The sequence below is a fragment of the Phyllobacterium sp. OV277 genome (assembly GCF_900104355.1).
Taxonomy (GTDB): Bacteria; Pseudomonadota; Alphaproteobacteria; order Rhizobiales; family Rhizobiaceae; genus Phyllobacterium.
Genome location: NZ_FNIY01000009.1, coordinates 115,343 through 160,388, shown reverse-complemented (window position 1 = coordinate 160,388; position 45,046 = coordinate 115,343). Strand labels below are relative to the sequence as shown.

General features: G+C 54.9%; 48 protein-coding genes and 1 pseudogene (1 of these 49 only partly in view). 24 read left to right on the top strand and 25 right to left on the bottom strand.

The features are described 5' to 3' along the window. The 13 genes from BLU05_RS21995 to BLU05_RS21925 all read right to left on the bottom strand — a co-directional run. On the bottom strand, positions 1-2,504 hold a 2,504-nt coding region (locus tag BLU05_RS21995; protein ID WP_175540709.1), incomplete at its 3' end, for a S8 family peptidase. Between the two features lie 258 nt (positions 2,505-2,762). Continuing rightward, positions 2,763-3,932, bottom strand: coding sequence for an MFS transporter (locus tag BLU05_RS21985; protein ID WP_244518490.1), 1,170 nt, complete (start codon positions 3,930-3,932; stop codon positions 2,763-2,765). An 8-nt stretch (positions 3,933-3,940) separates the two neighbouring features. Further along, complete coding sequence (locus BLU05_RS21980) at positions 3,941-4,711, bottom strand: NUDIX hydrolase (RefSeq protein ID WP_244518480.1); 771 nt, start codon at positions 4,709-4,711, stop codon at positions 3,941-3,943. Beyond that, complete coding sequence (locus BLU05_RS21975; protein ID WP_091884841.1) at positions 4,686-5,117, bottom strand: DUF983 domain-containing protein; 432 nt, start codon at positions 5,115-5,117, stop codon at positions 4,686-4,688. The genes BLU05_RS21980 and BLU05_RS21975 overlap by 26 nt, the downstream gene beginning before the upstream one ends. Before the next feature lie 3 nt (positions 5,118-5,120). Continuing rightward, positions 5,121-7,427, bottom strand: a complete 2,307-nt coding sequence (rnr, locus tag BLU05_RS21970; protein WP_244518489.1) for a ribonuclease R — start codon at positions 7,425-7,427, stop codon at positions 5,121-5,123. 23 nt (positions 7,428-7,450) lie between these two features. After that, positions 7,451-10,066 (bottom strand): type I DNA topoisomerase, encoded by a 2,616-nt coding sequence (gene topA / locus BLU05_RS21965; protein WP_091884835.1) that lies wholly within the window; start codon positions 10,064-10,066, stop codon positions 7,451-7,453. A 518-nt stretch (positions 10,067-10,584) separates the two neighbouring features. Continuing rightward, positions 10,585-11,718, bottom strand: a complete 1,134-nt coding sequence (dprA, locus tag BLU05_RS21955) for a DNA-processing protein DprA (protein WP_091884830.1) — start codon at positions 11,716-11,718, stop codon at positions 10,585-10,587. Next, positions 11,715-12,323 carry a glycerol-3-phosphate 1-O-acyltransferase PlsY gene (gene plsY / locus BLU05_RS21950; RefSeq protein WP_091884828.1) on the bottom strand — a complete coding sequence of 203 codons (609 nt, stop codon included), beginning with the start codon at positions 12,321-12,323 and terminating at the stop codon, positions 11,715-11,717. Before plsY ends, dprA begins: the two co-directional genes overlap by 4 nt. Before the next feature lie 20 nt (positions 12,324-12,343). Next, positions 12,344-13,630 (bottom strand): dihydroorotase, encoded by a 1,287-nt coding sequence (locus BLU05_RS21945; protein ID WP_091884825.1) that lies wholly within the window; start codon positions 13,628-13,630, stop codon positions 12,344-12,346. After that, on the bottom strand, positions 13,627-14,592 hold the full coding sequence (locus BLU05_RS21940; protein WP_091884822.1) for an aspartate carbamoyltransferase catalytic subunit: 966 nt from the start codon (positions 14,590-14,592) through the stop codon (positions 13,627-13,629). The genes BLU05_RS21945 and BLU05_RS21940 overlap by 4 nt, the downstream gene beginning before the upstream one ends. A 473-nt stretch (positions 14,593-15,065) precedes the next feature. Next, positions 15,066-15,851 (bottom strand): ABC transporter ATP-binding protein, encoded by a 786-nt coding sequence (locus tag BLU05_RS21935; RefSeq protein ID WP_091884819.1) that lies wholly within the window; start codon positions 15,849-15,851, stop codon positions 15,066-15,068. Continuing rightward, positions 15,848-16,624 (bottom strand): ABC transporter permease, encoded by a 777-nt coding sequence (locus BLU05_RS21930; RefSeq protein ID WP_091884817.1) that lies wholly within the window; start codon positions 16,622-16,624, stop codon positions 15,848-15,850. The genes BLU05_RS21935 and BLU05_RS21930 overlap by 4 nt, the downstream gene beginning before the upstream one ends. A 227-nt stretch (positions 16,625-16,851) precedes the next feature. Next, positions 16,852-17,799 (bottom strand): ABC transporter substrate-binding protein, encoded by a 948-nt coding sequence (locus BLU05_RS21925; protein ID WP_091884815.1) that lies wholly within the window; start codon positions 17,797-17,799, stop codon positions 16,852-16,854. Positions 17,800-18,079: 280 nt separating this feature from the next. On the opposite strand from BLU05_RS21925, the gene BLU05_RS21920 reads away from it, so the two are divergent. Together BLU05_RS21920 and BLU05_RS21915 are read left to right on the top strand one after the other, a co-directional pair. Beyond that, on the top strand, positions 18,080-19,711 hold the full coding sequence (locus BLU05_RS21920; RefSeq protein ID WP_175540708.1) for an acyl-CoA dehydrogenase family protein: 1,632 nt from the start codon (positions 18,080-18,082) through the stop codon (positions 19,709-19,711). Between the two features lie 451 nt (positions 19,712-20,162). Continuing rightward, entirely contained in the window at positions 20,163-20,525 is a 363-nt protein-coding gene (locus BLU05_RS21915; RefSeq protein WP_091884809.1) for a DUF6105 family protein, read from the top strand. Here BLU05_RS21915 and ruvX read toward each other — a convergent pair. Further along, on the bottom strand, positions 20,495-20,989 hold the full coding sequence (gene ruvX, locus BLU05_RS21910; RefSeq protein ID WP_091884806.1) for a Holliday junction resolvase RuvX: 495 nt from the start codon (positions 20,987-20,989) through the stop codon (positions 20,495-20,497). The two genes, BLU05_RS21915 and ruvX, sit on opposite strands and share 31 nt — an antisense overlap. A 117-nt stretch (positions 20,990-21,106) precedes the next feature. On the opposite strand from ruvX, the gene BLU05_RS21905 reads away from it, so the two are divergent. From BLU05_RS21905 to BLU05_RS26315, 13 genes are all read left to right on the top strand, one after another. Beyond that, positions 21,107-21,811 (top strand): metal-dependent hydrolase, encoded by a 705-nt coding sequence (locus BLU05_RS21905; protein WP_091884804.1) that lies wholly within the window; start codon positions 21,107-21,109, stop codon positions 21,809-21,811. Between the two features lie 75 nt (positions 21,812-21,886). Continuing rightward, positions 21,887-23,473 (top strand): hypothetical protein, encoded by a 1,587-nt coding sequence (locus tag BLU05_RS21900; protein ID WP_139210504.1) that lies wholly within the window; start codon positions 21,887-21,889, stop codon positions 23,471-23,473. Between the two features lie 89 nt (positions 23,474-23,562). Further along, complete coding sequence (gene gatC / locus BLU05_RS21895) at positions 23,563-23,850, top strand: Asp-tRNA(Asn)/Glu-tRNA(Gln) amidotransferase subunit GatC (RefSeq protein ID WP_091884799.1); 288 nt, start codon at positions 23,563-23,565, stop codon at positions 23,848-23,850. A gap of 8 nt (positions 23,851-23,858) precedes the next feature. Further along, positions 23,859-24,341, top strand: coding sequence for a GNAT family N-acetyltransferase (locus BLU05_RS21890; protein WP_091884796.1), 483 nt, complete (start codon positions 23,859-23,861; stop codon positions 24,339-24,341). A 12-nt stretch (positions 24,342-24,353) separates the two neighbouring features. Further along, complete coding sequence (gene gatA / locus BLU05_RS21885; RefSeq protein WP_091884793.1) at positions 24,354-25,835, top strand: Asp-tRNA(Asn)/Glu-tRNA(Gln) amidotransferase subunit GatA; 1,482 nt, start codon at positions 24,354-24,356, stop codon at positions 25,833-25,835. Then, positions 25,826-26,305 carry a GNAT family N-acetyltransferase gene (locus BLU05_RS21880; RefSeq protein WP_091884791.1) on the top strand — a complete coding sequence of 160 codons (480 nt, stop codon included), beginning with the start codon at positions 25,826-25,828 and terminating at the stop codon, positions 26,303-26,305. Before gatA ends, BLU05_RS21880 begins: the two co-directional genes overlap by 10 nt. 9 nt (positions 26,306-26,314) lie before the next feature. Further along, entirely contained in the window at positions 26,315-27,109 is a 795-nt protein-coding gene (locus BLU05_RS21875) for a YdcF family protein (RefSeq protein ID WP_091884788.1), read from the top strand. After that, positions 27,109-28,287, top strand: a complete 1,179-nt coding sequence (locus BLU05_RS21870; RefSeq protein ID WP_091884897.1) for a BaiN/RdsA family NAD(P)/FAD-dependent oxidoreductase — start codon at positions 27,109-27,111, stop codon at positions 28,285-28,287. Before BLU05_RS21875 ends, BLU05_RS21870 begins: the two co-directional genes overlap by 1 nt. Positions 28,288-28,296: 9 nt before the next feature. After that, on the top strand, positions 28,297-29,040 hold the full coding sequence (locus BLU05_RS21865; RefSeq protein WP_244518478.1) for a GNAT family N-acetyltransferase: 744 nt from the start codon (positions 28,297-28,299) through the stop codon (positions 29,038-29,040). A gap of 82 nt (positions 29,041-29,122) precedes the next feature. Continuing rightward, positions 29,123-29,488, top strand: a complete 366-nt coding sequence (locus tag BLU05_RS21860; RefSeq protein ID WP_091884786.1) for a GFA family protein — start codon at positions 29,123-29,125, stop codon at positions 29,486-29,488. Between the two features lie 99 nt (positions 29,489-29,587). Continuing rightward, positions 29,588-29,767 (top strand): hypothetical protein, encoded by a 180-nt coding sequence (locus BLU05_RS21855; RefSeq protein ID WP_091884783.1) that lies wholly within the window; start codon positions 29,588-29,590, stop codon positions 29,765-29,767. Between the two features lie 197 nt (positions 29,768-29,964). After that, positions 29,965-30,402, top strand: coding sequence for a hypothetical protein (locus BLU05_RS21850; RefSeq protein WP_091884781.1), 438 nt, complete (start codon positions 29,965-29,967; stop codon positions 30,400-30,402). Between the two features lie 320 nt (positions 30,403-30,722). Next, positions 30,723-30,860, top strand: a complete 138-nt coding sequence (locus tag BLU05_RS26315) for a hypothetical protein (protein WP_175540707.1) — start codon at positions 30,723-30,725, stop codon at positions 30,858-30,860. Between the two features lie 39 nt (positions 30,861-30,899). Here BLU05_RS26315 and BLU05_RS21845 read toward each other — a convergent pair whose 3' ends face one another. Then, entirely contained in the window at positions 30,900-32,432 is a 1,533-nt protein-coding gene (locus BLU05_RS21845; protein ID WP_091884778.1) for an acyl-CoA carboxylase subunit beta, read from the bottom strand. A 178-nt stretch (positions 32,433-32,610) separates the two neighbouring features. Between BLU05_RS21845 and BLU05_RS21840 the strand changes: the two genes are divergently transcribed. Both BLU05_RS21840 and BLU05_RS21835 read left to right on the top strand, forming a co-directional pair. After that, positions 32,611-33,699 (top strand): YjgN family protein, encoded by a 1,089-nt coding sequence (locus tag BLU05_RS21840; protein WP_091884776.1) that lies wholly within the window; start codon positions 32,611-32,613, stop codon positions 33,697-33,699. Beyond that, positions 33,689-34,750, top strand: a complete 1,062-nt coding sequence (locus tag BLU05_RS21835) for a M48 family metallopeptidase (protein WP_091884773.1) — start codon at positions 33,689-33,691, stop codon at positions 34,748-34,750. The genes BLU05_RS21840 and BLU05_RS21835 overlap by 11 nt, the downstream gene beginning before the upstream one ends. A 44-nt stretch (positions 34,751-34,794) precedes the next feature. On the opposite strand, the gene BLU05_RS21830 is transcribed toward BLU05_RS21835, so the two are convergent. From BLU05_RS21830 to BLU05_RS21795, 7 genes are all read right to left on the bottom strand, one after another. Continuing rightward, the gene (locus BLU05_RS21830; protein WP_091884771.1) at positions 34,795-35,430 is read right to left on the bottom strand and encodes a hypothetical protein; all 636 of its coding nucleotides are present in this window, start codon (positions 35,428-35,430) and stop codon (positions 34,795-34,797) included. Then, positions 35,431-35,661, bottom strand: coding sequence for a helix-turn-helix domain-containing protein (locus BLU05_RS21825; protein ID WP_175540706.1), 231 nt, complete (start codon positions 35,659-35,661; stop codon positions 35,431-35,433). 16 nt (positions 35,662-35,677) lie between these two features. Beyond that, the gene (locus BLU05_RS21820) at positions 35,678-35,914 is read right to left on the bottom strand and encodes a helix-turn-helix domain-containing protein (RefSeq protein WP_091884768.1); all 237 of its coding nucleotides are present in this window, start codon (positions 35,912-35,914) and stop codon (positions 35,678-35,680) included. Between the two features lie 79 nt (positions 35,915-35,993). After that, a complete protein-coding gene (locus BLU05_RS21815; RefSeq protein WP_348271767.1) occupies positions 35,994-36,323 on the bottom strand; it encodes a helix-turn-helix domain-containing protein in 330 nt (109 codons plus the stop codon). Between the two features lie 403 nt (positions 36,324-36,726). Next, positions 36,727-37,152 carry a BrnA antitoxin family protein gene (locus tag BLU05_RS21805; protein ID WP_091884763.1) on the bottom strand — a complete coding sequence of 142 codons (426 nt, stop codon included), beginning with the start codon at positions 37,150-37,152 and terminating at the stop codon, positions 36,727-36,729. Continuing rightward, on the bottom strand, positions 37,149-37,397 hold the full coding sequence (locus BLU05_RS21800; RefSeq protein ID WP_091884760.1) for a BrnT family toxin: 249 nt from the start codon (positions 37,395-37,397) through the stop codon (positions 37,149-37,151). Before BLU05_RS21800 ends, BLU05_RS21805 begins: the two co-directional genes overlap by 4 nt. A gap of 112 nt (positions 37,398-37,509) precedes the next feature. Then, on the bottom strand, positions 37,510-37,950 hold the full coding sequence (locus tag BLU05_RS21795) for a VOC family protein (protein WP_091884886.1): 441 nt from the start codon (positions 37,948-37,950) through the stop codon (positions 37,510-37,512). 267 nt (positions 37,951-38,217) lie between these two features. On the opposite strand from BLU05_RS21795, the gene BLU05_RS21790 reads away from it, so the two are divergent. From BLU05_RS21790 to BLU05_RS21780, 3 genes are all read left to right on the top strand, one after another. Beyond that, entirely contained in the window at positions 38,218-38,799 is a 582-nt protein-coding gene (locus tag BLU05_RS21790; protein WP_091884757.1) for a cold-shock protein, read from the top strand. A gap of 106 nt (positions 38,800-38,905) precedes the next feature. Further along, entirely contained in the window at positions 38,906-39,322 is a 417-nt protein-coding gene (locus tag BLU05_RS21785; RefSeq protein ID WP_348271769.1) for a DUF192 domain-containing protein, read from the top strand. A 216-nt stretch (positions 39,323-39,538) separates the two neighbouring features. Continuing rightward, entirely contained in the window at positions 39,539-40,309 is a 771-nt protein-coding gene (locus tag BLU05_RS21780; protein WP_175540705.1) for an alpha/beta fold hydrolase, read from the top strand. 3 nt (positions 40,310-40,312) lie between these two features. On the opposite strand, the pseudogene BLU05_RS21775 reads toward BLU05_RS21780, so the two are convergent. Next, positions 40,313-41,001 (bottom strand): annotated as a pseudogene (locus tag BLU05_RS21775) (enoyl-CoA hydratase-related protein). A gap of 232 nt (positions 41,002-41,233) precedes the next feature. On the opposite strand from BLU05_RS21775, the gene cysE reads away from it, so the two are divergent. Then, positions 41,234-42,058 (top strand): serine O-acetyltransferase, encoded by an 825-nt coding sequence (cysE, locus tag BLU05_RS21770; RefSeq protein WP_091884748.1) that lies wholly within the window; start codon positions 41,234-41,236, stop codon positions 42,056-42,058. 106 nt (positions 42,059-42,164) lie between these two features. After that, entirely contained in the window at positions 42,165-42,371 is a 207-nt protein-coding gene (locus BLU05_RS21765; protein ID WP_091884745.1) for a DUF3126 family protein, read from the top strand. 43 nt (positions 42,372-42,414) lie between these two features. On the opposite strand, the gene BLU05_RS21760 is transcribed toward BLU05_RS21765, so the two are convergent. Then, a complete protein-coding gene (locus BLU05_RS21760) occupies positions 42,415-43,140 on the bottom strand; it encodes a hypothetical protein (protein WP_091884742.1) in 726 nt (241 codons plus the stop codon). Positions 43,141-43,282: 142 nt separating this feature from the next. Here BLU05_RS21760 and BLU05_RS21755 point away from each other — a divergent pair, with 142 nt between their 5' ends. After that, the gene (locus tag BLU05_RS21755) at positions 43,283-43,810 is read left to right on the top strand and encodes a gamma carbonic anhydrase family protein (protein ID WP_091884740.1); all 528 of its coding nucleotides are present in this window, start codon (positions 43,283-43,285) and stop codon (positions 43,808-43,810) included. Between the two features lie 70 nt (positions 43,811-43,880). Here the strand turns inward: BLU05_RS21755 and BLU05_RS21750 are convergent, their stop codons facing one another. Continuing rightward, on the bottom strand, positions 43,881-44,450 hold the full coding sequence (locus tag BLU05_RS21750) for a transglutaminase-like cysteine peptidase (protein ID WP_244518488.1): 570 nt from the start codon (positions 44,448-44,450) through the stop codon (positions 43,881-43,883). A 391-nt stretch (positions 44,451-44,841) separates the two neighbouring features. Between BLU05_RS21750 and BLU05_RS21745 the strand changes: the two genes are divergently transcribed. Then, positions 44,842-45,046: the 5' end (the start) of a cupin domain-containing protein gene (locus tag BLU05_RS21745; protein WP_091884735.1), read on the top strand. It continues 257 nt past the right edge of the window; 205 of the gene's 462 nt are visible here — the first part of the coding sequence; the start codon lies at positions 44,842-44,844; the stop codon falls past the right edge of the window.

Below are 45,046 nucleotides of genomic sequence, written 5' to 3'. Positions count from 1 at the left end.
AGCGGTGTCTTGCTGTTCTCCGGTGCAACGATAAGCACACCGCCGAGCAGGGTTGCCTTGCCTTTCACTTCCAGACGGTCGCTGCGCCCATCGGCGGCAACCTGAATGGTCAGGCCAGTCGCTTTGTCGAAGGTTGCAGGCCCGGCCACATGCAATGTGCCGATGGAATTGCCCGGAGACACCATACCGCCCGCATGCACCGCCAGACTGTCCACCGTGCCAATGCCGCCAAGCTCACCGCTTGCATTGACTTCAGTTGCACCGCTTGTTCCATCCACCGAGGCAAAGCCGCCATTGAGGGTAACAGCGCCTGTGACACCCGGAGTATTGACCTTCAATCGTCCGCCCGGATTTGCGGTGACAGCCGCCGTCTTGCCATCGACAGTCAAAAGCCCTGTGTTGTTGATGATGGAGGCCGAAATGATCGAACCTTCAGCACCAATGCCAAGCTCACCGCCATTGACGATGGTATCGCCGCGATAAGTATTCTTCCCCGTCAGCCACAATGACTTGGCACCAGATTTCGTCAACCCGCCGAGATAAGCAGACGGATCGGAAAGTTTCTTGGTCAGATAGGGAACACGCGTATTCTCCATGAAGGCGTATTCAAATTGCAGAGCTTTTTTTCCTTCGGCAATATCGCTGTCCAGAATTGCAAACGTTGCGGGATCTAAGAATTTCGCTATTCCGTTCGTAAAGGCGGTTCTTACCTTTGTCGTATATTCGTCTTCATCTGGGAGCCATCGCAACAACTGGCCATAAGTAGAATCCCTCAACCCTTCCGCTTTCACCGTCTGTTGCAGAAACCTCGACAGGGCAGCTTGTGCGATGTCGTTTTTCGTAATGGCATCAAATTCTTTGGTAACGTTTCCGCTCGGAGCCGCATTTTCCAATGACTGCAATAATGCGGGAGCACTGTTCACTTGCGGGACAACAGCAGTTCGCAATTGACTATCAGTTGGAGGGCCAGACCAACCCCCAGCGCTTTTCCGCTTGGCCCAATCTGCAGTTTCATCGCTCTCTTCCCTCTTGCGCTGATCGAGCGCAGCCTGCGAGATGTCGTTGCTCCATCTATCGCTCACCCCGGCACCGAGATTGACGTTGAACCGACCAAGAAATTGGCCGGGGCCTTTGAGGGCCTTGTCAATATTGATTAATCCCCAGCCATAAACGGCATCCACACCCTTTTCACCAAGATCGGTCGCAGTGGTTTTCAGTATCTCGTTGATTTCTCCATTGCTCAGATCGGTATATCGCTGCTTGAGCACTGCGAACGCGCCAGTTTCAAATGGCCCAGCCATCGACGTGCCGTTGAAACTGGCATAGGCCTCGATCAATTCTTCCGGTTTGAGAATATCACCTTTCTGCTTGTTTGTGATATCACCGTCCGGCACGCTGCTAAGAATGTCCGTTCCGGGTGCTGCCACGCAATAATATTTAGCGTAGCCGCAGATGCTGGAAAAATTACTTTTTATGAAGTTGTCCGGATTTTTACCATCCTTGACAACGCTCATTGTGGTTATCCAGTTCTTCTCAATGTCGGGAACAAATGTCGCGAGTCCAGCCATTGCATCGGGATCAGCGCCAGAGTCATTACCAGCCGAGAATTCAACAGCAATGCCACTTCGGGCAGCCTTAATGGCACCGTCATAGGCACCCCCCTCAGGCTTGCCGAGAATCTTCTGTATCTCGGTGAATTGTGAAGCTGCCTGCAGGAAACGCCAGCCTTTTCCCTTCTCAATGCCTATGCCCCAACTGTTGGTGATGACATCAGCATGGTTATCGATCATCGCTTGCCATGCAGCAGCGTAGACACCTCCATCATTGCCAAGCACGATGCCATCTTCGGGTCCGGGATCACCATTGTCACTGGCAATGATCTTCGCCCCATAGGCAACGCCCTGCATACCAAATACCGCCGGACGAAAATTTTCATGATCGCTATCACTTACGACGCGGTTGACCGATGTCGCTACCAAACCATTGCGGTTACCAGCTGCAATACCTGCGACATGGGTTCCGTGATGCGCGATACCCTTATCTCCGTCAATGTATATTCGACCGTCATAGATGAAGGGTTCGCCAGCCTTAACCGGTAAATATGGATCTGTATAAGTTCTGATCCCTTGCGTGGTGATAAATTTCAGTTTGTCAGCGCCCGCAAATTCTCGGTGCGCAGCCCACACTGGTTGATCGATAACGCCAACCTTAGATCCTGTTCCGTTAATGCCTTGAGCATAAGCTGCATCGGCGTTGAGCGCTTTGAGTCCCCAGTTTCCGTTAAACTCCTTGTCATCAAGCCAGCTTTTCTTGGCTGCTTCATAATCATTGGTCTTGCTGCCATCGGCATTAAAATATCTGCCCGGCACCTGCTGTGCCAACGCGCCAGAACCGGCGGCAACGATAATCAACCCGGCACAAACGCTGCTCATCAAATGCTTGCGAAAAGTGGAAAGGCGAATAGTCCGTGCGGAAAAACCCGCATCTGTGGCGTGAAAAGACATGAAATATGATTCCCAGTATTATTATTATTTGAAATATCAGGCAGTGAAAAAGGTCGGTACAATATTCAATATGCTGCAAGGGAGTGACGAATGTGCCGCGCCGTCAAGCGAGCGTAGGTGTTTTGCACCGCATTTTCAGCCTTTGTGGCGCAAGGGCAACAAATTTGCCTATGCACAGTTGTAATGTACGCTCCGTCACAATTAACGGTAGTTTGTTTCGATCGCGCCTAGCCGCGCCAGCGGTGCAGCCAGGCCAGCCTAACTCCGCCGGCTGATCAGTCTTGACCCCACCAGCAGGGCATAGGCGGCGAAAAAGACTGCGAGTGAAATGGCAAATCCGCTGGGGCCCATGGCATCCATGCCAAGGCCGAGCGCCTGCGGGCCGACAAGCATGCCGACGGCATAGCAAAACACGAAAGCCGCATTGGCCGAGGCGAGTTCCCGCCCTGTCAGTTGCGAGCCGAGATGGGCAAGGCCCACCGTGTAAAGCCCGGCAACCACGCCGCCCCAGATGAAGAACAGCCCCGCCACCAGATACCAGTTGCCGGTGATGAAGGGCAGGACGCACATGCCGGCAAGGCCGACGAGGGCGCAGACGAGCAGGATTTTGCGGCGGTCCTGCACATGATCGCTCAAAAGCCCGATGGGGATTTGCATCAGCACATTGCCAAGGCCGATGGTGGTCAATAGCAGGGCGGCATGTGCTTCGGAATAACCAATGCGCGTGCCATAAACGGGGAAGAGGGCAAAGCCGCCGGTTTCCACCGCGCCGAAGACGAAGACGGCAGCCGTCGCCGTCGGCACGGCCCAGATGAAGGGCGCGAAGGGAACATGCTCTTCCTCGTGGAAATCAGGGCTTTCCTTCCAGGCGAGAAGCACCGGGAGCATGGCAAAAATGATGATGCCGAAGCCGACCGCAAAGGGCATCATGCCGGTGCTGCCAATGCGCGAAAACAGCCATGGCCCAAGCGCAAAGCCGAGCGACAGGACGGTTGCATAGACGCCAAGCACCAGCCCGCGCTTTTCCGGCGGGGCGGCCGTGTTGATCCAGTATTCCGACAGGATGAACAGGACTGTCAGGGCAAAATGCAGGAAAACGCGCAAAATGACCCAGACCCAGAAATCGCTGAAGACATAGAAGCCGAAGAACGAGCAGGCGCCGATCAGAAGCATGATCAGCAAGGTGGGCACAACCCCAAGCCGCGCAGCGATGGAGGCGGCAAAGGGGGCGGCAACAATCGAGGCAATACCGGCAACGGCGGCGTTGAGGCCGATCATCGTGGCGGAATGGCCGCGGCTTTCCAGAATGACACTGAGCAGCGGAATGCCAAGGCCGATGGCGACACCGACGGCGCTGATGGTTGCGATGGCCGCAACCAGCGCGCGCCATGAGGACCGGACCGCAATATGGTCCGGTGTCTGCTGCAGGGAATCCACTAGAAAACCTCTCGGACGAAGCGCCCGTATTTCATGGCGTATTGAACGACGGAATGGCCGGGTTGCAGCGCCGGGTTGGTTTCCAGCAGTGCCTGCGCCTCCTGAATGATGGCGCGGGTGATTGTCGGAATATCGAGTTTCAGCGCCTCGTCAAATGGCAGCCAGCAGAGTTCTTCCAATTCCTGCGAGGGGCCGGTGCCTTCGGGCAGGATGTCGGCCACCGCTTCGCGGAACGTCATGAAAAACCGTGTATCGAAACGGCGTGTACGGCCGGGCGGGGTGGTGGCGCGGGCAAAATAGCGGATGGCGGAAAGATCAGGCAAAATCCTGCGCTCGGCAAAGGCCGCCCAATCGGGATGGCCGATGGATGCGGCGGGAACATGTTTGCCAAGCAGAAGACCGGCTTCCTCATAGGTTTCGCGGATGGCGGACAGGGCAAGCGCCCGGCAACGCTGGGCGCTGGGGCGCGTGCCCATGCCCTGAAGCAGCTTGGCTTCGTCAGAGGGGGTCAGTTCGCTGGTGACGGCAATGCGTCCATCAGCCCGTTCGGTACGCCCGCCCGGAAAGACGAATTTACCCGGCATGAAAACATGGCGCATATGGCGACGGCCCATCAGAATGCGCAGATCCTTGGCTGAGCGGTCGATGATCAGAAGCGAGGCGGCATCGCGCGGCCTTAACCGGGCCGTTGCCGATCCCGCCTTATCATTTGCAGATTTGTCGAGGTCACTCAATGCCATCATGTCACCGTTCCGGCGGTTCCAGTTCATCGGTTTCGCCGCCGAAACCATGCATGTAATTGGCCCATTGCAATCCAATAATCGCGCCCTTGATGGGTTGGAGCAGGGCGAGCGACAGGAGCACCGTCAGCGGCGCCCAGATTGCCAGATGCACCCAGCTTGAAAGCAGGATGAGCGTTTCCACGGCAAGGAATCCGCCCAGCACAATATGACCTACAATTGTGATGGTAATATATGCGGGAAAATCATCGGCTTGCTGGTGGGTATAGTCTTCACCGCAGACGGCGCAGCGATCAACGGATTTGACGAAGGCGCGGAACAGCTTGCCTTCACCGCAATGGGGGCAGCGGCTGCGAAAACCGCGCCACATGGCCTGACCCACAAGGCGTTTGAGCCTTGCCGGGGCGGTATCCGCGCCAAAAATCTGCTCCGTCATCCCTTATCCTCTTCGCCCGCCGCGGGAGAACCCGCCGGGACGCTTCTGGTTTCCGCGCGCAAAACGCTTGGCCTTGTGGTGTGAGCGCACACCGCTGGGAACAGCATGCGGTTCGGTCAACATTTCGAACCGCAATGCACCGGCAACCGGCAGAGCCTCGATCAGGCGGACCTCGACGACATCGCCCATCCTGAAGCCTTTGCCGCTTCGCTCGCCCGAAAGGGCGTGATTGGTTTCGTCATAAAGATAGTAATCATCACCCAGGGTTGAAATGGGAATAAAGCCATCGGCACCATATGTCGCAAGGGCAACGAAGAGGCCGGCCTTGGTGACGCCCGATATGCGACCCTGAAAACTGCTGCCGACCTGTCCGGCAAGGTGATGGGCGATCAGCCGGTCAACCGTGTCGCGTTCAGCCGCCATGGCGCGCCGCTCGGAGGTGGAAATCAGCGCGGCGATTTCAGGCAGATCTTCCTCTTCCTTGTGGGTAATACCGTCAGGGCCTAGACCCAGCGCCGTGATCAGCGCGCGGTGTACGATCAGATCGGCATAACGGCGGATGGGCGAGGTGAAATGCGCATATTTCTGGAGGTTGAGCCCGAAGTGGCCAATATTCTCAGGGTTGTATTCCGCCTGCGATTGCGAGCGCAGCACCACCTGATTGACCAGTTCCTGCTGCTCGCTGCCTTCAACGCGCTTGAGGATATGGTTGAACTGGTTCGGGCGCAGTTCCGCGCCGCGCGCCAGCGAAATGTCGAGCGTGCGCAGGAATTCGCGCAATATCTCCTGCTTGGCCAGCGACGGCGCATCATGAATGCGGAAAATCAGCGGCTGGCGCTTACGCTCGAGTGTTTCGGCCGCGGCGACATTGGCCTGAATCATGAATTCTTCGATGAGCTTATGCGCATCGAGGCGGGCAGGAACCACCACCTTGTCGACCTTACCATCCGGCGTCAGCAGGATTTTCTTTTCCGGCAGATCGAGTTCCAGCGGTTCGCGGGCATCGCGTCCGCGTTTCAGTACCGTATAGGCGGCCCATACGGGCTTCAGGATGCTGTCGAGGATCGGGGCGGTCTTCTCATCGGTTGCGCCGTCAATCGCTGCCTGCGCCTGCGGATAGGACAGCCGCGCATGGGAGCGCATCATGATGCGGTGGAACGTGTGCGAAATCTTGCGCCCATTGGCGCCGAAGGTCATGCGCACGGCAAGGGCGGGACGGTCGACCAGTTCTTTCAGTGAGCACAGATCGTTGGAAATGCGCTCGGGCAGCATGGGGACGACACGATCAGGGAAATAGACCGAATTGCCGCGCTTGAGCGCTTCACGGTCGAGCGCTGATCCCGGTGTCACATAGGCAGCAACATCAGCAATGGCGACGGTGGCAATAAAGCCGCCGGGGTTATTTTCGTCGGTGTCAGGCTCCGCATAGACGGCGTCGTCATGGTCCTTGGCATCAGCCGGATCAATGGTGACGAGCGGCACATGCCGCCAGTCCTCGCGGTGCGCCATGGTTGCCGGTTTGGCTTTGTCAGCCTCTTCGGTCACGCTGTCGGGGAAGACATGCGGGATTTCATGCTCGTGGATCGCGATCATCGACAAGGCACGTTCGCTGGCAACCGAGCCGATGATCTGGCTGATCTTGGCGAGCGCCAGCCCGTAACGGCCAATCTTGGTCACTTCCACTTCGACCAGATCATTGGCCTTGGCATTGTTCAGCTGGGTCGGGTCAACGGATAGTTCCGCCTGCCGCCGCTCGACTGGTTCGATCCGCCATTCGCCATTGTCGAGATGGCGCAGCACACCAAGCACCGCATCCTTGCGATGTTCGATGCGCTTGATAACGCGTGCCGTATAGGCTGGACCGCTCGGATCAGCCCCGACGAAGATGCGGGCAAGAACGCGGTCGCCAACGCCGGGTGTCGGGCCCTTCTGGTTGCGCGAGGCGCGGATGAAAACGGTGGGCGGGCGGTCTTCATGATCGGCTGGCCATTCCGCCGGTTTGGCAATCAGGCCACCATCACCATCGCGGCCGGTAATGTCGAGAACCGCAATGCTGGGCAGGCTGCCGGGTACGGCAAGGCGCTTTGCCCGCTTCTCGACAAGGCCGTCATCGGCCAGATCACGCAGAATATCTTTGAGGCCGATGCGTGCATCGCCCTTGAGATTAAAGGCTTTGGCAATATCGCGCTTGCCCGCACGCTCTGGATTCTCCTTGATGAACTGGAGAATATCATCGCGGCTTGGCAGATAGGGTTCGCGGTCAGGGCTCGCGGAACTGGCAGGCCGCTTTTTTCCTTTGGGTGGAGAGATACGGCGTGCCAATCGATATGTCCTTAACTTGCTTTCGTTGCTTTTTTCGGTGCAGCTTTCTTGGCTGCCGGTTTCTTCGCTGCGGGCTTTTTGGGCGCTGCCTTGCGGGCAGGGGCTTTCTTCCCGCCCTTGGCTCCGGCTTTCTCGGCGATCAGAAGCAGGGCTTCTTCCACCGTTACAGTTGCCGGGTCCTTACCCTTCGGCAGGGTCGCGTTGACCTTGGCCCAATTGACATAGGGACCATACTTGCCATCGCGCACCGTGATCGGGCCGCCATCAGGATGTTCGCCCAGATCTTTCAGTGCCGCCGGTGTGCCGCGTCCGCGTCCCGGACCCTTCGCCAGTTTTTCAGCCAGCACCGTAACGGCGCGGTTGAGACCGATGGAGAACACATCCTCAATGCTTTCCAGATTGGCATAGGTGCCATCATGGGAAAGGTATGGACCATAACGGCCGATACCGGCGGAAATCATCTTGGTGCTCTCCGGATGCTGACCCACATCGCGCGGCAATGACAGAAGCGCCAGCGCCTTCTCATGATCCGTGCTTTCGATGGTCCAGCCTTTCGGCAGGCTGGCGCGCTTGGCTTCCTTGCCGTCGCCGCGCTGGACATAAGGTCCAAAACGGCCACTGCGCACGGTCACATCTTCGTCCGTGTAAGGGTCCTTGCCGAGAACCTTTGGCTCATCGCCATTGCCATTTTCACTGGCTGCTTCACCGCCGCCAAGCTGGCGGGTGAACTTGCATTCGGGATAGTTGGAGCAGCCGACAAAGGCGCCGTATTTGCCGAGTTTCAGCGACAATGTGCCTGTTCCGCATAGCTGACAGATACGCGGATCGCCGCCATCTTCCCGTGGCGGGAAGACAAGCGGGCCGAGCTGATCATTCAATGCATCGAGAACATTGGTAACCCGGAGTTCCTTGATGCCATCGACCGAGCCGAAGAAATCGGTCCAGAAGTCACGCAGAACGTCCTTCCATTTCAGCTTGCCATCGGAAATCTCATCGAGCTTTTCTTCAAGACCAGCTGTGAAGTCAAATTCGACATAGCGCTTGAAGAAGCTTTCAAGGAATGCCGTGAGCAGGCGACCCTTCGTCTCCGGGATCAGCTTGCGCTTGTCCACGACGACATATTCGCGGTCAACAAGCGTCTTCAAAATAGCCGTATAGGTGGAAGGGCGGCCAATGCCGATCTCTTCCATCTTCTTGATCAGAGTGGCTTCCGAATAGCGCGGCGGCGGTTCTGTCGAATGCTGGGTAGCATTGATTTTTTCACGGGCGAGGGCTTCCCCTGCACGGATTTCGGGAAGACGGGCACCGTCCTCATCGACTTCCTCTTCCTCGCGGTGATCCACATAGGCACCGAGGAAACCGTCAAATTTCACAACGGAACCGGTGGCGCGCAATTGAGCCGCGCGCGAACCGTTCTGCGCATCGATTTCAACAGTGGTCCGTTCGACATCAGCCGACTGCATCTGACTGGCGATGGCGCGCTTCCAGATCAACTCATAGAGCCGTGCCTGATCGGCATCAAGGAACTGGCGCACATCTTTTGGATGGCGGTTAAAATCCGTGGGACGGACAGCTTCGTGGGCTTCCTGGGCGTTTTTGGCTTTTGTGGAGTAATAACGCGGTTTGTCAGGCACGTATTTCTCGCCGAAAACCTTGCCGATTGTCGCGCGTGCAGCCTCGACAGCTTCCGGTGCCATCTGCACACCATCCGTACGCATATAGGTGATCAGACCGGCTGTTTCGCCGCCAAGATCCATACCTTCATAAAGGCGCTGGGCAATCTGCATGGTGCGGGTTGCCGAAAAGCCGAGCTGGCCCGATGCAGCCTGCTGCAATGTCGATGTGGTAAAGGGCGGGCCGGGATTGCGCTTTGTCGGCTTGGCTTCAACTGTTGCCGCCTTGAAGTTTGCACCTTCCAGCATGGTGCGGATCGCGCCAGCCTGTTCAGCATTCTGGATGTCCAGCTTGCCGAGCTTCTTGCCGTCAACGGAAACAAGCCGCGCTTCAAAGCCATCATTGCGCGGTGTCTTCAATAGTGCCGCAATATTCCAGTATTCTTCGCGCACGAACCGTTCGATTTCGGATTCGCGGTCCGCAACGAGACGCAGCGCGACCGATTGCACGCGGCCAGCCGAACGGGCGCCGGGCAATTTGCGCCACAGCACAGGTGAAAGCGTGAAGCCGAAAAGATAGTCGAGCGCCCGGCGGGCCAGATAGGCATCCACCAGCGGCATATCGATATCACGCGGATTGGCCATGGCATCCAGCACGGCGCTCTTGGTGATCGCGTTGAACACCACCCGTTTGACTGGCTTGGTGCCTATCGCCTTTTTCTGCCGCAGCACCTCCAGAACGTGCCAGGAGATGGCTTCACCCTCGCGATCCGGATCGGTTGCCAGAATAAGGCCGTCACTGTCCTTCAATGCCTTGACGATATCGCCGAGACGTTTGGCCGATGCACCGTCGACTTCCCATGACATGGCGAAATCTTCATCAGGCCGAACCGAGCCATCTTTGGCCGGCAGATCACGGACGTGACCAAACGAGGCCAGAACCGTATAGCCTGAACCCAGATATTTGTTGATTGTTTTAGCCTTGGCGGGCGATTCGACGACGACAACGTTCATTATTCAATTGAGCTTTCCTGCTCTTGTCACATTACAAAAGCACAGTTTTCACTTCGAAACAGGTCTGTGAAATGAACAGGCTTGCTCGGAACGTCAAGGCCTACATGCGAAAAATCGTTAAATGCAACTTAAAGTTGCTATTTCCAATAATACAATTAATGGTATTTTTCTCATGACTTCGGCGCTATATTGAGAATGGCAGCGAGTCCCGCCTTTTTTGAGAAGGCGAATCACTATTTGATTGATTTTGTGGAGGTTCAGACTGGCAAACTGTCAAATCCGCGGGATTAAAGAGCTGCATAATATAATTAGACCAATTTCAGTATAAATGCGTATTTAAGGACGAAGTCATGAGTGAAAATAAATTCAGTCGGACCGAAAACATTAGATATATTCAACAGATGTTAGGCGAGTTACGTAGCATGGCCAAGTTGAACGACTTGGATATGTTGGCCTATCTGATCGAGATTGCCTACATTGAAAGTAACGATCTTATGGCTAAGGAAGCAAACACTGTTTCATCCATAAAGAAGAGAAACATATCCCCCTGAGTGACGTTGCAGGCGTCCGGCCAGGTCCAATTCAAGCAGAATCAGACTCATGGCAGCGGGATGTATTCCGCTTGTCCGGATAAGCTCATCAATATCGACGGGTGCAGGACCCAACAAAGTGATGACGCGGTCTCGGTCTGTTTCATTTGGCTGAGCAATGGTCGGAAAATCCGCTTCTGGAGCGAGAAAAGCCGTGTCGTCGAGACCGGGACGATCCAGAAGCGGACTGATGGCCGATAAAATATCAGATGTTTCGGTGACCAGGATCGCGCCGTTTTTCAACAGCGCATTGGTGCCCTTTGCCCTTGGATCAAGTGGGGAACCAGGAATGGCAAAGACGAGACGGCCAAGTTCTCCGGCAAGCCGGGCACTGATCAGTGATCCTGATCGCTCGGCTGCCTCAACCACGAGAAGCCCCAGAGAAAGCGCGGCAATGATCCTGTTGCGGCGCGGGAAATCCCGTGCACGCGGTTCCCAGCCAAAGGGCATCTCACTGATGACAGCGCCGCGACGATGCGGGATTGCCCTGAAGAGTTCGAGATTATCCGGCGGGTAGGGCTTGTCGAGACCGCCTGCCATCACGGCAACTGTCCCGGTGTCGAGGCTCGCTTCATGCGCTGCCCTGTCTATTCCACGCGCCAGGCCGGAGATCACGGCATAACCTGCTTCGCCCAGCTCCCGCGCGATGATCCGCGCAAACTTTATTCCGACCAGCGATGCGTTGCGCGCGCCGACAATCGCCACGGCTGGCAGGCGAAACACATCAGGATCACCTTTGATGGCGACCAACGGCGGCGGATTGTCGGATTGGCGCAAGGTGCACGGGTAGTCAGGCTCGCCGATCCCGACGAAAACCGCGCCCATGCGTGCGGCTATCGCCATTTCGCGTTCGGCATCCCCAAGACTTGCAATCTTGATGGGACGGCGGCCACCGCCACGCCGGACAAGTACCGGCAGCATCTCAAGCGCGTCCGTGGCCGAACCATAATGGGCGATCAGATGTCGAAAAGTAACGGGGCCGACATTTTCACTACGGATCAGCCGAAGCCAGCTGAGCCGTTGACTGTCAGAAAGGCGGATGCCCTTCTGCTCTTCCATCATCCCTTGGACCCGATCTTGCCTTCGGCTCCGGCAAGCAGGCGCTGAATATTTTCACGGTGCTTGATGAAGACAATGACTGTCAGAATAACAAAGAGCAGGGCGATCTGATGATAGCCCATAAAATAGAGCGCAATAGGGCTGATGATGGCGGCAATCAGTGCGGAAAGCGAGGAATAGCGGGTCGCATAGGCTATGATCAGCCAGATGGCGGCGAAGATCAGTGCCACTTGCCAGACGAGGCCGATAAGGACGCCGAGATAGGTTGCGACGCCTTTGCCGCCCTTGAATTTTAGCCAGACCGGAAAGATGTGGCCGAGGAAAGCACCAAGACCGGCGACAATCGCCGCCTGCGGACTGATCACGCCAGCAATGAGCACGGCGGCAGTGCCCTTGAACATATCGAGCAACAGTGTTGCCGCGGCGAGTTTCTTGTTGCCGGTACGCAGAACATTGGTCGCACCGATATTGCCCGAGCCGATGCTGCGCACATCACCAAGCCCGGCAAGCCGCGTCAGGATCAACCCGAACGGGATGGAGCCGAGCAGATAGCCAAGAACCAGCGCGGCAAAAAGATATCCTGCCTGCCCATTGATGAAATCCGCCATGTTCTTCCCCGGTTCGGTCTTTAGATGCTGAAAACAGACTTTCCTGCCACAAACGTCTCAACAACCCGGCCCTGAAAACGTGCGCTTTCAAAGCAGCTGTTCTTGGAGCGTGATCGTAAATCTTCTTCCTTCACAATCCATGGCTCGTCAAGATCGACTATGGTCATATCCGCGCGGGCACCGGGCTTAAGTGTACCTGCATCCAGACCAAAGATTTTGGCCGGTCCGCTCGACAGCGCCTCGACAATACGGATGAGCGGCACATCGCCATTGTGATAAAGCCGCAATGCCGCGCCCAATAGGGTTTCGAGGCCAATGGCGCCAGCCGCCGCATCGGCGAAAGGCAGGCGTTTGGTGTCGACGTCCTGCGGATCATGCGAAGAAACGATAATATCGATGGTGCCGTTGCGCAGCGCCTCGACCATGGCAAGCCGGTCTTCTTCGAGCCGCAGCGGTGGCTGCAGGCGGAAGAAGGTGCGGAATTCGCCAATATCGTTTTCATTGAGCGAAAGATGATTGATGGAAACGGCCGCCGTGGCATTGATGCCGTTCTGCTTGGCGCGTGCCACCACTTCAGCCGACATGGCGGTCGATATCTGCGCCGCGTGATAGGCACCCTTTGTCAGGGCCGCCAGCCGTAGATCGCGTTCGAGCGGAATAACTTCCGCTTCGCGCGGGCTGCCGGAAAGGCCGAGCCAGCTGGCATAAAGCCCTTCATTCATCACACCTGTGATCCCGAGATAGGGGTCCTGTGTTTCATGCGAGAGCACAACCCCAAAATCGCGCGCATAGGTGAGCGCGCGGCGTAGCAACTGCGTATTGGCGATGGAGTTACGCCCTTCGGTAATGGCAACAGCACCGGCGGCGCGCAAAAGGCCAATTTCGGTCATTTCCTCGCCGTGTAAACCCTTGGTGACAGCCGCCGCGGGATAGACATTGACCACAGCCGTATCGCGCGCGGTGCGGCGAACAAACTCGACAAGGGCCACGTTGTCGATCACCGGATCAGTATCCGGCATCATGATGATGGAGGTCACACCACCAGCTGCTGCCGCATGGCTGGCGGATGCAATGGTCTCGCGGTGCTCGGCACCGGGCTCACCGATAAACACGCGCGCATCGACAAGACCCGGCAATACAGTTTTCCCGGTGCAGTCGATGACATGAGCACCCTCAGGCGTGCCCTGATTGCGGGCATCGGCACCACTGGCGACAATAATGCCGTCTTTTACGATCACGGTGCCGGTTTCATCCAGATTGCGGGATGGATCGACAATCCTGATATTGTGCAGAACAGTCGTGCTCATCCTGCCACTCCTTCCGCGTTGCGGCGCGGATCAAGCAGCGCTTCCATGACAGCCATGCGCACGGCAACACCCATCTCAACCTGTTCCTGAATAACACTCTGTGAGCCGTCGGCCACATCCGAGGCAATTTCGACGCCGCGGTTCATCGGTCCGGGGTGCATGACCAGCGCGTCGGGCTTGGCATGTTTGAGCTTTTCGCGATCAAGACCGTGATAGTGGAAATATTCGCGCACCGACGGCACGAAGGCTCCCGCCATACGCTCGCGCTGCAGGCGCAGCATCATCACCACGTCGGCGTCTTTCAGACCTTCTTCCATCGAGTTGAATACTTCGACGCCCATCTGGCTGATGCCCGCTGGCAAAAGCGTGGAGGGGGCAATCACCCGGACCCGCGCACCCAGTGCATTCAGCAGCAGAATGTTGGAGCGGGCTACACGCGAATGCAGCACATCCCCGCAAATGGCCACGATCAACCGCGCGACCTTGCCCTTGGCGCGCCGGATTGTCAGCGCATCAAGCAGGGCCTGCGTTGGATGTTCATGCGCGCCATCACCGGCATTGACCACGGAGCATCCCACTTTCTGCGCCAGCAGCGCCGCCGCACCGGCGGAACTATGCCTGATAATCAGGATATCCGGCCGCATCGCATTGAGCGTCATGGCCGTATCGATCAGCGTTTCCCCCTTTTTCACCGAGGAATTACCAACAGACATGTTCATCACGTCAGCCCCGAGCCGCTTTCCCGCAAGCTCGAAGGATGACTGTGTTCGGGTCGAAGCCTCGAAGAACAGATTGATCTGCGTTCGTCCGCGCAGGACGCTCTTCTTCTTCTCCGACTGACGCGAAACAGCAATCTCGCTGTCGGCAAGGTCGAGAAGAATATTGATATCCTCGGGGGAAAGGTTCTTGATGCCAAGCAAATGGCGGTGGGGAAACAGGAGGGGGAGCGCTTTTGATGTCATATCAAGTCCCCCCTATAGGCTCGATGCCGCCGCCTCGCAAGCGCCTGGCATGATATCCTGCGATGTTCCCCAATAAAATCCTTGGTTCCATGATTGTGGTTTGCCGCATGAGCGTGGTTCGTGGTTCGACAAGCTCACCATGAGGGAGAGGGATGATGTAACGCTAATCGCCAACGTTGCAGATTACATAGGCAACTCACCAACGTTGCCGACCTTGACTCCCTGCAACCCACCCATCTCCCTCATGGTGAGCTTGTTGAACCACGCACCGATGCCGTTTGCAGAACTATTTTGCGCCCTTCGACAGGCTCAGGATGAGGGGATTGGGGTGATTGCAGGGAGTCAAGTTCTGAAACGCAGGTGATCAGTGACCTTATGATCTGCAATCTTTGCAATTAATCTTGCATCCACACTCTCCCCTCATGGTGAGCTTGTCGAACCACGAACCACCAACCACGCTCATGCAGCAATATCTAATGCGCACCCGCTGCCAAAATCGCCTCGCTGCGGATTTCCTCCGTCAATTTCAACCGCATCTCGGTAAATTCAGGGCTCGCCTTCACTGTATAATGTCTGGGATGCCCAAGTGGCACCGGCATGATGGATTTGATCCGGCCCGGACGTGCCGACATCGTCACCACCCGTGAGGCCATAAAAATCGCTTCTTCAATATCATGCGTAACAAAAATCACGGTTTTCTGCTCGTGTTCCCAAATACCGAGCAGAAGCTCCTGCATCAGACCACGGGTCTGATTATCAAGCGCGCCGAAGGGTTCGTCGAGCAGCAGGATTTTCGGATTGTTGGCAAGCGCCCGGGCAATGGCGGTGCGCTGCTGCATGCCTCCGGAAAGCTGTTTTGGCCAGTGGTTCTCAAAACCACGCAGACCCACCTTGTCGATGTAGGAGGCGACGATCTCGCTTTTTTCCTTTTCGCCAACGCCGCGTTCACGCAGGCCAAAGCCGATATTCTGCTCAATCGTCAGCCACGGAAACAGCGTGTAGGACTGGAATACCACGCCGCGATCGGCACCCGGACCTTTCACCTCCTGACCATCAAGCGTCACCGTGCCGCTGGTTGGCCGGTCAAGCCCAGCGACGATGCGCAGGAGTGTCGACTTCCCGCAGCCTGACGGGCCGAGAATCGAGACGAAATCATTATGCGCGACGGTAAGATCAGTCGGTTGCAAAGCCTGTGTCGGCTGGCCGCCATGCACGCCGGGAAATATGCGGCTGACGCCCTTGATAACAAGCGTACTCATGCGAGCCTCCAGGCGAAAAGCCAGCGATTGACGGATTTGAACAGGAAGTCCGAGATGAGGCCGATTACGCCAATAACAATAATGCCGAAAATGATCTGTCCCGTGGCCATCAATGCCTGACTGTTGATGATCATGTAGCCGATCCCAGACGAGGCACCGATCATTTCAGCGACAATGACATAGGTCCACGCCCAGCCGAGCACCAGCCGCAGCGTTTCGGCAATGTCAGGTGCGTTGGCCGGAATGAGCACACGTTTGACGATACCGCGATCATTGGCGCCAAGTGTATAGGCGGCTTCCACCAGATCGCGGCGCGTATTGGCCACGGCCACCGCAACCATCAGGATAATCTGGAACACGGCGCCGATGAAAATCACCAGCAGTTTTTGCATTTCGCCAATACCGGCCCAAAGGATCAGCAGCGGGATAAAGGCAGAGGCTGGCAGATAGCGGGCGAAAGAAACAAAAGGCTCCAGCATCGCTTCAACAGGCTTGTAAGCGCCCATGGCAACACCAAGCGGAACAGCAATGATAGCTGCAATGACAAAGCCACCGACAACCCGCCAGATGGTCATGCCGATATCATAAAGAAAATTCTGCTCTGACAACAGGAACCAGCCATCATGCAGCATGGTCAGGGGATCGGCGAGAAACGTGCTCGACACGAAACCGCCAAAAGTCGCCACGGACCATGCGGCGATGAACAGAATAAAGAAAAGCACGCCAAGCAGGATGCGTGACGATGCCCTGATGGGTTGGAGAGGTTGAACCATGTGTGTCCCGATCAGATGAGAAAGATTGTGGCTGAAGGATGAAGGTGCGTGGTGCGTGGTTCGACAAGCTCACCATGAGGGAGAGTGTGGATGAAAGGGAGCCATATTCTGCAACCCTCGTGATCCATAATCTTTTTGATCTGCAATCTCTAAAGTTAGCGTTGCATCCTCACTCTCCCTCATGGTGAGCTTGTCGAACCACGAACCATCTTCCTGCAGCCCGCCGACTACTTGATGAAGCTCGTATCGACGATAGTGCTGATATCAGGCTTCTTCTTGATGATGCCGATTTCAAGCAGGAGATCAGCAGCTTCCTCGGAAAATTTCGTAAAATCCTTTTCGAAGAAGGCCTGATTGGCTGCTTTGTCCTGCCAGCGCAGATATTGTGCTGAATTACCAAAGACTTCTGCCGACTGCTTCACATCTGCGCCCATGATTTCATAGGATTTAGTCTTGTCCGCAGCAATCAGATCCAGCGCGTCGAAATAGCTTTTGGCGAGAGCCTTGGCTGCTTCCGGGTTCTTTTCAAGGAAAGCATTGGTGCAACCGAACGTATCCATCACGATGGGATAATCCAGTGTGGTTGCGATGATCTTGCCCTTGTCAGGTGCACCGCGCACTGTTGAAAGATAGGGCTCATAGGTCATGGCCGCATCGTTCTGTCCGGCGACAAAGGCTTGCGCAGCCGGGCCGGGTTCAAGGTTGACGATCTTCACGTCCTTCAATGACAGGCCATTATGCTTCAATATCCAGGCCAGATCGAAATAGGGCGTCGTACCGGGAGCAGAAGCGGCGATTGCCTTGCCCTTGAGGTCTGAAATCTTGGCAATGTCATTGCGCACGACCAGGCCATCAGCACCAAACGACTTGTCCATCTGGAAAATCTGCTTGGTGGCCACGCCATTGGCGTTCCAGGCAATCCATGTTTCGACCGTTGTTGCCGCGCACTGTACATCGCCCGAAGCCAGCGCCAGATGGCGGCTTGCCTGCGGAATTTTTGTCAGCGTGACATCAAGTCCGTTCTTCTTGAAGATGCCGGCCTGCTTGGCCAGAGTCAGCGGACCAAAGCCAGTCCAGCCGGACAGGCCAACCGAAACAGCCGTCTCCGCCTGCGACGGCGCGACAGAGGCAAGAACCGCTGCCAGCGCAACACCAATATGCCATTTGAATTTCATGTGATGACCCCTTTGTTCATTTTTTTGGCACGATGAATATAAAGGCATGATAGGCAGCTGGATTTTCTTTTGTCTAGACATAATAGATCGCATCAATGCAGAAAATCGCATCTGAGACATTTTGCATCGGCGCCGTGATTCAGCTAGAAGAAGATGTATCGGTTAACCGCTTGTCAGAACCTTCATTCCATATATGGCACGACTCATGACCGTGGTGCGGACTTGTTCGGATGAAACAGGCCAGCCGTAAAGACAGTAAAATAATGATCAGGACATTTTCTTGAAAACCCACGACGTTCTCAACCAGACGCCCCCCATGACCGGCCTCAACGCCTATCTTGGTGATCCGCTATTGATGCAGATTACCAAGCGGTTTCCGCAGGCAACCCGGACGGAACTGGAGCAAAGCGGGCGATTTGTGCTGTCCGGCGATGCGCAGGATCTGGCGCGGCTGGCCAATACCGAAACGCCGAAGCTGCGCACCCATGACCGTCAGGGTAATCGGATTGACGTGGTGGATTACCACCCAGCCTATCATGCGCTGATGCGCCGTTCGGTGGCGCAGGGGCTGCATTCGTCGATCTGGGAAGACGGTCCCGTAGAAAATGGATTGCGGCACCAGTCCCGCACGGCGCGCTTTTATATGACGGCGCAACTGGAATGCGGGCATCTGTGCCCGATCACCATGACCAGTGCTTCGCTGGCGGCGCTTATGGCGTCGCCAAGCCTGTACCGCGAGTGGTCGCCGCTGGTTTTGCCGCGCAAATATGATTCCAGCAATAAATCACCGGCCAAAAAAGCCAGCCTGACGCTCGGCATGGGCATGACCGAAAAGCAGGGCGGCACGGATGTGCGCACCAACACGACACGCGCCGAACCGGCTGGCAGCGGGTTTTACCGTATCACCGGCCATAAATGGTTCATGTCCGCGCCGATGTCCGACGCGTTTCTGGTGCTGGCGCAGGCGCGCGAAGGTCTGTCCTGTTTCCTAGTACCGCGTATTCTGCCGGATGGCTCCTCCAATGGGTTCCGCTTCCAGCGGCTGAAGGACAAGCTCGGCAATCGTTCCAGTGCTTCATCGGAAGTTGAGTTCGACAATGCGCTCGGCCAGATGGTTGGTGGTCCGGGCGAGGGTGTCAAAACCATTATCGATATGGTGACGCTGACGCGGCTCGATTGCGCCATTGCTTCATCGGGCATGATGCGGGCGGGCCTTGCCGAAGCCGTACACCATGCGCGTCACCGCGTTGTGTTCGACAGTCCGCTCATCGACAAGCCGCTGATGCTGCGCGTCATGGCCGATATGGCGCTTGATGTGGCAGGTGCTACCGCGCTGACGTTCCGGCTGGCGCGCGCCTTCGACAATGCCGCGCAGAACCGCGGCGAGGCGGCCTTTGCCCGTGTCATGACGCCTGTCGTTAAATATTGGGTCGCCAAGATCGCTCCGGCGATGCTGTACGAGGCGATGGAATGCCTCGGCGGCAATGGCTACATCGAAGAGGGCAATCTTGCCCGCTATTATCGCGAAGCCCCTGTGAATGCGATCTGGGAAGGCTCCGGCAACGTCATGGCACTGGACGTGCTGCGTGTACTGAAACGGGGTCCACAATTGTTCGACGAAGTGCTGAACTGGATCGGCTCGCAGCTTGGGCGCGGCGGGCAGGGTACGGTTGAAGTGCTCCGCGCGGCCATGCGTGTTGCGGAAAATGACGAGGGCGCGGCACGGATACTCACCGAACAGTTGGCGCTGGCCGCCGCCGGTGCAGAATTGCGGCACCTGCACTCGGAAGATATCGCCGACGCCTTCATTGAAACCCGCCTCGGCGGACAGTGGCGCACGACCTACGGCATGCTCGATGCCCGCCACAACGCCAAAAGCATCGTCAATTCGCTCTATCCTCCTGCTAATTGAGTTTGTATTTTAACCACGCTTGAGTGATGCGGAGAGTGTAGCTGCATCAACATTGCGCGTGGTTCGTGGTTCGACAAGCTCACCATGAGGGAGAGGGGTGGGTTGCAGGAAGCCAAGTTCTGCAACGTTGGTGATCTGCAACGCTGACGATTATCGTTGCATCCGCCCAAGCCCCTCATGGTGAGCTTGTCGAACCACGAACCACGCTCGCGCAACAGCGCTCCCAAACCACTTTTGTCAGAAATTTTGCATCGGTGTGAATCAGCCATCTCGCATGCCCCAAAAAGGGTCTCGCTAATACCTTCAATTTTAATAAAATTTTTTGAAATTAACCTTAACAAACGGTTTACGTTGCGCCTAAACTCTTAGCAGATATCAATGTGATTCGAAAATACCTCGTGATTTCACGGGGTTACACACCCACCAGATTCATCCCCGCTAGGAGTAATGAATGCGCAGCTTCCTGATATTCTGGGCGGGCCCATTGAGCTTTTTGTGGGGTTGGTACTTTCTTTCGTACTACGATCTGAGCATGGGGATGTACTTCTTCAGCCGTGAAATGCACGATCTGGTCTTCACCATTTATGGGAATATTCTGGGTATCGCGCCCGATAGCATTCCGCCGCTGGTGGCGCGGGCATGCATCGTCGATACGGGGCTTGTGCTCTGCCTGATCGCGTTTCGCCGCCGCAAGCAGATTATCGCCTGGGTTAAAGTCTTCAGGGCGAACCGCGCTGCGGCTGCCCGGGCAAACCGCGCTGCGGTTGCCAATGCTGCGCTTGCTTATTCGAAGGAATTGTCGTCTGCGTCCTGACGCAGGCTTTGCAACCGGTCCAAAGCCCCTTGCAAAATGAAAGCGGCCGCAGCGGAATCGATCCGCTCGGCGCGTTTTTGCCGTGATACATCCATGCCGATCAGCGCGCGCTCCGCAGCAACCGTCGATAGACGCTCATCCCAATAGATGAAGGGTAACTCCGTCAGCTTTTCCATGTTGCGCACAAAAGCACGGGTTGCCTGCACACGCGGGCCTTCGCTACCATCCATATTGACGGGTAAACCGATGACAATAGCCCCTGCATTGTCAGCTTTCAGTGCCTTTAAAAGGTCCTGAGCGTCATGGGTGAACTTGCTGCGCCTGAGCACAGGACGCGGATTGGCAAAGGAGAAGCCACGGTCGGAAATAGCGATGCCAATGGTTTTCGTGCCAAGATCAAGCCCGGCGACAGTCTGGCCGTCTGCCACATGATCTTCCAGCTGTTCAATGGTCAGAACTGTCAATGGTGATTTCCTGCACTTGAATTGGCCGATAAAAGGCCGTTGTAATTCGAATAATTGTCACATAGCTGCAATAGACGGTTGTGGCGAGTGAAGACTGATGAATGAAGGGAAAACAACATGAAGATTACCTGGCTTGGCCATTCGGCCTTTCGCATTGAAACTGCCAAGAGCACGATCCTGATCGATCCCTTCCTCAACGGAAATCCCGGCGCGCACGGTGTCGATCCCAAGGAAGCGGCGAAAGGTGCAACGCACATCGTGCTTACCCACGGTCATGGAGACCATGTCGGCGATGCGGCTGCAATCGCCAAGGATACCGGCGCAGTGGTGATCGGCAATGCCGATCTGGTGACGTGGCTCAACAATCGCGGCGTTGCCCGGGTCGATCCGACAAACACCGGCGGGACCGTCTCACATACAGGTTTCACCGTCACCTATGTCAATGCGCTGCATTCATCGGCACAGATCACCGAAGATGGCGTTTCGCACGCGCTGGGCTCGGCCAACGGCATTGTTCTGCATTTCGATGATGAGCCGACCATCTATCACATGGGTGATACGGATATTTTTTCCGACATGGCGCTGATCAACGAACTGCACCAGCCGGAAATCGGCATGATCCCGATCGGCGACCGTTTTACCATGGGCGGTGCGGTGGCAGCGCTGGCAACCCAGCGTTACTTCAAATTTGCCAAGGCGATCCCCTGTCATTACGGCTCGTTTCCGATCATTGACCAGACGCCAGACAAATTTGTCGCTGCAATGGATGGAAGCAAGACACAGGTCTTTGTCGCCAAGACAAATGACCAGTTTACGCTTTGAGTTTGGGTTGCTAAAGCCATTCTCACACATCGCGTAATCGTCACCACGACGATTGACTGAACTATTGGAGGTATTGTGCGTAAACTGTTGCTGATTTCCTGCGTCATGGCGTTGTCATCGCCAGCTTTCGCACAAACGATTGATGCCAAGGGCGCCGATCAACTTGCCAATACTTTGTCGAAATATGTCGGCAAGACTGCAATCAAGAAGGGCATTTTGAAGGTGACGCCTGAAGGCGATGCTTATCGCATAGTATTTAACACCGATGCATTCCTGAAGGCTCTGCCCAAGCAGGACGCCTTCAAACTCAGTTTGACTGACTACAGCATTCTGTCAAAGCCACTGGCAGATGGAACGTGGGATGTTTCCTCAACAGCGTTTCCCGCTGTCTCAGTAGAATTTACCGGACCAACGGGTCCTCAGGTAATGGACTGGGCGTCTGAAGGCTTCAAGTTGAATGGTTTGTATGATCCCAAGATCAATACTTTCTCGAAATCAACATTCTCTTTCGATTCAGCCAAGATTAAGATCAGGAATCCAGCTCAAGACGCGGATGCTAGTACAGGACCATCGAAAGGCGAAATGCTTGGCAGCCTTACGACTTCCGGAGGTGTTGATTTCACGACAAATCAATCCACGACGGATTTTAAAGAGACTGTGATCACCAGGACATCGAAGTTACCTGGAGCATCTGGTATGAGCGGAGAAGCCGCCAAGCCAGATTCTGCTGTATCTGATGAGGTAAAAATCACATTGGGCGCGGGTGAATTGGGTTCAAAGGCTGAGGGTAAGAATCTTAAGAACAACGAGATGATGGATTTGTGGGCATTCTTTGTTGCTCATGCGGATCAAAAGAAACTCAAAAAGCCCGAAGACGCTGAACTGAAGCAGAAGTTGAGTGCCGTATTGCCGCTTTGGGACAATATTGCCTTCTCATATTACGTAAAGGCTCTCGCAATTAACACGTCAATGGGCAGCTTTGGTGCCGAGAATATCTCACAGGATGTAAAATTCGACGGTATCAGCAAGAGTGGCGCCTACCATTATACCTTGCGAACCAACGGATTGAAGTATCCCACTTTGCCGATTCCGGAATGGGGCGTGCCTTTCCTTCCAACCGACGTGGAACTTACTGTCGGTACCAAGGATCTCGATCTGGACACCGTTGTCAAAGGCGCGATTGAGGATATGGATCTCAATCGTGCGAAAGTCATTTCGGAAGAGTTTGAAGCGAAGACTGCGGCCCAGTTCCTGATAGCGCCACCAAAGCTTGTCATCTCGAAGAGCCTTGTGCGGACCCCCGACGCCGAATTGACCGTCGAGGGTGAAGTGACATTTGCGGCGCTGAAGCCTGAAAGCCATACGACCTGGGAAATGTCCGGCTTCGACAAGGTGGTCGAGCGCCTGAACAAAGCCGGCGAAACCGATGAGACGATCAAGCAGTACATCGTGTTCGTCAAGCTGGCGAAAGACTTTGGCACGCAGATCGATGGCGGCAAGATCCAGTGGGTTGTTGACCAGAAGGCTGATGGCTCTGTGGCGATCAATGGCAATCCTGTCAAAGGTCCCGATCCGGTTGCCGTGCCCGGCGCTGATGACGCGATCGATTCCGATGCGCCCGAGGGCGAGGAAGACAACACCGACACGGATACGGCGAAGTAAACAGGGCTGTCCGTGCTGACTTGTCCGTTGCGCTTGGCCGCAACGGACACTATAGCTCTTTGATCAAGATTTGAATTTCGGGAATCCCAATGTCTGTCGATATTTCCACCGTCAAACGCGTCGCGCGTCTTGCCCGTATTGCTGTGAGCGAGGACGACGCAACGCGCATGACCGGCGAACTGAACGTTATCCTTGGTTTCGTCGAGCAATTGAACGAAGTGAACGTGGCCGGTGTCGAGCCGATGACCTCTGTCACCCCGATGGCCATGAAGAAGCGGCAGGATGTCGTCAATGATGGCAATAAGGCCGCCGACATCGTGGCAAATGCGCCGATCACGGAAGAAAACTTCTTCGTCGTTCCGAAAGTGGTGGAGTAGGCGCCGGTATGACGATCACGGTTGCCGTCGAGACGCCGCTGCAGGATGACGTCCGCGCACTTGTGGACGCGTTGAACGCGCATCTGCTGCCGCTGTCACCGGTCGAATTCCAGTTCAAAATGACCGTGGAACAGATGGCCGGTGAGGACACTACCGTTTTCATCGCCCGCGACCAAAATGGCCATGCCGTTGGCTGCGGCGCTTTGAAAGAGCATGATGGCCAAATCGGCGAGGTCAAGCGCATGTTTACCCTGCCGTCCGTGCGCGGCAAGCGGGTTGGTTCGATCCTTCTTGATGCCATAACCGGACTTGCCCGCGAAAAAGGTATGACACGTCTTGTTTTGGAAACAGGCGTTGGTTCGGGTTTTGATGCGGCATGGCGGCTTTATGAGCGTTCCGGCTTTACCCGCTGCGGCGTGCTTCTCGACTATCCGGATTCGGAACACAGTGCATTTTACGAAAAGCGGCTTGCGCTTACGCCAGCCCAATAAACAGGACTTGATATGACCGATCTGACCGCTCTCACCATTGCCGAGGCGCGCGACCAGCTGAAAGCCAAGGCGATCACCGCCACGGAGCTGACCAGTGCATATTTGAAGGCAATCGAGACCGCGAATGAGGCCCTGAATGCCTATATCACCGTCACGCCTGAAAAAGCGCTTGATATGGCAAAGGCTTCCGATGCCCGCCTGAGCGCCGGTAAAGGTGGAGCGCTTGAAGGTATTCCGCTTGGCATCAAGGACCTTTTTGGCACGGAAGGCATTCACACACAGGCCTGCTCGCACATTCTTGATGGCTTCAAGCCTCATTACGAATCGACGGTTACGTCGAACCTGTGGGCGGATGGCGCTGTCATGCTCGGCAAGCTCAACATGGATGAGTTTGCCATGGGCTCGTCCAACGAAAGCTCCTATTACGGCCCGGTGAAAAACCCATGGCGCGCAAATGGTTCGAACGCCGATCTCGTGCCCGGTGGCTCGTCTGGCGGCTCGGCTGCTGCGGTTGCAGCACATCTTTGCGCCGGGGCGACGGCCACCGATACGGGTGGTTCCATTCGCCAGCCTGCGGCTTTCACCGGCACTGTCGGTATCAAGCCGACCTATGGCCGCTGCTCGCGCTGGGGCATCGTTGCCTTCGCCTCGTCGCTGGATCAGGCCGGACCCATTGCCCGCGATGTGCGTGACGCGGCGATCCTGCTCAAATCCATGGCCTCGGTTGATTCCAAGGACACAACATCTGTCGATATTGCCGTGCCTGATTATGAATCGATCATCGGCAAGCCATTGACCGGGCTCAAGATCGGCATTCCCAAGGAATACCGCGTCGAGGGTATGCCCGAGGAAATCGAAAAGCTCTGGCAGCAGGGCATTGCGTGGCTGAAAGACGCTGGTGCATCCATCGTCGATATTTCCCTGCCGCATACCAAATACGCGCTGCCAGCCTATTACATCGTGGCTCCGGCAGAAGCCTCGTCAAATCTTGCCCGTTATGATGGCGTGCGCTACGGCCTGCGTGTTCCCGGTAAAGATATTGTCGATATGTACGAAAAGACCCGCGCCAGCGGCTTTGGCGATGAAGTGAAGCGCCGCATCATGATCGGCACCTATGTGCTGTCGGCTGGCTATTACGATGCCTATTATCTGCAGGCGCAAAAAGTTCGCACGCTGATCAAGAAGGATTTTGAGGATGTATTCCACGCGGGCGTGGATGCGATCCTGACCCCTGCGACACCCTCGGCGGCTTTCGGCATTGCCGATCAGGATTTGGCTGCTGATCCGGTGAAAATGTACCTCAATGACATTTTCACAGTCACCGTCAACATGGCTGGCCTTCCGGGCATTGCGGTTCCTGCCGGACTTGACAGCAAAGGCCTGCCGCTGGGCTTGCAGCTGATCGGGCGGCCATTTGACGAGGAAACCCTGTTCCAGACCGCTTGGGTCATCGAACAGGCCGCAGGCAAGTTCAACGCGCCGAAATGGTGGTAGTCAGGCCTGCCACGCAAGCCGACATCGCGGCGCTTGCCGCGGTCGGGATGCGTGCCTGGGCCTCGAACATCTTTTCCTTCGAACCCGAATTGCCCGGCATGCGCTCACATGTCGAGCGCGCCTATGAAGCCTTTGCCGAAGAGCATTTTACCAGCGTGCTGGTGGCTGAGGAGGGTGGCACTATCCTTGGTTGGGGAGCGCGCGACAAGAATGACGACTATATCTCGGATATGTGGGTTGACCCGGATTATCAGGGGCAAGGCATTGGCTTGCTCATTCTCAAGGCTCTGAAGGCTAAAATCGCTGCTGCCGGTTATTCCAGCGCCCGACTTGAAGCGCATGCGCGCAATGTCGGTGCCATACGCTTGTACGAACGCGAGGGGTTTCAGATCGTGCACCGAAGCCTCGAATGGTCGGAGAGCCTTGAGCGTGAGATTGAGAAAGTCAAAATGCTGGCGAATTTGACGTAAGGTTATTCAATGTTTTTCTTTGTTTCCAAAGTCTTCTGGTTTCTTGCTCAACCGCTGAATTTTTCCATTCTGCTGATGGCACTGGCGTTTTTCGCGGTTTGCTTCTCATGGCGCCGCATCGCCATGACCGCATCAGCTTTCTCATTTCTGATCCTTGGACTTGCCGCATGGAGTTCGCTTGGCGCACTGCTTATGCATCCACTGGAAGACCGGTTTCAACGTCCGTCACCGGCACCTGCTCATGTTGATGGTATTATCGTCCTTGGCGGCGGGTTTGAGGGCGGCGTTAATCTTGTGCGCGGCGGCTATGAACTCAATGCCAGTGGCGATCGTTTTGTCGAGACAGCCGTTCTGGCGCGCCGTTACCCCGACGCAAAGGTTGTGGTTACGGGCGGCGGTGGAACGCTGGTGCTTGAAGGTGAGGGTGATGGCGCCACGGCACCACGCCTGCTGACGGCGCTTGGCGTGTCCCAGGACCGGCTCATTCTGGAGAATGAATCGCGCGACACTTACGAAAACGCCCAATTCACCAAAAAGCTGCTTGATATCAAACCGGGCGAAACATGGCTGCTGGTAACATCGGCCTTCCACATGCCCCGTTCGGTCGGCCTTTTCCGCAAGGCGGGATTCAATGTGGTGCCATGGCCTGCTGATTATCGCACCTCCGGCATTGAATATCTCGGACCGGCACAGGATAATCCCTTGGATTCCCTGCAAAATCTCACCATTGTGGTGAAGGAATGGGTTGGGCTCTTCGCCTATTGGGCAACCGGCCGTACTGACGAATTGTTACCCTCGCCATGATGAAACAGGTGGACGTTCTCATCATCGGGGCCGGTGCTGCGGGCATGATGTGCGCGGTGGAAGCGGGTAAGCGTGGTCGCTCAGTGCTTATTGTGGACCATGCGAAAGCCCCCGGTGACAAAATCCGCATTTCCGGCGGTGGCCGCTGCAATTTCACCAATCTGAATGCCGCCCCGCAAAATTACATCAGCAAGAATCCGCATTTCTGCATTTCCGCATTGCGCCGCTATACCCAGCGCAATTTCATCGCTCTTGTCGACCGCTATGGCATTGCATGGCATGAAAAGACGCTGGGCCAGTTGTTTTGCGATGGCTCGGCGACGCAGATCATCAATCTGCTGGTCAAGGAAATGAAAGAGGCCGGTGCCGAGCTACGCTTGCAGACGGTTGTGGACTCTATCGAGGCGGTGACCGACGGCTATGTGGTCTCGCTCTCCGGGGAGCGTGTTCGTTGCACCTCGCTGGTTGTTGCCTGCGGCGGCAAATCCATTCCCAAAATGGGTGCAACAGGTTTTGGCTATGACATTGCAAAACAGTTCGGGCTGTCGCTGACAGAAACCCGTCCGGCGCTGGTGCCACTGACCTTTGATGAAAACACGCTTGTACCGCTGAAACCCCTGTCAGGCATATCCGTTGATGCGGTTGTCAGCCATGGCAAGACAAAGTTTGCCGAAGCAATGCTGTTTACCCATCGCGGTTTGAGCGGACCTTCCATCCTGCAAATCTCCTCCTATTGGCGGGAGGGTGACATGATCACGGTCGCCATGCTGCCGGGAACCAAGGTGTTTGAGGCACTGCGAGCCGCCCGCGCCCGCAATGGCCGTCAGGCGCTGCAAACCGCTTTATCGGAATTGCTGCCCAAAAGGCTTGCGCAACTGATTGCCGAAAACAGTGGAATACAAAACCATCTTGCCGATATCTCTGACAAGCAATTGCTCGGCGTCGAGAAGGCGATCAATGAATGGCAGGTCAAGCCCGCTGGCTCCGAAGGCTACCGGACGGCGGAAGTGACGCTTGGCGGGGTCGATACGGATGGCCTCGATCAAAAGACGATGGAAGCCAAATCCACCAAGGGGCTCTATTTCATCGGCGAAGTCGTTGATGTGACGGGGTGGCTTGGCGGTTACAATTTCCAGTGGGCCTGGTCATCGGGCTGGGTTGCAGGACAGGCGGTCTAGGAGAAGAACGTGACGGATGATCTGAATTGGCAAGTTGAGGAAGCCTGTTTCAATGCGTGGCCATCGCCAAGGCAGGTCATTCACGGCGGCTGGCTGATGCGGTTTTCCGGTGGCAGTATTCGCCGGGTCAATTCCGTCAATCCGCTGCGCGGCCCGCGTGCGGAACCGGCTGAAGTCATCGATGCTGCGGAAAAGCTTTATCAGTCGCTTGGCCGTGGCTTTATTTTCCGTGTTCCCAGCATTGCCAATGAAATGGAGTCTGATCTGGTGGAACGCGGCTATCGCTTTGAGGGCGGGAGTGCGGTGCTTTATTGCGATCTAAAACAGCGCAAGGCAGGAAGCGCTCCAGCCGCCGAGATTTGCCCCGAGATGACGCCGGGCTGGTTGCGTGAAAGCAAGCGCATATCCGGGTGGTCCGAAGAAGATCACAGTGCTTTTACCGCCATGGTTGCCTCTCTTGTCGTGCCCAAAGCCTTCACGTCAGTCACGATGGACGGCAAAATTGTTGCCAAGGCCTATGGTGCAATCAGCAATGGCCTGCTGGTGCTGGAATCCGTTGCCACCGACCCGGATTACCGTAAGCGCGGTCTCGGTCAGCGAGCCGTCGGGACTTTGCTCGACTGGGCGAAGGATGAAGGCGCAGCGGCAGCATGCCTACAGGTTCTTGCTGACAATCCGCCTGCCAGAGCGCTCTATGCTTCGCTGGGTTTTGACAGGGAACTCTATAGTTATCACTATCGTAGGAAGCCCTGAGTGATAATCGCTCCTGACAATATGCTGTCAGGAGTTGTCAGTTATACCTACTGACATTGGATCATCGATATGGGGGATAATGATGGGTATTCTGGCAAGCTGTCACTGCGGTGCAATCAAATTTGAAGTGAGCGAGGCTCCGGCCACGGCAACCGTGTGTACCTGCACCTTCTGCACAAAGCGCGGAACATTGTGGGCCTATTACACGCCCGATCAGGTCAAGCTGACCGTCACGCCTGAGGCGGATGCTGTCTACAATCGCAATGGTTTCAACAAGCATCACCATTGTAATGTTTGCGGTTGCGGCACCTATTCGCAGATTCCGTCGTGGACAGACTACAAGCCCGACTTTGAAAACCCGCGTATTTCCCTCAATATCCGCCTTTTCGACGATTTCGATATTGCTTCTGTGCCGACAGAAATCATAGACGGCAAGAATCTCTGGTAGGATTTGCTATTCGATTGCTTGATTTAGGGAATCCTGCTTCCTTGGTGGGAACAGCGTATCGGGAAACACGTTGTTCAAGTCATAGAGGGAGGTAAGGCCATGTGGATCAAACTGACCGACGTTAACGGCGATCTCATCACACTCAATTTTGCGCATGTCGTTTCGTTCAATCCTTACGGAACGGGCACGCATATTGTGACGACAACTGCCGGTCTGACCTTCTTCGTCAAGGAGACAATTGACCAGATCCAAAGCAAGGTCGGCATTGAGGCGACCTGAGCCGACCAGACAGAATTCAAAACAATGACAGTCATCCTCCGCGGTTAAAGCCGCCGCAGGATAGCGTGGCGTTCAGAATCGTTTTGCTGGGCCGCACCAGAGGCTGCTGTAACGATTTGGCTACCCTATCTTTCAGTTTGTCTTGCATTAAGCATCAACTACCTTACGCAGGGTGCAAATCCTGACATGGGGGAACGATGCAAACCGAAGAAGCCTTGATACAACCTCCGGCTCAATACCCAAAAAGCTTGGTGCCTTCGAACTACGTCGTGCTTCTCGTCGGCATGGTGATGTTCCCGTTTGCGATCTATGGGCTTTTCGCCGCGAAAGGACGCCGGTTGAGCGCCACCGGTTGGGAAAAAAGCCATTTTGAATTTCTCTACCGGACGTCAGTCGTCTCAACGATCGGTGTTATTGTCGGGATGCTTTTGGCAGCGATCATTATGTATCATTTTTCCGGCAACAGTGAACTCGATCACGCATATATAAGGATATGGTTCGCCCGGCTAGGTCAGGTCTATTACCTCCTTGGAGCGTGGGCGGTGATACGCAACATCAGGGGAATATATTTTGCCGGAGGCAGGCGGCCAATCGCCAATCCTGAGACTTATTGGGTGTGGCCTTCACATAGCTGATCAAGCGGGTAGGGTCAGACCAATGCTCTCGTGTTTTCGTTGAAATCGTATCTTCTACTGTTGTTTCAAAGTGTAATATTTGCGTGATATTTAAGGGTGGGGAACCTTTTTGCGATTTGTTAGTTTTATTCAAACGAGAGTCAAAATCGGATACAAATAGTGATTTGTTAAATCGGTTGAATTTTCCTATTGTCACAATGCATCCGAAATACAGACGCATGCTGAACAAGATTATTCTCTTAGTGAGGATAGTTAAACTTGAGGTGTGAACAATGCTATCAATAAATAACGAAACGTCGTCGCCATCTGAAGCACGCGTCATGAAATTACCTAAGGTTGCAGTGAAGTCGAGCGCAAAGCTTGTAAAGGCCGCCCCCAAAATGGCAGAGCCATGCGACAAGCGCACGATCTCGCAAATTCTTCGCGAATCCAGCGGCGGCTTCAGCTTCCGCCGCTAAATCTTCAAATTACTGTATACGAATACTGATATCCCGCCCTCAAAGCGGGATATTGTCATGTTTCTTCCAGGGATTTTCGAGATCCTTGTTGCGCAACATGCGCAGTGCCCGTGAAACCCGCTTGCGCGTGGAGTGGGGCATGATCACCTCATCGATATAACCGCGCTCGGCAGCCACGAACGGCGACAGGAATCGATCCTCGTAACGCTTCGTATGCGCTGCGATTTTCTCCGCATCGCCAATATCCTTGCGATAGATGATTTCCACCGCACCTTTGGCACCCATCACGGCAATCTGCGCCGAGGGCCAGGCATAGTTGATATCGCCGCGCAGATGCTTTGACGCCATAACGTCATAGGCACCGCCATAGGCCTTGCGCGTGATGATGGTGATTTTTGGTACTGTTGCCTCCGCATAGGCGAAGAGCAGCTTTGCGCCATGCTTGATCAGGCCGCCATATTCCTGCGCCGTGCCGGGAAGGAAACCCGGAACATCGACAAAGGTGACAATCGGAATGCTGAAGCAATCGCAGAATCGCACGAAGCGTGCTGCCTTGCGTGATGCATCGCTGTCGAGCACACCGGCCAGAACCATGGGCTGGTTGCCGACAATACCGACCGTGCGCCCTTCGACACGGCCAAAGCCGACAACGATATTCTTGGCAAAATTTTCCTGAATTTCGAAAAAATCAGCCTCATCCACGGTTTTGCGGATCAGTTCCTTGATGTCATAGGGCTTGTTGGCATTGTCAGGCACCAGCCGGTCGAGCGAATGGTCAGGCTCTTCCGTGCTCTGAAAGCACTCGATTTCAGGAATCTCAGCCGTGTTGGATGCCGGAAGGAAATCAATCAGACGGCGCATTTGTAACAGGGCCGCCACATCATTATCATAGGCGCCATCGGCAATCGACGATTTTGTCGTATGGATCGATGCGCCGCCGAGCTGCTCGGCTGTCACCGTCTCGTTGGTAACGGTTTTGACCACATCCGGCCCGGTGACAAACATATAGGATGTATCGCGCACCATGAAGATGAAATCAGTCATGGCAGGGGAATAGACGTCACCACCCGCGCATGGCCCCATGATCACCGAAATCTGCGGAATGACGCCGGAGGCAAGCACATTGCGCTGAAAGATTTCCGCATAGCCGCCAAGTGCCGCCACGCCTTCCTGAATGCGCGCGCCGCCCGCATCGTAAAGCCCGATGACAGGCGCGCGGTTGCGCAGCGCCATATCCTGAATTTTCTGCACCTTTTCCGCGTGCGCCTCGGAGAGAGAGCCGCCGAACACGGTAAAATCCTTGGCGAAGACGAAAACCGTGCGGCCGTTGATCGTGCCCCAGCCGGTGACAACGCCGTCGCCGGCAAACTTTGTATCTTCCATGCCGAAATCGGTCGAGCGGTGTTCGACAAACATGTCGAACTCTTCAAAGGAGCCTTCGTCGAGAAAGATATCGATGCGCTCGCGGGCGGTCAGCTTGCCGCGCTTGTGCTGGGCCTCGATCCGCGTCTTGCCGCCACCCTCGCGCGCAATGGTCCTGCGGCGCTCCAGCTCGATCAACACATCCTTCATGCCATCCTCCACATTGTGTCATTTCTGATATCAGGACAATCGGGCGGGTGAAAGCGCTTTGTCTGCGATATCAAATGTGAGTTTGTGGGAAATTTCGGCGGTACGATTGCTATCCCGCCTCAAGTCAGGCTAAGCAAGTTCTTGGGGTCCAGTTGGACAAAACTGTTTCGGGGGAAACATGGAAGGCTCACCGCAAAGTCATTTTGGCCGCCCGGCTGAATACACAGGTCATCGATTTTCCGGTAGTGCAAAGGAATATTTTGGCATCTGGATCGTCAATGTACTTCTGACGATTGTCACTCTCGGCATTTATTCTGCCTGGGCCAAGGTGCGGCGTAACCGCTATTTTTACGGCAATACCAAACTCGCAGATAGCTGGTTCGATTACCACGCCCGGCCAACGCAGATTTTGCTCGGCCGTATCATCGTCATCGGCTACCTCATCATCTACAACCTGTTGCTGCATTTCCTGCCAATCGCCGGTTTCATCCTGGCGCTTGTTTTCCTCATTGCGATTCCATGGCTGATCCTACGCGGCCTTCGCTTCACTGCGCGTGTAACGAGCTATCGCAATGTGCGTTTTGATTTCGTGGGCGGCTACTGGGGAGCGGTGCGCGCTTTTTTCCTGAGCAGTCTCGTGGCCGTGGTTACCTTCGGCATATTGGCACCAATCGCCAGCCGCTGGACGCTGCGCTACACACTTGGCAACCTGCGCTATGGTGGGAAGGCATTCTCGCCGGAGCCAACACTCGGCTCCCTCTATAGTGTGTGGATATTGCCAGCGATTCTGACTGTCTGTGGAGCCTTCCTTCTTTTCGTCGCCGCCACAATTTCATCAGGCTTAATGGCAGGATTGAATCCTGAGCATTTAGCGAACGGTACACCGCCAGACATCAGCACGATTTTGCTCGTTTACCTTGTGCTTCTACCTGTCGGCCTGATTTATTCAGCCATCGGCCTTCTTTATACGGCAGGCGTGCGCAACGTTGGCTTTAGCGCCACCACGTTTGACAGCCGTCACTATCTCTACTCGGACATGCCAAGATGGCGTTATGCCTGGGTGGTGATCTCCAATCTTCTCGTCACGCTCCTCACGCTTGGATTGATGCGGCCATGGGCTGCTGTCAGGCTCGCCCGATTCCATGCCGATTACACCGCTATTGTGTTTGATGGCGATGTCGGCGAAATCTTCTCCGATATCAAGGACACCGGCTCGGCCGTCGGGTCGGAATTCATGGATATAGAGGGCATCGATTTTGGCTTCTGACATCGGCAAAATAACGACTGGTCTCTGGTACCGCGAAGGTTCAAGTGCGGGCAGGGAGGCCAGTCTCATATTTGCCGATGATACAGTGTCTGTCGTTGCTGCGGATGGGACAGTTCTGTCCGCCGCCGCCTTCGCCAACATCGAGATCAGTGATCGGGTCGGCTCCATTCCGCGGCGGCTAACCTTTGCCGATCAGACCAATTTTCAGACATCTGATAATAACGCCATCGACAGGCTGGTTGCCTCGCAAAAAGGTAGCCGTGCCGGATGGGTCCATCGCGCGGAAGGTTTTCACCCGCGCCTGCTGCTGTTTGTTGTCCTGACAGTCATTTTCGCCTTCTCCATCTATCGCTTTGCTGTCCCAGCTCTGGTTGAGGTTGCAGTTCTGGTAACGCCGCCAGTTGTGCCGGAACTCATGTCCAAAGGCACGTTGCAAACGCTGGATACGACAGTCTTCTCGGCAAGCACCCTGCCGGATGACCAAAAAACCAAATTGCACGATGGCTTTGAGAAAATTGCGGCCAAGTCGGATCGTGGGGCAGGCGGTTTTGATCTGCAATTTCGCGAAGGCGGTGTTATCGGCCCCAATGCATTTGCGCTGCCCGATGGTACGGTCATCATCACCGATGAACTGATAAAACTCGCTGATGGCGATACGGAAATGCTTTTGGGCGTGCTTGCCCATGAAATCGGCCATGTGGAGCTAAAGCACAGTTTGCGCCAGCTTTACCGCGCGGCAGGCGTGACCGGGCTGATCATGCTGATCGGCGGTGATATTGGTGACAGTACCCATGACATTCTGGTGCAGGGCGGCGGCCTGCTGGCGCTGTCCTATTCCCGCGCCTATGAAAGTGCAGCCGACCGGCACAGCGTCGAGCTGATGTTGAAGGCGGGTTACGATCCGACCGCCATTTCACGTTTCTTTGCGATGGCTGAGGATAAGCTCAACGATCACAGCTCCACCAGCATTCTCGAAACCCACCCCGGCACGCCGGAACGCCGCCAAATGGTGCTTGATTACGCACAGGAATTGAAGGCGAAGGCGAATTAGAAACTGTGCTCGGTACAGTTGATGCAGAGGTCTCACGTTCGAAATCAGATCGAGATAGCCTTAAGATATTCGCGACCAGTGATCCGAATTGGATGTCTCCACGTGTTGGATTTTATGGCGTCTTCCGCACTTAAATGAGAGTAAACACTGTCGAGACTGGTTCTTCCGTCAATATCATTGATGATCTGGATGATGTCCGCTGTCACAATATAACGCTCGGCATCGCCGTCCACTATGAATGTAGAATCCAACTGGAAGAGAACAGATATTTTCCCCGCACAAATATTGAGCGCAATATCGTCTGCCAAAGCACCCAAATTTACGATAACTTCGTCCGGATTCCATAATTCGCCAAGTAGAAATTCTGACGGCTTCGTGTCTCCATTGAAGCCATCAAGGGCAAGCAGAATCTTGTCTGAAATGGCCTCAAAATCGCCCTCCAGCCCACCGGCATGTTCTATCTGAAACCATTGCATCGGATGAGGAGATTCAACTTCGAAAGAAATCTCGAGTTTATTGTAACCCCAATAGACGGGCACATCTTCAGTGTCGGGATGAAGAAAAAAGAAAGTGGGCACACCCAATGCCTCGGCCACGTCGATCAGTTTCATATCAGTGGAAAGCGGTCCGAGGATTCCGGTTTTAAGGAATTCCCGGAACGAAATAATCTGGTTTGTCATCTATTTAAGCCTCACACCCGGTCCGCCTTCAGCATGCTGACCATTGGAGAGAAACACAATCTTTTCCTGAAGCACCCGCATAATGGCTTCCAGATTATTGGTGACGGGTACGGAGCGGCCTGTTTCGAAATTGCGAACTGTCGACAAGCCCACCTTGGCAGCCTTGGCAAGATCATCCTGAGACATATTGGCGAGGGCGCGCGCCGCTCTGCATTGATCAGGGTTTATCAAGTTTCCCCCTGTTCCATCAATCTTTCCTCAGTCTTACACCGGGTTGCCCATGGTTCAGGAATTCGACGCCGGCTTCCTCAAGAACGCGCATAATTTTGTATATTTTGTCGAGCCCGCTTGTAAGTCCAGTCGCTCCCTTCTTTTCCATGGCGCTTATGGTGTTGATGTTCAGACCCGCACTTTTGGCGAGTGTTGTTTGATCCATATCAATAAGTGCGCGTGCGGCACGAAGCTGATTGCCAGTCGTGAGCAATGTTTTCTCCAACAATCGACATCAAACAACTGTCCCATAGCAATGCGTTGACGGCAATATAGACCTTAGACGTACCGATTTATCCTTCCGCGAGACGAACGCCGGGGCCGCCGGGAACCAATTCACCGCGAGCTTCAAAAATGACCCCTGCGGCTTCAAAAGCGCGTTTTATGACATCAAGCGTTGCGTGGCGCGGTTCAGCCGCACCGCTTTCGAACTGCCGCACGGTCACGACGCCGATATGGGCCGCGTCCGCAAGCTGTTGTTGAGACCATTGGAGAAGGGCGCGACCTGCGCGGCATTGGGCAGGGGAGATCAATTCGTCATTCTTTCCGAAGCCTGACGCCAGGACCGCTGGTCGATGGCTGCCCATCATCGAGTAGTTCCACACCAGCCTTGAAAAGCGCATTTCGTATTGCTTCCAGAGTGCCAATCCTGCCTTGGACGGCCTCTTTGCCTGATGCTTCGAAGTTGCGGATCGTGTTGATTCCAACTCTGGCCGCATCAGCAAGGGATTTTTGTCCCATACCTGCCAATGCACGCGCAGCTTTGATCTGGTTCCCAGTTGTCAGCAACGCGTTCTCCCATGCATCGGCCAACTGCGACTTTTTCATAACAGTCGATTGGCGGCAATATAGACCTAGGGAGTAGATGGACTCATCGGGCTGCGAAGCCTCACACCGGAAGCACCATCAATATTCTCTCCATCTGCGAGGAAAACAACTTTCTCCTGAAGCACCCGCGTTATCGCTTCTTGGACGCTGCGCGCAACGCACCGGCAGGGTAAACGAGACCAGACAAAGATTGCCGACCTATTTCACCTTTGCCTGTTTGAGCACTTCGTTGATACGGCTTTGCCAGCCTTTACCCGTCGCTTTGAACTTGGCGATCACATCCTGATCAACACGAAGCGTTATCTGCTTTTTGGGAGTATCGACGGGTGGACGCCCTCGGGCGCGCTGGATGCTTTCGTACAATTCGGGAAATGCGTCCTTGAAGGGCCGCGCACGCGTCAATTCTTCGTCCGTAAGAGGCCGCTCGATTTCCGGGTCGGGGCCAATCAATTCACTAGTCGCATCGTCAACCCACCAGCCGTCATCGTCCATATGAACGCCTCCGGCAGCTATGAGAGCCTGCATCTCCCGGTCATAGACTTCCCACCGACGCATCATTTCCGCATCGTCTTCGGGAGTCTGACCAAGATCTTTGGTGATGAAGCTGGGCCATTTTGCTGTCATGAACGGCTCCTTTCTTTCCGGCTTGCGTATCGCATGGAAATAACTGAAAGCGCTTCTGATCCGAGCAGTTTGAACACGACTGCGACGATGGTCTGTCCGTTGTAATCACCAATAGCTAAAAAACGGCCATTCCTGGCATTTTCAATGTGCGCATCCAGAAAGAACTCGATCAACAAATCGGCAAAGTCCAAGCCGTGCTTGGCGAGGTTCTGCTGGCGCTTTGGTTCATCCCATACGACCTTCATATAATGTAACTACATTATATGGGATGCACAAGGTATTGGGAGTTGTACCTAGATTGAGTGCCTGTGGTCAGCGCCGCCCCATCAGGAGCGGCGATGAACGACAATAGCAGAATTACCAGCTTCCGGTGTTCGGCATGGACAGCCACGGCTCCTGCGGCGGCAGGGCGGGACCTTTCTGGATGAGCTCGATGGAAATGCCGTCGGGCGAGCGGATGAAGGCCATATTGCCGTCACGCGGCGGGCGATTGATGGTAACGCCCTTGTCCTGCAGAGTCTGGCAGGTCTCATAGATGTTCTCGACGGCATAGGCGAGGTGGCCGAAATTGCGTCCGCCCGTATAGGTTTCCGGGTCCCAGTTGAATGTCAGTTCGAGTTCCGGTGCCCGTTCGGCGACTGCGCGACCCTTATCGTCAGGTGCCGCCAGAAAGATCAGCGTGAAGCGGCCTTTTTCATTTTCCGTACGCCTGATCTCCTCAAGGCCAAATTTATTGCAGTAAAAATCCAGCGATTCAGCGACATCGCGGACGCGGACCATTGTGTGAAGATAGCGCATCGTTTTCCCTTGGATGTTCGTCAGTGTGTGAAAGATTGGGGCAATCATCGGATTGCTCAGGCGAAACGCCTACGACTTTTTGGTAACATTATTTTGGTGGCTCCACAAATTAACGGTCTTGTGAAGGGCGGTTGACCGGGTGTTGAAGAGATTTGCACCTGTTTTTCAACAAAAACAGTCAGATGATACTTGCCCTCATCCATCGGACAGGTGTTATTCTGAATTAAGAGAATCAGTGTTTGGTTTCAGGAGAGGAGGGCTCGCTTCATGTCAGACAGACCAGTATCAGCCCAGCATTCCCCCGATGATGAACAATTGTCCGATGGCCTCGACCTCATCGAGGTTGCGGGCGCTATCAAATGGTTCGACGTCGCCAAGGGATATGGTTTTGTTGTCCCTGATAATTCTGATCTGCCGGATATTCTTCTGCATGTGACCTGCCTGCGCCGTGATGGCTTCCAGACTGCGCTTGAGGGTTCGCGCGTTGTTTGCGAGGTCAAGCAGGGCGAGCGCGGCATGCAGTGTTTTCGCGTGCTTTCCATGGACAGCTCCACCGCTGTTCACCCGACGGAACTGCCGCCGGTGCGCACACATGTCACTGTCACGCCTTCAAGCGGTCTGGAACGTGTTCTGGTCAAATGGTTCAACCGGACCAAGGGCTTTGGCTTCCTTACCCGCGGCGAAGGCACCGAGGATATTTTCATTCATATGGAAACCCTGCGCCGCTTCGGTCTGACCGAACTGCGTCCGGGACAGGTCGTGCTCATTCGCTTTGGCAATGGCGACAAGGGCCTGATGGCATCCGAGGTTCACCCCGATATCGGCACGCAACTGCCGGCATCCCATTAAAGATTTCCCGATGACACTATCGATCAGATTGTGCCGATCTCTCCTGATCGGCTTTTTTGTGCTTGCTTTTGCCGTATTGCCCGTGCGCGCAGCCGATCAGCAGCCGATGCATCTGGCAATCGATGCGGCACCGCTTGTCATCAACACCGCAAAGGGCGATGTGCCCTTTCAGGTTGAGGTGGCCGATACGGATGAAGAACGCGAGCGCGGCCTGATGTTCCGCACCGATCTGAAAGACAACAGCGCCATGCTGTTTGTGTTTGAGGAAAGCCGTCTGGTCACCATGTGGATGGAAAACACGCCTTCGGCACTCGACATGATTTTCCTCGATGAAAACGGGCGCGTCTCGGCTATTCGCGAAAATGCGGTACCGTTTTCTCGTGCCACGATTTCCTCAGGCGGTGCCGCGCGGTTCGTTATCGAAGTCAAAGCTGGCACGGCACGGCGATTGGGTGTTGCTGTTGGTGATAAGGTGCATCATCCTGCCATTGCTGCGGTTTGTGGAAAGTGTGCCAAGAAGTAGACTGCATAAACATTGTGCGTGGTTCGCCCTTCGACAGGCTCAGGATGAGGGGAGCTTTATTCTGCAATCTTTATGATCTGCAATTTCTGCGATTATCGTTGCATCCTCACTCTCCCTCATGGTGAGCTTGTCGAACCACGAACCACGAACCACGACCACATTCAAACCCATGAACTTGTATCCCAGCAAAAACCCTCTTACTTTTGCACCAAATCAATGAGTACCCACCCTATGAAATTCTTTGAAAATGCTGGAGTAAAACTCGCTTATATTGATGAAGGCGAGGGCGAACCGATCCTGCTCATCCATGGCTTTGCCTCATCGCATTTTTACAATTGGGTTCAACCGGGTTGGGTTCCGACGCTGACGGCCGCTGGCTACCGGGCGATTGCCATTGACAATCGTGGTCATGGCCAATCCGATAAGCCGCACGAAAAATCACTGTATACGCCGACACTGATGGCGGGTGACGCTGCTGCGTTGCTCAAGCATCTCGGTATCAAAAAAGCCCATGTGATGGGCTATTCCATGGGTGCGCGCATTACCGCCTTTCTGGCCTTGGAACATCCGGAACTGGTGCATGATGTTATCTTTGGCGGGCTTGGCATTGGCATGGTCGAAGGCGCCGGTGACTGGAATCCCATTGCCGAGGCACTGCTGGCTGATGACGCTGAATCAGTGACGCATCCGCGCGGAAAAATGTTCCGCATGTTTGCTGACAAAACCAAAAGCGACAAGATTGCGCTGGCCGCCTGTGTGATCACCTCCAAGGAGGAAATCAGCGAAGCCAATATGGCGCGCATCACCCAGCCTGCACTGGTTGCCGTGGGAACGAAGGATGATATTGGCGGCAGTCCGCATAAGCTCGCGGCCCTGATGCCGCATGGCGAGGCCATCGATATCCCAAACCGCGATCATATGCTTGCGGTGGGCGACAAGGTATTCAAGGAAGCCGTGGTTAAATTCCTCAAGGAACACCCGCTTTAACGGTTATGTGCCGTTGAAACGCGGCTTGCGTTTTTCGCGAAAGGCCGCGCGTCCCTCGGCATAATCGAGACTTTCGAATGTCATGTCACCCAGACGGTCCGCCTGATCGAGATCGGCAGGTTCGCGTGTGATGGATGCGCGGATCGCCTGTTTGGATGCCTTGATGCTGAGCGGTGCATTGCCGCTTATCTCCGCAGAGATCGCTGATACGCGCTCGTCAAGTTGTCCAGCGTTGGTGATCTCAAGCAGAAAGCCACTTTTGAACGCCGTTTCCGCATTGATAACAGCGCCGGTAAAAGTGAGAAAGCGTGCCATTTGCGGACCAACAGCCTCGACAATATCGCCATTGCCTGACGCGGATAGGCAAGGCCGAGCTTTGCCGGTGGAACGCAAAATCGTGCATCATCCGTTGCCAGTCTGAGGTCGCAAGCCGCTGCAATACCGAATGCACCACCAAAGCAGATGCCGCGAATGGCTGCTATGCTGGGTTTGGAAAACTTGCGAACAGCTTCAAAAGCTTGGACATTCTGCGTTTCATAAAGGCGCGCTGTCTGCGCATCTTTGCGCACCGTTTCAAATTCGCTGATATCAGCACCGGCAGAAAAATCGCTTCCCACGCCCTCAAAAACCACAACGCGCACGTCAGGATTGCCGTCCAAATGAGCCATGAGTTGCGGCAATGCAGCCCACATCGCGGCAGTGATGGCGTTTTTTCTGGCGGGCCTGTCGAAGAAAATGGTAGCGGTATAGTCCGAATGCGTGAAATGCAGACCCTCTGGCAGTGCCGGATGATGTTCAGACAAGTCGATCATATCTTCAATTTTTCTTGGGGCCAGAGTTCAGGAATTTGAAGTGTCAGAATATCATTTTTGCCGTATGCTAGGGGATGAAGCAAGAATATTGGCTGATTGCCTGGAGTAGGACATGTCCGCAAGCAACCCGATGAAATTGGCCGGTTCAGTCAAGCAGATGGACCCGATTTGGCTTTCCATCCGCGCCGAAGCCGAAGAGACGATCCGTCAGGAGCCTCTTCTTGCCACGTTCCTTTACACCACGATTCTCAACCACCAGTCGCTGGAACAGGCGGTTATTCACCGCATTTCGCAGCGGCTTGATCATCCGGATGTGGAATCGGAACTGCTGCGCCAGACATTTACCGCGATGATGGAAGCGACGCCCGGCTGGTCGCAAATCCTGCGCGTCGACATTCAGGCTGTTTATGACCGCGATCCCGCCTGCACCCGGTTCATCGAACCGATCCTCTATTTCAAGGGATTTCAGGCAATCCAGACGCACCGGCTGGCGCATTGGCTGTGGAATGAGGGCCGCAAGGATTTTGCGCTCTATCTGCAGAGCCGCTCTTCCTCGGTTTTCCAGGTGGATATTCATCCCGCCGTGCCTATGGGGCAGGGTGTGTTCTTCGACCATGCCACCGGCATTGTTGTGGGGATGACTGCCGTTATTGAAGACAATGTGTCGATCCTTCAGGGCGTAACGCTTGGCGGTACGGGCAAGGAAACCGGCGATCGCCATCCAAAGATTCGCCATGGCGTTCTTATTGGCGCTGGCGCCAACATCCTTGGCAATATTGAAATCGGCCATTGCTCAAAAGTCGCTTCCGGTTCCGTGGTGTTGAAACCCGTTCCGCATAATGTCACCGTCGCCGGGGTTCCCGCCCGCGTCGTTGGCGAAGCCGGCTGTACGGAACCGTCCCGCGCCATGGACCAGCTTGTCACCAATTTCGACTGAAGCAGAGACTTCAGCTGCCAGAAACGACAACACCGGCCCTTTACAGGGCCGGTTATCGCATGCCACAAGCCCGCTTCCAGATTATCTATTCGACAGGAGAAACCGCGTGAAACCCGAAGAACTGAAAAAACTCGACAGCTATTTCAAGCGCACATTCAGAAACACGGACCTCACGGTAAAGGCGCGTCCACGCAAGGACGACTCAGCTGAACTCTATCTTGGCGATGAATTTCTCGGCCTGATCTACAAGGATGAAGATGAGGGCGAACTGTCCTACAACTTCTCCATGGCTATTCTCGACATGGATCTCTGACGGCAAAACGCTGTGAAGAGAGGAAGTGCCGCCCTTCGTGGCGTCACTTCGGTGTTTTAAGATGACCTTGCGCAAAGCTTAGGACCTTCTGGTCCAATTCCTGCCAGATCGCGAGAAATTCGCGCGGAAAACGGTAGGTCAACTGCAAATCCTCACCAATGAAGATATCGCGCTGGCACGATGCCAGATTGGCTTTTGATGTTTCCTCGTCGAGACAGCGGGCAACAAACAATTCGCGATTTTTGCTTTGGGATGAGGTGACAAGCTGTTCGCTCACGAAGCCACTTGTTGTCAGGAAATTCTGGATGGTTAGTCCAGATGGGCCTTTGATGCCGGGACCATCGGTCAGCGTGCTATAGATCGGGCCATAGCGGCCTGACATGTCGCGGGATGTGGCGCGTGGCTCGAAGGTCAAGAACAGCAGTGTTTTTGTCTCACCTGCGCCATTGAAATCCTTGATAAATGTTGGCTGATAACCCTGCATATCGGGCCAGTGCAGATAGAGATCGACCCTTTGGGCCACCCCGTCGCCGCGCTGCGCCCGGAAGCGGATGGCATTGGCAGGCAATTCAAGCACACTATTGCCGATAACAATCTCGTGCGGCGTCGTATCTTCCGTATGTCCGCCAAGCGAAATGGTATGGCCGAAATAATGCCCGGCCGCCGCCAGGGCTGCGGTGATGAGCGCAAGAGCGATGACGCCATAGAAGATGCGTTGCAGAAAAGGGCTGCCGGTTATCGGTTCCACGCGCTGTGCAGAGGTTTGCATCGCTCTTCCGGTCCTGTTGGCAGCTTTTGAAGCTGCCTGAGATCGGGAGAAGATTAGCGGCAAAGTGCTGATTTATGGTTAATCGTCTGTGAAGAATGCATTTGGGTGGCTAAGCTGGCATCAGCGAATCTCAGGAGGATTTATGCCCATATATACGCTTGATGGCCACGCGCCCGAATTTGAACACCGGGAGTCAAACTGGATCGCGCCCGATGCCGTATTGGTTGGCAGGATTTTCCTTGGCGAGAATGCCGGCATCTGGTTTGGGTCGGTTTTGCGCGGCGATAATGAACCCATCCATGTTGGCCGCAACACCAATGTGCAGGAGCACACGGTGATGCATACGGATATGGGCTATCCGCTGACAATCGGCGAGGGCTGCACCATCGGCCACCGCGCCATGCTGCATGGCTGCACCATTGGCGAAAATACATTGATTGGCATGGGTGCCATTATTCTCAACGGCGCGAAGATCGGCAAAAACTCGCTGGTGGGAGCCGGTGCGCTTGTGATGGAACGCAAAGAATTTCCCGATAATTCGCTGATCGTCGGCTCGCCCGCCCGTGTTATTCGCACTTTGGATGATGCGGCCATTGAGCAGCTCAGACTCTCGGCAGCCCATTATGTCGAAAACGGCAAGCGCTTCATGCGCGGCATGGAGCCAATCTGATCTGTGGGCTTCATGAAAAAGCCAGCTCCGTTGCCGGAACTGGCTTATCATGAAAGCGGGTGTGTAAATCCTACTGCGCGATACTGCCAACGAGAACCTGTCGGTCGTCACTGATCGAAACCCATGCGCCTGTGTTGTAGATCGACTGGCGCTTCAGATAGTCATAGGTCGTTTCGTTCCATGGCTTGATCTGCGCTTCCAGATTGTCGAGCACATAGTCACCGCGATCCGTGCGCACGGTAAGAACTGCGTGGCCTTCGCCATTCATCTGCCGGACAACAGTGATGAGCAGTGAATTAACGGGCAGGCCGCGCTCAATCAGCATCTTGCGCTTGAGCAGAACATAATCCTCACAATCGCCGACAGTGGTTGGATAGGACCAGACTTCAGCCTTGCCCCAGATTTCCATATCGGTTTCCGGCTTTATCTGCGTATTCACAGTGGTGTTGATCTGAACCAGCTGTGCCCAGACCTTTGGGGTCAATGTTACAGGCGTATCGCTGATGCTTTTGATGCGGCATTCATCCTGATAGATCTGGCAAAAATCATAATGACCGATCGGCTGCGATGTACGCCCGCCGGTTTGCATCACTGTTGCCGAAGACCGTACCGGTCCTGCCTGTACAGTCATGGTCATCATAAGAAGGGCTGCGCCCGCTAAAATCATGCTTTTTATCATTACCGTCGTCTCCCGGTTAAGGCGAGAATGGCATGGAGACATTGACCAGCCGGTAAATAGAAGAAATAAATGTGAGAAAAATAAGTAGTAAAAAATAAACTATTGAGCGTTTGCAAAGTATTATTAAATATTACCATTTTATTTAAAGTAAGAATACGTGAAGATGTACAAAGTATATAGGGGTTAAGGTTCTGTTTTTCCGAATAAAGTGTGATTGACAATCACTTAAAGCTGCATCGCCCACATTCGGCCAAAATGTATGCTTTTAGTAACCAAGACGGAAGGTAGTGATGGAATGTTCTTAAGGGCGGCTTTCGTTTAACGTGCGGGTTCGCAAAGGAGGAGCCGTTCCATGCCCAAGATCGATCTTGCCACCGTGCCTGTCCGTCCTGGTTCAGGTTATCCGCCGCCTTTCGATGCACCCTGCGCCGCACGGACGCGGCGGCGTCTTGGCGATGCGGGTGGTCTGAGTGATTTCGGCGTTAATCTGATGACATTACCGGCAGGCAGTTGGTCGAGCCAGCGTCATTGGCATAGCCACGAGGACGAGTTTGTCT

Coding starts and splice junctions, on each gene's coding strand:
- BLU05_RS21855 (WP_091884783.1), top strand. CDS start 29,588: ATGTGGATCAAACTGACCGACGTTAACGGCGATCTCATCACACTCAAT.
- BLU05_RS21790 (WP_091884757.1), top strand. CDS start 38,218: ATGTCAGACAGACCAGTATCAGCCCAGCATTCCCCCGATGATGAACAA.
- BLU05_RS21845 (WP_091884778.1), bottom strand. CDS start 32,432: ATGAAGGATGTGTTGATCGAGCTGGAGCGCCGCAGGACCATTGCGCGC.
- BLU05_RS21945 (WP_091884825.1), bottom strand. CDS start 13,630: ATGAGCACGACTGTTCTGCACAATATCAGGATTGTCGATCCATCCCGC.
- BLU05_RS21935 (WP_091884819.1), bottom strand. CDS start 15,851: ATGAGTACGCTTGTTATCAAGGGCGTCAGCCGCATATTTCCCGGCGTG.
- BLU05_RS21890 (WP_091884796.1), top strand. CDS start 23,859: ATGACGATCACGGTTGCCGTCGAGACGCCGCTGCAGGATGACGTCCGC.
- BLU05_RS21915 (WP_091884809.1), top strand. CDS start 20,163: ATGCGCAGCTTCCTGATATTCTGGGCGGGCCCATTGAGCTTTTTGTGG.
- topA (WP_091884835.1), bottom strand. CDS start 10,066: ATGAACGTTGTCGTCGTCGAATCGCCCGCCAAGGCTAAAACAATCAAC.
- BLU05_RS21980 (WP_244518480.1), bottom strand. CDS start 4,711: ATGAACTGGAACCGCCGGAACGGTGACATGATGGCATTGAGTGACCTC.
- BLU05_RS21755 (WP_091884740.1), top strand. CDS start 43,283: ATGCCCATATATACGCTTGATGGCCACGCGCCCGAATTTGAACACCGG.
- BLU05_RS21800 (WP_091884760.1), bottom strand. CDS start 37,397: ATGAAGGTCGTATGGGATGAACCAAAGCGCCAGCAGAACCTCGCCAAG.
- BLU05_RS21780 (WP_175540705.1), top strand. CDS start 39,539: ATGAGTACCCACCCTATGAAATTCTTTGAAAATGCTGGAGTAAAACTC.
- BLU05_RS21785 (WP_348271769.1), top strand. CDS start 38,906: ATGCATCTGGCAATCGATGCGGCACCGCTTGTCATCAACACCGCAAAG.
- BLU05_RS21880 (WP_091884791.1), top strand. CDS start 25,826: ATGGTGGTAGTCAGGCCTGCCACGCAAGCCGACATCGCGGCGCTTGCC.
- cysE (WP_091884748.1), top strand. CDS start 41,234: ATGTCCGCAAGCAACCCGATGAAATTGGCCGGTTCAGTCAAGCAGATG.
- gatC (WP_091884799.1), top strand. CDS start 23,563: ATGTCTGTCGATATTTCCACCGTCAAACGCGTCGCGCGTCTTGCCCGT.
- BLU05_RS21930 (WP_091884817.1), bottom strand. CDS start 16,624: ATGGTTCAACCTCTCCAACCCATCAGGGCATCGTCACGCATCCTGCTT.
- BLU05_RS21870 (WP_091884897.1), top strand. CDS start 27,109: ATGAAACAGGTGGACGTTCTCATCATCGGGGCCGGTGCTGCGGGCATG.
- BLU05_RS21850 (WP_091884781.1), top strand. CDS start 29,965: ATGCAAACCGAAGAAGCCTTGATACAACCTCCGGCTCAATACCCAAAA.
- BLU05_RS21815 (WP_348271767.1), bottom strand. CDS start 36,323: ATGCGCTTTTCAAGGCTGGTGTGGAACTACTCGATGATGGGCAGCCAT.
- BLU05_RS21940 (WP_091884822.1), bottom strand. CDS start 14,592: ATGACATCAAAAGCGCTCCCCCTCCTGTTTCCCCACCGCCATTTGCTT.
- BLU05_RS21805 (WP_091884763.1), bottom strand. CDS start 37,152: ATGACAGCAAAATGGCCCAGCTTCATCACCAAAGATCTTGGTCAGACT.
- BLU05_RS21975 (WP_091884841.1), bottom strand. CDS start 5,117: ATGACGGAGCAGATTTTTGGCGCGGATACCGCCCCGGCAAGGCTCAAA.
- BLU05_RS21925 (WP_091884815.1), bottom strand. CDS start 17,799: ATGAAATTCAAATGGCATATTGGTGTTGCGCTGGCAGCGGTTCTTGCC.
- gatA (WP_091884793.1), top strand. CDS start 24,354: ATGACCGATCTGACCGCTCTCACCATTGCCGAGGCGCGCGACCAGCTG.
- BLU05_RS21840 (WP_091884776.1), top strand. CDS start 32,611: ATGGAAGGCTCACCGCAAAGTCATTTTGGCCGCCCGGCTGAATACACA.
- BLU05_RS21830 (WP_091884771.1), bottom strand. CDS start 35,430: ATGACAAACCAGATTATTTCGTTCCGGGAATTCCTTAAAACCGGAATC.
- BLU05_RS21750 (WP_244518488.1), bottom strand. CDS start 44,450: ATGATGACCATGACTGTACAGGCAGGACCGGTACGGTCTTCGGCAACA.
- BLU05_RS26315 (WP_175540707.1), top strand. CDS start 30,723: ATGAAATTACCTAAGGTTGCAGTGAAGTCGAGCGCAAAGCTTGTAAAG.
- BLU05_RS21905 (WP_091884804.1), top strand. CDS start 21,107: ATGAAGATTACCTGGCTTGGCCATTCGGCCTTTCGCATTGAAACTGCC.
- plsY (WP_091884828.1), bottom strand. CDS start 12,323: ATGGCGGATTTCATCAATGGGCAGGCAGGATATCTTTTTGCCGCGCTG.
- BLU05_RS21760 (WP_091884742.1), bottom strand. CDS start 43,140: ATGCAAACCTCTGCACAGCGCGTGGAACCGATAACCGGCAGCCCTTTT.
- BLU05_RS21875 (WP_091884788.1), top strand. CDS start 26,315: ATGTTTTTCTTTGTTTCCAAAGTCTTCTGGTTTCTTGCTCAACCGCTG.
- BLU05_RS21795 (WP_091884886.1), bottom strand. CDS start 37,950: ATGCGCTATCTTCACACAATGGTCCGCGTCCGCGATGTCGCTGAATCG.
- BLU05_RS21860 (WP_091884786.1), top strand. CDS start 29,123: ATGGGTATTCTGGCAAGCTGTCACTGCGGTGCAATCAAATTTGAAGTG.
- dprA (WP_091884830.1), bottom strand. CDS start 11,718: ATGATGGAAGAGCAGAAGGGCATCCGCCTTTCTGACAGTCAACGGCTC.